Below are 48,007 nucleotides of genomic sequence, written 5' to 3' on the forward strand. Positions count from 1 at the left end.
AAAGTAGTTGGTGGGAAACTGCCTGCGAGGTTAGGTAGTCGCCGTGCTAAATAGGAGAGAGGACAAATGTCCTCTCTTTTTTTATAAAATTTTATAATTTAATACGTGTGGTGCTAGTTAAATCATTTTAATTATCAAAAAAGTCCAATTGGATTAGACTCAAAGCGTAGTAATAAAAGAGAAAAGAGTCTGATCTAATTGAACTATCTTAAGATTAATCATTTTAGTCATCATTTATAAGTAAGTTTTAAGCAATTAAATATAATTTATCATCGGCTTTACCACGCTTATGCTCCTAAAAGTTTGTCTGAACGTAAAAATATCGACAAGCGTAAAATCTCTGATAGCATTATCTTAGCTATGTTTATTTGGTAGTTCAAAGTTGGCATTGAATCACAAAGACGATTTTGTGAATATTTTTGTGAACTTCTCACATTCACGTTTTAATCGTCGAGCACGTAATTTAATAGGGTTTCAGCAAAGATTAGAAATTGCCATTTTGATATCTAACCTGGAATATTGTTTAGAGCGATTTAACTAGCACCACGAGTAAAAGAATTTTAAATGATTTTTTGTATAAAAAATTAAACGTTCAATTTTATTTTATAATCTACTTTCTTGATTAAAATAGGCAAAAAACTTGTTTTTTTTGCGAATTTGCAAGCATTTTCATGTAATTAATGATATTATATTAAAGGTAAACGTATACATTAGAAATGCTAAAGGTATTCGTACATTTTTTGATTAAGGGGGAAATCAAATGGTAGGAATTATCCTAGCTAGTCATGGTGGCTTTGCTGATGGTATTTTTCAATCTGCTGAAATGATTTTTGGTAAGCAAGAAAATTTAGCACATTGTATTTTAAAGCCGGATGAAGGTCCAGATGATATTAGAGCTAAGATGGAAAAATCAATCGCTTCTTTCGATAATCAAGATGAAGTTTTATTCTTGATTGATTTGTGGGGTGGTACCCCATTTAATCAGGCTAATAATTTAGTCAAAGAGCATGGAGGAAATTGGGCAATTGTTACAGGTATGAATCTACCGATGGTTATTGAAGCTTTGGGGCAACGTATGGCTTCTGAAAAAGCTCAAGATATTGCAAGTGCAATCGTAAAACCAGGTAGAGATGGTATTAAGACGCAGCCTGAATCTCTAATGCCTAAAGAAGTCGCTGCACCAAAAGAAGGAGCTAAGAAACCTAAGGGAGCCATTCCCGAAGGAACAGTTCTAGGAGATGGACATATTAAATATGGTTTAGCAAGAATTGACACTCGTTTGTTACACGGACAAGTTGCGACAGGCTGGACTAAGAGTATTAATCCTTCTCGTATTATTGTTGTTTCCGACAAGGTTGCTAAGGATAAGCTTCGTAAGTCAATGATCAGAGAAGCTGCTCCAGCGGGTGTTCCGGCTAACACTGTTCCAATTAAAAAGATGGTGGAAGTTGATAAAGATCCACGTTTTGGTGATACTAAGGCTTTAGTATTATTCGAAAATCCTGAAGAAGCTTTACAAGCTATCAAGGATGGCATCGGTATTAAAGAAATTAACCTGGGCTCAATTGCTTATACTGAAGGCAAAGTTAATGTTAACAAGGCTATAGCAATGGACCAACAAGACGTTGATGCGATTAAAGAAATGCAAAAGCTTGGTATTAAGTTTGATGTAAGAAAAGTTCCATCAGACAGTCCAGAAAATATTGATCACCTTTTGGCAAAGGCCGAAAGTGAATTAAAGAATAAATAAAACTTTAGGGGGAAAAGAAATGAACGCTATTCAGATGATTCTGGTAGTTATCGTAGCCTTCCTAGCAGGTATGGAAGGTATTTTGGATCAATTCCAATTCCATCAACCACTTGTTGCATGTACACTTATTGGATTAGTTACAGGTAACTTGACATTAGGTGTTATGTTAGGTGGTTCATTACAAATGATTGCTTTAGGTTGGGCTAACATTGGTGCTGCTGTTGCGCCAGATGCTGCATTGGCATCAGTAGCTTCAGCTATTATCTTAGTACAAGGTGGTCAAGGACAAAAAGGTATTGGTACTGCTATTGGTATTGCTATTCCATTAGCTGTTGCTGGTTTGTTCTTAACAATGTTAGTTCGTACTATCTCAGTTGCTATTGTTCACATTATGGACAAGAAAGCTGAAGAAGGTAACTGGCGTGCCATTGACTTATGGCAATATATTGCTTTAGCATTACAGGGCTTGAGAATAGCTATTCCAGCTGCTTTGTTATTAGCTATTCCAGCTAGCTTAGTTCGTCAGGGATTGGAAGCTATGCCACAATGGTTGAACGATGGTATGACTATCGGTGGTGGTATGGTTGTTGCTGTTGGTTATGCAATGGTTATCAACATGATGGCTAACCGTGAAGTATGGCCATTCTTTGCTATTGGCTTCTGCTTAGCAGCAATTAAAGAGTTAACTTTGATTGCTTTAGGTGGTATTGGTCTTTCAATGGCACTTATGTACTTAGCTTTAGAAGGATCTGGCAAAAATAACGGTGGTAATGGCGACAATAGTGGTTCAGGGGATCCACTTGGCGACATTCTGGATGATTATTAAAATTAAGCTAGAGGAGGCTAAAGCAAATGGCTGAAACAGCAAAAAAAGAAAATAAAATAACATTAACTAAGTCAGATAGATGGAAAGTATGTTGGCGTTCAACATTCTTACAAGGATCATGGAACTATGAAAGAATGCAAAACGGTGGTTTTGCATATAGTATGATTCCTGCCTTGCGCAAATTATATCCTAATAAGGATGATATGAAGAGTGCCTTGAAGAGACACTTGGAATTCTTTAACACTCACCCATATTTAACTTCACCTATTCTAGGCGTTACTCTTGCTTTAGAAGAAGATAGAGCTAATGGAGCAGACGTTGATAATCAAACTATTAACGGTGTTAAAGTTGGTATGATGGGACCTTTAGCTGGTGTTGGTGATCCAGTCTTCTGGTACACTGTTCGTCCAATTATTGGTTCATTGGGTGCTTCACTAGCATTAAGTGGTAATGTTCTTGGACCTATACTATTCTTTGTTTTATGGAACGTTATTCGTATCGCCTTCTTATGGTATACTCAAGAAATGGGTTATAAGGCTGGTACTAAGATTACCGAAGATGCTTCAGGTGGTTTATTACAAAAGATTACCCGTGGTGCTTCAATGATGGGTATGTTCGTCATTGGTGCTTTGATTGAACGTTGGGTATCAATTAACTTCAAGCCTGTAGTTTCAAAAGTGCCATTATCAAAAGGAGCTTATATTGATTGGAACGCTATCCCATCAGGTGCTCAAGGTATCCACAAAGTATTAACTGAATGGAATATGGGTAATGGCTTGGCTTTGGATAAGGTTAAAGAAACAACCTTGCAAAACAACTTGGATTCATTAATTCCAGGGTTAGCAGCCTTACTTCTTACATTCCTCTGTATGTGGCTATTGAAGAAGAAGGTTTCACCAATTGTTATCATTATTGCCATCTTCATTGTAGGTATTGCAGGTCACGTAGTAGGCTTATTCTAATAATTTGGCAGTATATAAAAAGCAGTCTACAGCGACTGCTTTTTGTTTTATAAAGGAAAGGTTAAATGGTTCAATCATTAAATACTAAATCTGAATATGTCGATTCAGGAACTTGGTTTCGTGGGATGCCCACTTATGGAAAAATTATGATCGGAGACAAAGGGTTTGAATTTTATCGAGATAATAACTTAAATGATTATGTTCAAATCCCCTGGGGTGAAATTACGGTTGTAGTTGCTGATGTATATTTTGGTGGTAAGTATATTCCTAGATTTAAGCTCTGTACTAAAAAAAATGGCCAGTTTTACTTCGCATCACGTCATACTAAGACAACGCTTAGGGCAATTAGAGAACATATTCCGTCTAAAAATATTCGTAAAGCTTTGACATTAGGGCAAAAAATAAAACGTGGAATTTTGAGAAAATAATGTAGTAAGCTTAGGCGATAAAAACCTAAGCTTTTTTTATTTAATTACAAGCAAAAAAAGGCTATTTAACCTTGGCAGTAAGCTTGTCATGTATTAAAATATTTTTAATGTAATATTTTATGAAGCTAGATTTTTAAGACTTATTAGCTTTAAATAGGGAGTTACAAGATGAAAGACAAAAAATCAGTTCCCGGGCTAAAGCGTTCGATGACTGCGGGACAAATGGAAATGATCTCACTTGGTGGTGCCATTGGGGTAGGCCTATTTATGGGTGCTACTGCAACAATTAAGTGGACAGGACCATCAGTATTATTGGCATATCTATTTGTAGGAATAATTTTATATGTAGTAATGCGAGCTTTAGGAGAAATGCTTTATGTTAATCCAGGGACGGGCTCATTTGCTGATTATGCAACTGAATATGTTCATCCAATTGCTGGATATTTAGCGGAGTGGGCTAATGTTTTTGAATATATTGTAGTAGGTATGTCAGAAGTTGTTGCAGCTACGGAATATTTAAAATTTTGGTGGCCTAATGTAAGTGCTTTATGGTCAGGGATAATAATTATTGCGATGCTATTATTGGCCAACTTAGCTAGTGCTAAAGCTTATGCTTCTTTAGAATTTTGGTTCGCCATGATTAAGGTTGTTACAATAATTTTGATGATTATTTTAGGCTTTTTGGTTATTTTCCTAGGTATTGGTAATGGTGGAAAGCCTACTGGTTTTAGTAACTTGTGGGCCCATGGTGGATTTTTCACAGGAGGCTTAAAGGGATTCTTATTCTCAATGTCAATTATTGTAGGCTCATATGAAGGTATTGAACTGTTAGGTATCTCAGCTGGTGAGGTTGCTAATCCGCAAGATGCAATTGTAAAATCTGTAAAATCAGTTTTATGGAGAATTTTAATTTTCTACGTTGGAGCAATCTTTGTAATTGTAACAATATATCCTTGGAATGAGTTAAGTAGTATGGGCTCACCATTTGTAACAACTTTTGCTAAAGTTGGAATTACTGCAGCAGCCAGCGTTATTAACTTCGTAGTCTTAACAGCTGCCTTGTCTGGTGCTAATTCGGGTATTTACTCATCAAGTAGAATGCTATTTAAGCTAGCACATAATGGTGACGCTCCAAAAACATTTGGTCATATTTCCAAAAGAATTGTACCAAGTCATGCAATTATGGGTATTACCGGGGGAATATTATTAGGTTTTATATTAAATGTATTTGCGGCAACACTTAATAAGTCTACACAAGATTTATTTGTTATTGTGTTCTCTTCGTCAGTGTTGCCAGGTATGATCCCTTGGTTTGTGATTTTATGGGCAGAACTAAGATTTAGAAGGAATAACCCTGATTTATTAGAAAATCATCCATTTAAACTGCCGCTATATCCATTTTCTAATTATTTTGCATTTGTAATGTTAGTACTAATCGTGATCTTTATGTTTATTAATCCAGAAACGAGAGTATCTGTAGCGGCTGGTGCAGCAGTATTAATATTAGCAGTGATTGTATATTTAATTCGCCACAGAAAGGATGTTCGTAGTGAGCAAAGAAAAGAATAAAGCACCTAAGTTAAAACGCTCAATGACCGCCAGCCAAATGGAAATGATCTCACTCGGTGGAGCAATTGGAGTCGGATTATTTATGGGGTCAACTTCAACAATTAAATGGACTGGTCCCTCTGTTTTATTGGCGTATATTTTTGTAGGATTAATTCTTTACATTGTAATGAGAGCGTTGGGAGAAATTTTATATATTAATCCTAGCACTGGGTCATTTGCTGACTATGCCACTGATTATATTTCACCGCTCGCTGGATATTTAGCAGAATGGGCTGCGGTATTTCAATATATTGTTGTAGGTATATCAGAAGTAGTTGCAGCTACAGAATACTTAAGATTCTGGTGGCCTAATGTAAGTGCCTTTTGGTCAGGAATAATAATTATTATTTTTCTTTTACTGGCAAATATTGTCAGTGCAAAAGCTTATGGTGCATTAGAGTTTTGGTTTGCTATGATTAAAGTCGTTACAATAATTTTGATGATTATTTTAGGCTTATTAGTAATCGTACTCGGTGTTGGTAATCATGGACATCCAATTGGACTAGCAAATTTATGGTCACACGGAGGCTTTTTCACTAATGGGATTAAGGGCTTTTTCTTTTCGATGGCGATAATCGTCGGCTCGTATCAAGGAATTGAATTAATTGGTATTTCGGCTGGTGAAGTTGCCAATCCACAAAAAGCTATTGTAAAAAGTGTTAAAACGGTGTTATGGCGTATCTTGATTTTTTATGTGGGAGCAATCTTTGTGATTGTTACTATCTATCCATGGAATCAACTTAGTGCTATTGGTTCCCCATTTGTTGAAACTTTTACTAAGGTAGGAATTACTGCAGCAGCAGGAATTATTAACTTTGTGGTCTTGACAGCAGCTTTATCTGGAGCAAATTCGGGAATTTATTCATCAAGTAGAATGCTTTTCAAGTTAGCTCATGATGGTGAAGCGCCTAAAGCTTTTGGTCATATTTCTAAGAGAGTTGTGCCTAATAGGGCAATTTTAGGTATTACCGGGGGAATATTGATCGGTTTCGTTCTTAATATTATTTTGTCAATGGTAAACAAAACAATGGGTGAGCTATTTGTAATCGTCTATAGTTCGTCTGTTTTACCAGGTATGGTAGCGTGGTTTGTTATTCTGTTGGCTGAATTACGTTTTAGGAAGCACAATCAAGATTTAATGGAAAATCACCCGTTTAAATTGCCAATTTATCCGTATTCTAATTATTTTGCCTTAATTATGCTAGTAATTATTGTTATTTTTATGTTTATCAATCCAGAAACGAGAGTATCGGTATCTGTTGGAGCTGGTGTTTTAATTTTGGCAACATTAGTTTATTGGATAAGACATCATAAAAAGAAAATTGATTAAAAAAGTTTCTCTTACTTGTTGTAAGAGAGCTTTTTTTGTATATTAATAGCGTAAGAAAAAGAATGGAGGAATCTAACATGCATAAACCAATTATTGGAATTTCAGGATCTGTAATTATTGATAATGGAGGAATTTTTCCTGGATATCATCGTAGTTATGTAAATGAAGATTACGTTGATTCTGTTGTTCAAAATGGTGGGGTTCCGTTTATTATCCCATTTAATGAAAATGAAGATGTTATTAAAGCTCAGATGGATAATGTGGATGGATTGATCCTATCTGGTGGACACGATGTTGATCCACATAATTATGGTGAAGAGCCTGAACAAAAGTTGGGTAATATTTGGCCAGAACGTGATAAGTTCGATATGTTACTTCTTAAACTTGCTGAAGAAAAGCATATTCCGGTGCTGGGAGTATGTCGTGGTGCTCAAGTTATCAATGTAGCACATGGTGGTTCGCTTTACCAAGATTTAAGTTATCGTGAAGAAAAGACATTAAAGCATTCGCAAAATCAACGCCCTACTTTAGTAACACATACAGTAAAAGTTACACCAGGTACGAAAATAGCTGAATTGCTTGGAAAAGAAGAATTGCAGACTAATTCTTTCCACCATCAACTGCTTAAAAAAGTAGCACCAGATTTTAAGGTTTCTGCCCGTTGTGTTGATGGGGTAGTAGAAGCAATTGAAAATGACGATGCATCAGTTATTGCGGTTCAATGGCACCCTGAAATGCTACATAGAGTTTCTAAAATACAAAATAACTTGTTTAAATATATTATTGAACAAGCAAGTAATAAATAGAAAAGAAATTTAAAATGAGTAAAAGTGAGAGTGATAAATTAGGATTCTGGTCAATTGTACTATTGGCAATTAATGCAATCATTGGATCGGGAATCTTTTTAACACCAGGTAGTGTTGTGCAACAGTCTGGTTCTAAAGCCTTATTGGTATATTTCATAGCGGCGATGTTTGCTGCAATACTGGCAATTTCATTTGCTTCGGCAGCTAAGTACGTAACTAAGTCTGGTGCAGCATATGCATATTCTAAAGCGGCATTTGGCGATAAGATAGGCTTTTATATGGGAATTCTGCGTTATTTCTCAGCTAGTGTTGCTTGGGGAGTAATGGCGGTTGGCGTTATTAAGTCAACTATTTCTATTTTTGGTGGAAATCCTGACAAGGCAATAAATGTTACGATTGGCTTTTTAGTTTTAATGGCAATTATTACCATTATTAACTTATTTGGTCAAAAAGTTGTTAAATATGTAATGAATTTAGCAACTATTGGCAAGCTTGCGGCATTGATATTAATTATTTTGGTTGGTGTCGTACTCTTGATAGGGTCAGGGGCATCAAGTAATTTAAATGATGTCGATCAAATTACTAAAAATGGTCAAAAGATTGTACCGACTTTAACAACTACGGGCTTTGTGATGGCTATTGTATCTGCTTTTTATGCATTTACAGGTTTTGAATCAGTAGCTTCAGGTTCTGATGATATGAAGAACCCAGAAAAGAACCTGCCGCGTGCAATTCCACTTGCAATATTAATTATTGCAGTAGTTTATATTGGAGTTGTAGCAGTTGCTATGGTACTTGATCCGAATGCTTTGATAACAACTAAGCAAGTAGTCGCAATTAGTGCCATTTTTAAAAATGAAATTCTAAGGGATGTTATTCTGATAGGTGCCTTGGTGTCAATGTTTGGCATTAATGTAGCTTCTAGTTTTAATGCGCCAAGAATCTTAGAAGCAATGGCAAGAGAAAATCAGCTTTCTACTAGTTTAACTAAGAGAACAAAGAATAACTTTCCAATTAGAACTTTCTTCATATCTGTAGCTCTAGCAATTTTAATTCCTATGGCTTTCGAATATAATATGGTTAATTTGATAACTTTAAGTGCAATGGTGCGTTTTTTAGGGTTCATTGTAGTGCCAATTGCGGTAATTAAATTTTATCGCGGTAAAAGTGCGGAACCAATTTTGAATGCAAGCAGGAATTTATTGACAGATGTAATAATTCCAATGTTTTCAATAATCATTGTGGTATTCTTATTGATTGAATATAATTGGAAGGCACAATTTGGCATTGTTAACAGTCAAGGTGACTTTGTTGGACTTAACTGGTATGCAATTGCAATGATGATTTTTGGCTTTATTATATTGCCTCTAATTATGTTCTGGATTTCTAAGAAGACACAAAAATAATTTCCTAAGAAATATTTGCGGAAGCTAGATTAATTTCTAGCTTCTTTTTCGTATAATAAATGTGGAAAGTTGAAAATATGAAAAATTAGGTGGAACATGGAAGAATTATTTGCAAAGGCACCAATAAAACAAGTTTATTTTAAGTTAGCATTCCCGGTGGTATTGGGGATGATCACAACAATGATATATAATTTGGCGGATACGATGTTTGTAGCTAAGACTGGGGATACTAAGTTAGTTGCTGCAGTAACTATTGGTGCACCTTTGTTTAATTTTTTAATAGCGATAGCAGATATCTTTGGACTGGGTGGTAGCAGCGTTATTTCAAGATTATTTGGAGAAAAACGCTATGATCTCAGTAAGAGAACAAGTAGTTTTTGCCTTTATTCGGGGATTGTAGCTAGCATTATTGTCACTATAATTTTGCTAGCTTATGAGCGCCCAATTTTGTTTATGTTAGGTGCAAGAGAAAATACATATGCTGATGCAGCAGCTTTTTATCGAGTAGTGGTATTAGGCGCGGTGTTTATTATCTGTTCATTAATACCACAAAACCTAATTAGGACCGAGGGCTTAGCCTTAGAAGCAATGATAGCAACTGTTATTGGAACTGTAATGGCTATTATTCTTGATCCAATATTCCTATTTGTTTTAAAAATGGGAGCTGCTGGAGTGGGAATTGCCAATATCTTAGGTTATTTAATAACTGATATATTACTGATGTATTTTACAATAAGGAAAGCTGCCCATATTACTGTTGATCCTAAGCAGGCCAAGCTTGATATGCATACCATTAAAGATATTATATTGATTGGTATTCCAAGTTCATTGACTAACTTTGCCCAAACTTTTGGTATGGCACTTCTAAATTCTGCCTTAGCTGCTTATGGTGCTAATGAAATTGCTGCGATGGGAATTACGCAGAAGATTTATAATATTGTGGTTTTAGTCATTATAGGTTTTACCTTTGGGGCGCAGCCTTTAATCGGTTATAATTATGGTGCTAAAAATTGGAAAAGATTAAAAGCAATTTTACGTTTTGATATTTTGGTTCAAATTATCTATGCAATTGTCACGAGTATAATTTTAATTGGCTTAGCAAGACCAATTGTTGGCTTGTTTATGTCACAGAAAGAAATTATAAATTCAGGTAGTTATATGCTATTAGCCTGCTTAATAACAACACCATTGATTGGATTAATCATGGTTTATACAACGGTATTTCAATCAATAGGTAATTCCTGGGCAGCCTTGATTATGGCAATTTCTCGTCAGGGTGTTATTTATTTTGTAATGATGGAATTATTGCGTCGAATAATGAATTATGATGGTATTGTATGGGCTCAAGCTGCGGCTGATATAGTAACTTGTCTTATTGGCTATTTAATTTTTAGATTTAGTTTGAATTTAAAGGATAAGATTAATAAAAAAACAGGATCAAAGTAATCCTGTTTTTTATTAGATTTAAAGAAGAAAAATATCGTCTTTAGCGCAGTCTTCAATCATATCTTTAGGCCAGATGCTTGCCTGTACTTCTCCGATATGCGCCTTACCTAGAAGCATCATACAGAGTCGAGATTGACCAATACCACCACCAATAGTATAAGGAAGTTGACCAGCTAAAAGCATTTTATGGAATGGTAAACTAGCTCTTTCTTCGACGTTAGCTTTTTTTAGTTGACTGAGAAGACTTTCCTCACTTACGCGAATACCCATAGAAGAAATCTCAATTCTCTTGCCCAATGGCTCATACCAGAATAATAAGTCACCGTTGAGTGACCAATCATCATAGTCTGGTGCACGACCATCATGTGGTTTACCACTACGTTGCAATTTGTCACCAATTTTCATTAAGAAAACGGCTCTTTTTTCTTTAGCAATCTTATCTTCACGTTCTTCAGGCGAAAGATCAGGCCAGCGATCTTCGAGCTCTTGGCTTGTTACAAAACTAACCTTATCAGGCAGACGGTAAACAGAGCCTGGGTAGCGACGAATAAGTTCTGCTTCAATTGCCTTGATAGCAGAGAAAATTTTTTCGACGGCAGCTTTAAGAGTGGTTTCATTGCGCTCTTGCTTAGAGATAATTTTCTCCCAATCCCATTGATCGACATAGATAGAGTGAAAGTTATCTAAATCTTCATCGCGACGAATGGCGTTCATGTTAGTGTATAAGCCTTCATGCATCATGAAACCATAACGCTTAAGTGCTAAACGCTTCCATTTAGCTAATGAATGAACAACTTCGATTGTATCGTTAGGGATAGCTTTCATGTCAAAGGCAACGGGTCGTTCAATTCCATTTAAATTATCGTTTAAACCAGTACTCTGTTCAACAAACATGGGAGCAGACATTCTTTGCAAGTTTAAGGCCTGGCTAAGCTTATCTTGAAAAGTTTCGCGAATAAACACAATTGCTGCTTCAGTATCACGTACACTTAATGATGGATGATAATCCTTAGGTAAAATTAGTTCCATTTTTCAATATCTCCTTAAAAATAAATTTGAGAGAAAAGAAAAAGCCCTTCGCTCCCTAATTGATAGGGACGAAAGGCTTTTTTCCGCGGTACCACCCAGATTGTCTAAATATAGACCGACTTAATAGAGCGCTAACATGCCCCACTGGTATGGTAACGTTCCAGATACGGCGCCATCTACTATAGTCAATGCTAGTTTGAAGGGCAGCTTTTGGAAAAAGTGTTTTTCAATAATTCAGGGTCTGCCGGCTTCACACTAGTACCAGCTCACTGAAAGAGATAAATTATTTACTCGTCTTTTTCATAGCTTTTTAAATTTTATGTTGAGTATATTTAATAATAGTTTTAATAAAAAATCAAGTAAAAATATTTATATCTTTTTGACTAGATTTTTTGTTATGATGGAAGATGCTAAATAGAAAGGTAGATAGTATGGCAAGTAAGAAGAGATTGTGGACATTATTAGCGGCACTGGCGTGTATTTTTTGGGGAATATCGGGCTTATTTGCTGAAGGCTTATTTAATATCAGTCCAGAGATAACGCCAATTTGGATCACACAAGTGAGAATGGTTATTAGCGGTGTATTATTGTTAATATTTGCTCAAATTACAGGTAAAAAGCCACTGGCAGTAATGAGAGATAAAAAAGATGCGGTCACAGTTATTTCTTATGGCTTGCTAGGATTAGTTCCGGTGCAATATTGTTACTTTATTGTTGTCCAACAGGCTAATGCTTCAATTGCGACAATTTTACAGTTTGTAGGGCCATTTTTTGTAATGATATATATGGTAGGATTTGAACATCAAGCTTTGCGAAGAGTAGATGTATTGGCCGGAATTGTAGCCTTTATTGGGGTATTCTTTTTGGCAACGCATGGTCATTTTAATCAGTTATCTTTATCGCCAATGGTATTGTTCTGGGGCTTTTTATCAGCTGTTGGTGTTGCAACTAATACCTTAATTCCTAGACGCTTACTTGACCACACCTCTAGCTTAGTGGTAACTGGCTGGGGCTTGTTGATTGCTGGAATTGCCTTATCAATTTTTCATCCAATATGGCCGCATTTGCCACAAAAATCAATTAGTATGATTATATTATTGATGTTGGGAGTAATCGTAATTGGAACTTTGATTCCATTCCAATGGATGATGGGATCATTGCGCTACATTGCACCGTCTACTGCTAGCTTATTAGATGCCTTTGAACCAGTATCGGCGACTTTAGGATCCGTTCTTGTATTTAGACTAGTGATGGCACCAATTGATTGGCTTGGAGCGATAATGATTATTTTAGCTGTAGCAGCATTGAGCTGGCAACCGAAGAAAAAGTAAAAAATTAGAGAAAACTACCGATAGGTCTAAAAAATGACCAGTTAGGTAGTTTTTATTTTTTTAGATGATCATTTTGATATGATAATATTAAGAAAAATTAATTGAGGAGTGGTCTGATGTTTAATCTTATATGTTTTTTTGCAAGTCCTAATTTTTTCAGAAATTTTGATTTTAAGAAGTTACTAAAATTGTTTGGAAGGCACTAGAATGATAGAATCTGCTCTATTTTTATACTGTTTGTTAGCTTCAGTTATATTTGATGGTTGGGGCTTTTTTAAAATTACAGGAATAAAGTTTGAATTTAAATGGAAATATATAATTTTCTTGGCTTTGCTAATTATTCCTGCTATCGGTTCTCTCTTTGGCGGAATGCTAGTAGTATCAAATATTCTAGAAATAGCGCTGCTTACTTTATTCTTTAAAAAGCAAAGTAAGCTGCATGTTATATTAGGGACGGCTATTTTTATTATTAGTCTTGATATGATAGAAACTATTTTTCTAGGTATAGTAAATGGTAATTTATATGAATTTCTATTTGTTAATATTTGGCTAGTAGCCATGTATTTCCTGATAAGGAAGTATCACCGATATATTTATAAGCAGCTAGTTGGTCAAAATAAGAATGTCTTTTTGTGGATAGAGATTTATTTTTATGCGATTATTACAGTAATGATGCTGAAATACAAGTACAACTATAGCTTTATTTCACTTGTTTCTTTTTTTGGTATCTTTTTAGTGTTGCAAAGTATCTTCATAATCGGCGGATATATCGAAATGGTAAAAATTCAAAATGAATTATTAACCAAAAAGACTCGCGAAGAACTTGAAGAAAAATACCAAGAGCAAAAGAAGTATGCCCATTATCTTGAAAAAGACGAGGATGAACTACGAAGTTTTAGACATGATTATCAAAACATGTTTAATTCATTAAAGCTAAGTGCGCAAAAGGGCAACTTGAATGAAGTAATCAATAAATTAGATCAATTTACTGAAAATAATTTGGATAAAAAGGCGCTCTTAAAGTATCAAAACTTGAACCACGTTAAAGTCGATACATTAAAAAGCCTGCTAATTACCAAATTAACGGAAATGTCTGATTTGGGAATTGAGTATAGTCTTGAATGTACTAAAGAAATTGATAATATTCCCCCGGAAATAGATGAATTAGATTTATTAAGAATTGTTGGAATAACACTAGATAATGCAATTGAAGAGTGTAAAGGTAAAGACAATTCTTGGATTAATATTATGCTTTATAGTGATAATGATTTAGAAATCGAAGTTAGGAATAGTTTAAGCGAGATAAAGCCAAAAATAAGTCAGTTATCTCAAAAGGGATTCACTACGAAAAAGGGACATCATGGCTTAGGACTATACACTATTAATCAAATTAATGAAAAATATCCAATGATGGACATTACTTATCGGGCAAATAATGAATATTTTGACTTTTATTTAGCAGTTGGGGTTGAAAATTAATGAATTATCGACTAATTGTTTGCGATGATGAGCCAGCAATTGCGAGAAATATTGCCGATCAAATTACTGTTGCTTGGGAGAATATTCAAGATGAAAATGAACAGTTTAAGAATAAATCTCTTGAGCTGTCCTTAGTTGCTACTTCATTTGAAGAAGTAGCAGGTTATATTGTTGCTCATGATGTAAAGAATGCAATATATTTTTTAGATATTGAAATTAGCAAAGATAAGTCTAGTAAGACAGGTGTTGATCTAGCTGATTTCATTAAGTCAAGGGATGAAAATAGTCAAATAGTATTTGTAACTGCCTATGATAAGTATGCGCCATTGACTTATGAGAGAAGAATTGGAGCTATTGATTATATCAATAAAAATCAGCATTCAGAATGTTTGATAAAGCGTATGACTCAAACACTATTGGATTGTGTTGAAAACATTAATGAAAATATTGATGATACAGTCCAGTATTTTTCTTTTAAATGGGGAAGACAATATCAAAAAATTAAAGTGAGCGAAATATATTACTTAGAAAGTAATAATTTAAATCATAAATTAAATTTAATTTTTGCTAGTGGTGAAAGTGAAATCAAAGGGGCAATTAAGACAATAGATAAAGAAAATGACTTCCTAATGAAAGTATCTCAGTCATGCTTAATTAATCCAAATAATGTCCAAAGGATAGATTTGGATGAGAAAAAGATTTTCTTTCCTGACGGAAGTAGTGTTTACTATTCTAGAAGTAATACAAATAAAATAATAGAGAGATTTGGCAGATAAGCCAATCTCTCTATTATTTTGTTATTAATTTCCAAGTAAAAGAACTAACTATTGCTACAAGATTTTTATGTGCTTTTGTCTTGCGGTTAAGTTTATCTTGGTGATTTAAAGGTCAGCAAGATTAATAATCCTATCACATTGACGAGCTTGTTGGAGATTATGGGTAACCATTAAGATAGTTTTACCGTACTGTGAGCGGAGCTTTTCAATTTGCTTAAATGCAAGCTGAGCACGCTGCTCATCTAATGCACCAGTGGGTTCATCAGCAAGAACTAAATTACCAGGCTTGAGAATTGCTCGAGCTAAGGCTACTCGTTGCTGTTCTCCACCTGATAGGCTAGATATTTGCTCATTTATTAAATGTGAAATATCTAGTTCATTTAAAACATTAGAAATTAAATGTTCTTTATTAGCGTTTGAATTTTTGATAAAATGCATCGCTAAAAGTAAATTATCCTTAACTGTTTTATTAGTTATTAGAGCAAAAGATTGAAATAGATAGTTAATTACATTGCGCCTTAGTAAAGTCGCTTGCTTACTATTAATTGGTGGCAATTCTTTATTAAATAAAAGTATTTTACCTTGATCAGCTGTTTCGAGTAAGCCTAAAATATTTAGTAAAGTTGATTTGCCACAGCCAGAGGGACCGACAATAGCAACGAATTCACCAGAATTGATAGTAAAGCTGAGATTTTGAAAAATGGTACGAGAACCAAATTTTTTATTCAAATTGCAAACTTCAAGTGCATTTTTATGCATTCTATTCTCCTTTAAATAATTCGATAATTTTAGAAAATTGAGTTCGTGATAAGTAAATGTAAAATACTGTTAGTTGAACTAAAAAGTTTAGTAAAACTAAAGGAATACCAATTTTACTTCGGACTATTAATATGACAATTAATTCTACAAAGGCGACGACGCTGATAATTAATAATGGTACGTTATAAATTTGCCAAAACGTAAATCCTAAAAATTTTTTAACGGCAATTTTTTCTTGGTTTATATTTCTATAGAACATTGCTAAAACTATGATTAATAAAGATAAAATTATTACTAAAAATAGTAAAACAATGCTAAACATGGTGATAGTTTGCCAAAGAGATTTTTGTTCGCCATCAATGTAGTTAGAAATAGTAGTATATTCCAGTTTATTATCATCTAAATGGTATTTAATAAGTCTTTTGGGAGTAATAATTTTATGGACGATTTTTTTGCTTTCAAACTTTAAATTACTATCAAGACCAGGACCTTGAATATTTCCAATATCAACATAAGTCATATTGGCTGGAGTAACTATATCGATGATTGGATTCCTACTATGAGTAGGTTCTGTTGAGTCATTATTCCAAAGAAAAATTTCTTTTTTTGGATGGTAAGGAATTAAAATTAGCTGCTTGTGCTTACTAAAAGTTGTTTGTATATCACTTTTAGTAATACCGTCAGTCACAAAATCTTTTAAAAAGATTCTTAAATTTATTTGCTGTTTAGATGAATAAGTGTCTGGTATATAGAATACTCGTTTTCCTTGTTTAGCCTGTCTTAATGCAGATGAACTAATATGAAAATTAATTTTTTGTAGGTAGTTGGGTGAAGTAGTAAGAATCGTAAATGGCTTAGTTGGCATTCTCTTGTACAAAGAGCGATTAGATAACCAATCTTCAGAACCATAAAAAGAGCTAATCAGATAAACACCTTGTTTATTAGCTATATCCTTATAGAAATTTAACGTATCTTTATATATGTCTGAAGACGGATCACTGATAGACCTAATACCGTCACTACCGGGAGAGCTTTTTTTTAGAACTTCCATATTTTCTACTTTTTGCCATTGAGCAGCTTGTTGAGCATTGGCAATAATGGATTCAGTAGGTCCATCTATATATGTTCCAACTATTACTAAGATGCTGCTTATTATTATGTAGAAAAGCATAATAAAAGTATAAAGCACAGATTTCGGGTATCTATTTTTAATTAAAGAGATATTCTTCAGGGAGATAATAAGTAGAGCAGCTGTTAAGTAAATAATGATTAATAAAATTATTCCTAGAATGATTGCCAAAGTTAAGTAATAAACAAAATATATGAAAAATTGTTTTCCAAGGTAAAAAGATAATATAAGATCCAAAGATATTCCCAAGCCAATGCTGAATCCTAAAAACGGAATAAACTTATTAAATAAAATAGTTTTTTTAGACCAACCTAATAGAATTAATGTACCGAATTCTTTTAAAGATGAAAGCAAATCTATGAATAAAAAGGCAAATATGCCTAGACTAGTGATCAATATTCCAAATATTAAGAATGATGATAATAATGTATTATCTTGAGATTCACCACCATGTATTTCGATGAAGTTATTCTTAGGCTGTCCGGTTATTTTAGCAATAGAATTAACTAAGGAATTATATTCTTTATCTGAACTTAAGCCAACTAGTTGGTACTGTCCTCTAATTGATTTAGTAAGGTGATTATATTCGTCAAGTTGAAAAATTACAATCTGGTCACCAAGTGGCGCTTTATAAATAGGAGCTATCTGATTGATTGATCCATTTCCAAGCCCCAGAGTAGCATGTATATTACTGGAGTGAAGCAGCTGAGATAAATTGTTCTTGGAGATAAGTTGTTGGTGGTCATAGTAAAAGTCAGTATTAATACTAGAAATATCACCATAAACACCTAAGATAAATTTGTTATTCAGATATTGCTTTCTCAGTAATAAAAATTTTTTAGAATCAGCTTCAGATTTTAAGTAAGATATAACTTCATCCCTTTTATCATTTTGAATGTTGTTCAGATAAATATTATAAGACGTTTGGTTATTTAGATAATCTTTCCACTGATTCTCGTATCTAATTGCTAAAAAAGTAGTTGTAACAAAAAGTAGTAAGATAGTTTGTATAAGAATTAAAGCGTACCCAATGAAATGAGTACGCTTTAAATGTAGCTTAGTGTGCATCATTATTTACAATCCCAATATGCTTCAGCACGGGTGCCAGGAGTAATCCAAGTTGCAGCTTTAGCCATAGTGCCTTTCCTTTTCCAATGGGACCACACTCCATTAGCTGTGGAACTATGAGTATAATGGTGACTTTGAACATTCGAATAGGATCTAACTTTTCCTATATTACCATGATCCCAATAAACAGCTGTTCCTCTATAATATACTGTACTTGCTAAAGCTGTTCCAGCGGTTGATGAAATAAAAACAACTGGAAGGCTTAATGCCAATAATTTTCTTTTTAGTTTCATAAAAAATCCCTTCTAGATTTAAAATTTTCAAGGATTATTATAGAAAAATTTATGTATCTATAGTGAAAATATACAAATTCGGTCATTTTTTGGACAAATTCGGTTAATAAATATTTTTTTAATAACAGACATTGAATAAAACTTTGATAAGTATTATTATGTTAAAAAAGCATTATTATTTAAACAATTTTTGAATTATATATTAAAATATGGAGCTACTTTTATGAAAATAAACCTAAAATGGATTATAAAGCAATTACCGATCAAATTGTTAATAGCCTTACTTGTGACAGTGATTTGGGGAAGCTTCCAAGGGGTTATTAATGGAGCAATATTTGGAAAATTTCCAACCCTGGTTCATGCAAGTCAACCAGAATTAAATCGCTTTTTAATTTATGCAACTATTTTGTTTGTACTAGTGTATACTGGCTTCTTTTTGGAACATATTATCATTAACTATACTAGAAGGCGCCTAAAGATCGCTTTGAAGAAACAAATGATGAATATCAGCTTTCAACATCAAGAAAAGGTCAGCAAGGGATTAAATCGAATAAGCAATGATGCTAACAAGATAGATGATAGCTACTTTCAAAATATTATTAATGTTTTCGTTTCTGGAACTGAAGCATTAATTTCTACGGTTTATGTGTTAAATGTTAACTTAGTAATGGGGTTAATTGCGATACTTTTTTCAGCTTTAAGCATGATACCGGCCTTATTTGGTAAACAAAGACTAGCAGCCTTAGGTAAAAAGTGGAGTAAATCTAATAATAAAACTTTGGAAGTTGCTGAAGATTGGCTAAGTGGAAGAGCTGAGATTATCCAATATAACGCCAAAAAGATCTTTTTCAAAAAACTAGTAAGCAAGATAACAAATACTGAAAGTCTAGCACTAAAGCAGGAAAACTTGAACTGGGTTATTCTATATTGCAATTTATTGGCAACAGTTGCATCATTTATTATTCCCTGGGGAATAGGATTTATTTTCATTCAAAATCAGATGTTTAATGTGACAATTAGTGTCTTACTAACATTAACTTTAACTGCCAATAATGTGGTTCAAAGCACTAGAAACTTAATGCAGTATTGGACTGAAATGCTAGGTTCAAAGGATATTAGAAAGTTGCCTGAAAAGCTAAAAGAAGCTGAGCTAGTTCAAAATAGTGATCCAAAGCCTAATTTGGATATTAAGAATCTAGGCTTAAAATACAGTAATTATGATATTTTTAAAAATATTAATCTACATATTCCTTATGGTCAAAAGATCCTGCTGACGGGTGAATCTGGTGTAGGTAAATCAAGTTTATTAAATATAATTGCCAATAATATTCATCCTAGTGAAGGCCAAGTTACATACGACGATCGCCAAATTACGCCGACAGATGTGATTTATATTAGGCAGGATCCGTGGTTATTTAGTGGCAGTGTTAGAGAGAATTTAACTTTAGGCAAGGATATTAGTGATGATAAGCTTTTAGCGGCGTTAAAGCAGGTAAATCTACTTACAGAATTAGGTGATAATATTTTAGATAGGGAAATCTCTGCTCAAGTTGATACTCTTTCTGGAGGTCAAAAGCAGAGACTAAGTATAGCTAGAGCCTTGCTACATCAGCGTCCGATTATCTTAATGGATGAGATTACTTCAAGTATTGATGATAAGAATGCTGATATTATTCGTGACTTAATCTATAATCTTCCGAATACCATTATTGAGGTGGCTCATCATACAAATAAGCAGCTACTTAAAAAGTATAATTTTGAAGTTTTATTGTTGAGAAATAAACAGTTAACAAAAGAGAGATGAAATTAATTTCACCTCTCTTTTTGTTCTTATTAGAATAAATTATTAGCAATCTCCTCTAGATACTTCTTATCTAATTCATCAAAATTGTTAAACTCAGTGGAATCAAAGTCGAACACGCCCCAAAGTGAGCCATTCTTGAAGATTGGTACCACGATTTCTGAATTAGAAGCACTATCGCAGGCGATGTGACCAGGAAACTTGTGGACGTCTTCTACAATTTGGGTTTCTTGTTTTTGGGCAGTAGTACCACAGACTCCGCTACCCATTTGAATATGCACACAAGCTGGCATCCCTTGAAATGGTCCTAAAATTAATTCGCCATTTTCATAACGATATACACCAGCGAAATTCACATTATCCAATAAGTTAAACAAAAGCGCGGAAACATTAGCGGTATTTGCAATCCAATCACTTTCATCTGCAACTAATGCTTGTGCTTGTTTAACTAATAACTTGTAATTATCTTCAGTTGTTGCAGACATGTAAACCTCCTAATTTTTATTCTTTTCAATCTTACTATGTTTATAACCGTATAAAATATAAATCAATAATCCAAATGCAAACCAAATTCCAGCAAAGAAATAGGTATTCTTAGATAAGAAGCACATCATACCAATACATGCAATGCCAGAAATGATTGGAATAATAGGGTACATTGGCACCTTAAAGCTGCCTTGAGGAATGTCAGAGCGATGACGTAATCTAATTACTCCGAATGAAACAAAAGTAAATGCTAATAAAGTCCCAATGGAAACTAGGCTTGTTAATTCATCTAGAGAAAATAAGCCACCCATCAACGCAATTATAATTGTAACGATCCAAAGGGCATTTTCAGGAAGACCACTATTATCTATCTTACCTAAAAATTTAGGCAATAATCCGTCGCGACCAATTGAATAAATCAAACGTGAACTAGAATAAATCATTGATAACATCATTGTACTCATTCCTAAAATTGCACCAATAGACAGTAAATCAGCTAGCCATCCTTGGTGTACAACTTTTAAGGCAAAGGCAACGGGATTAGCAACATCAAGTTCTTTGTAGTTAACCATCCCCGTTAAAGTAATAGAAACGCACATATAAAGGACTGCGGCTACAATCAAGGTCCCAATAATTCCAATTGGCATATTCTTTTTAGGATTTTTGACTTCGGCTGCAGAAGCTGAAACAACATCAAACCCTAAGAAGGCAAAGAACACCGTCGTTGCCCCATGTAAAACGCCGCTAGCATGATATGGCATAAATGGGGTGTAGTTCTTAGGTTTAATAAAGAACAAACCAACTGCAATAAAGATCAAAATAATAGCTATTTTAATGATGACTGCAGCGTTATTGAACTTCATTGATGCCTTCATACCGCGGGAAAGTAGCACTGCAACTAACAAAACACTGATAACAGCCCATAAATTAAGATAGGTACCATTTGCTGGGTTATAAGGACCTTCTAGTGCATGTGGAATATGTAGCCCAAAGCTATTAATCAATGAATTGAAGTAAGCGGCCCAGCCGCTGGAAACCGCAGCTACGGAGAGCATATATTCAAGAACCAATGCCCAGCCTAGGATCCAGCCGATGACTTCACCATAGAGAATATTGCCGTAAGAATAGGCACTGCCAGCTACCGGGATGGCGGAGGACAGTTCCGCATAACATAGACTGCACAATCCACAAACAATAGCTGCTACTAAAAATGCGATTGTTACAGCAGGACCTGAATTCTTAGCTGCAACAGTACCGGGCAAGATAAAGATACCAGTTCCGATAACTGCCCCAATACCTAAAGTTAATAAGTCAAAAGCCCCAAGCGTTTTGACGAAATTCTTATCTGTGCCGAGATAACGCTTGAGGCTTTCTTTTCTAAACGGATTGAACTTCATTATTTGTTCGCTCCTTGTGCCTTTGCAAAATCATTTTGACAATTGCATTGCCGACATTAACATTTTTGAGAAGAGGACCGTGTGAATAAGAACCAATTAGATTCTTATAACGCAAGCCCTCAACCTTATCTTGCGGATTATTACCATAGCCCTCAATCATTGTACCGAAGGGATGTAATTTGTCAGTATTATCAAAGTAAGTTTGACCAGAATGATTTTCAAATGCTTTAACCTCGCCCCATTCGGTCATGTAACGAGTATCGCCAATCATTCGCTTATCAGCCTTAAAGACAGTATGAAGCGGTAAGATACCTAGGCCCTTAATAGTTACCCCTGAATTAGTCTTGTAGTAATCGCCCATTAATTGATAGCCACCGCAGATGCAGAGCATAGGATTACCTGAGTTGACGTATTCTTCAAGAGTATCCTTATGGCGAGGGAGGTCTTTAGCAACAACAGTCTGCTCAAAATCTTGTCCACCGCCAAAGAAGATGAAGTCGTAATCATTAGCATCAAATTCTTCATCTAAAGAAATATTGTCTACTTGAGTCTTATAGCCTTGTTTGGCAAGTAAATAAGATACAACTTTTACATCGCCAGAATCACCATAGGTATTCATCAAATCTTCGTATAAATAGGCAATTTTAATAGTATTATCTGTCATAATTTTTCATCCTCGCTAGTGTTATTGATAAAAGTATAACGCAAAATAATAGATAAGCCCAAAGTATTGTTTTTACTATTATATTAAAAGATGATAAACTATGCTATAATTTTTTAATAAAAATTGAAAATTACTAATATAAGTGAGCTATAATCTATTACCATTAGAAGCAATAACTTGCTTATACCAATAAAATGAAGCTTTAGGAATTCTCTTGAAACTACCTTGACCATTGTCATTGCGATCAACATAGATAAAGCCATAACGCTTACGCATTTCACCTGTGCCAGCTGATATTAAGTCGATAGGTCCCCAAGTTTCGTAACCAATTAAATCTACATTATCAATATCTACTGCATCAATCATTGCTTTAATATGGTCACGTAAATAAGATATGCGATAATCATCATTAATTGTGCCATCAGAATTAATCTTATCCTTAGCGCCTAAGCCGTTTTCGACAATGAATAGGGGCTTTTGGTAACGGTCATAAAGGGCGTTTAGTGAATTGCGCAGACCAATAGGGTCAGTTTGCCAGCCCCAATCGGTTAATTTAAGGTATGGATTACGTCCACCTGTAGAAAGATTGCCTTCAGCTTGATCAATTTTTTCAATTCCTTCAATTGCTGAAAAGTAGTAACTAAAGCCAATAAAGTCAACAACTCCTGCGGCTAAGATTGCGTCATCTCCGGGCTCAGTCTTAAATGTACCTTGAATTTGATTTATATATGAAGTGCAAGTATTGGTGTAACGCCCACGAACTTGGACATCCCCAAAGTAGTAGGTAGATAATAGTTTATTGCGGGCACAGATTTGATCTTCTGGACGACAAGTTGCGGCGTAGGTACATGGATAAAGTAACATACACCCGATCTTAAAATTAGGATTGATTTTCTTGCCTTCAATAACTGTTAGCGCACTTGCTAGAAGTTGATGATGAGCAGCTTGAAGCATAGTATCAGCTTTGTTTTCGCCTTTTTTGTAGATGATACCAGCCATATGCCATGGCTGATCAGATATAAATAGAGAATTTATCTCGTTAAAGGTCATCCAATATTTTACTTTATTTTTATATCTGTTCATTACTAATTTGGCATAGCGGACAGCTAAATCAACTAACTTTCTAGAACGCCAAGCACCATATTTTTTTACTAGATTAAGTGGTAGTTCAAAATGATGTAGTGTAACCACAGGTTCAATTTTATACTTTCTAAGTTCATCAAAAACTTTATCGTAGAATTCTAGTCCTGCTTCGTTAGGTATAGCATCATCACCATTAGGAAAGATTCGTGCCCATGAAATAGACATTCTGAAACTCTTAAATCCCATTTCAGCCATTAACTTAATGTCTTCTTTGTAGTGATGGTAAAAATCTACCGCTTCATGACTGGGATAATATTTAGAGTTTATAATTGGATCAAGAATTTGTCTTGTTTGACCGTGTGAAGCTCCTAGTTCTACATCATTAATTGTCAATCCTTTACCATCAATGTTATAAGCACCTTCAAATTGGTTAGCAGCGGTTGCTCCTCCCCAAAGGAAGTCTTTTCTTAATTTGTTCATATTGTTCTCCTTTAGTGATCAATTTTTAATTATTCATTAGGTACATTAGTAAAAATAACCATAACAGTAGTGTCATATCCTAAACTATGTATTTTAGTGCGATCAAACTTAATTAAGCTTTGTCCTTTAATAACTTTGTCGCCTGAATTAACTAATGTCTTGAAATGTTTACCTTTCAGTTCAACAGTATTAATGCCAATATGAATTAATACCTCGGTACCATCATCCTTTTTTATGCCGATAGCATGTCCTGTAGGGAAGATCGCTTCAACTTGTGCATTGAAAGGTGCGGTTATGTAATTGCTAGTTGGTATAATTGCGTAACCAGACCCCATCTTTCCAGAGGCAAATACTTCATCGTTAACACTGGATAGAGGAATACGTTCTCCTTTTACAACATCAATAGAATTAGAAATAATTTTACTATTTTGTTCATGGTTATTAGTTTGGATATTATCTTTATTAGAAATACCAAATAGGTATGTTAAGACTGTGGCTAAAACTAAAGCTACGATTAAACCAATAATTTCTAAATTGAAGCCTTTTCCAAGATAAGTTGGAATAGCTAGAATACTTGGAAAGGTAAAAGTTGAAGCTTTAACACTACCCATAGCCGCAATGGCACCACCAATACCACTAGATATCACCGCTAAATACATAGGCTTTTTTAGTTTTAAATTAACACCATAAATAGCAGGTTCAGTAATACCAAAAATTGCTGTAATAAATGATGTACCAGCTAATGACTTCATTTTAGTATTTTTAGTTTTTAAAAATACACCTAAAGCAGCCCCAGCTTGTCCGAATACTGCAATGCAGACAATTGGCAGCCAAGGATCAGAACCAAATTTAGCAATATCATTAATCATTAAAGTAATTAAAGCCCAATGGATTCCGAATATAACGATAACTTGGTGAAAGGCTCCGAGTAGTAGCCCAGCGATTGCTGGTGAAAAACGGTATAAATACATTAATCCATCGGCCAAAATATTACTTAAACCATTGCCAATTGGCCCCACTACCAGCAAGGTTAAAGGAACCATAATTAATAAAGAGAGGAGCGGAGTAAAAATATTTCTGATAGCTTCTGGAAATACCTTATTAAAAAGTGGTTCTAAGTATGATAGTGCCCAAATAGCTAATAAAATAGGAATAACCGAAGTTGAGTAAGTTAGGTTCTGAATATGTAATCCAAAGAAAGTAACACCATGTTTAGAAGATAATTCACTAATAAGATTTGGATAAATTAGAGCGCCGGCAATAGCAACGCCTACAAATCTGTTCACTTTCAAAACTTTAGCAGCTGTAAAAGCAATGAACATAGGTAAAAAGTAAAAAATTGCATCAGAAGCAGCTGTCCAAACTTGATAAGCTCCGTCATTTACTGATAACCAATTTAGGGTCACTGCTAAAGATAGAAATCCCTTTAAAATACCAGAAGCTGCTAGAGCACCTAAAAATGGTGTGAATACACTAGAAACAAATGCAAATAGTGAATTTAAAATATTTTTGTTTGTTTTGCTAATTTTTTCTTCGCTGCTAAGTTGCTGTGGATTTTGTTTTCCAATTATTGAAATAATTTGGTCATATACTTGCGCTACACTGTTTCCAATGACTACTTGGTATTGACCAGCACTTTGAACGACAGTTACTACGCCATCAAGATTTTCTATTTTTTCAGTTTTAGCTTTATTTTCATCTTTTAACTTAAACCGTAAGCGTGTTGCACAGTGCCATACATCATTAATATTCTCTTGGCTGCCAATATTATTAATAATATCAACAGCTAATTTATGATAATCAGTCATTTTGATCTTCCTCTCAGATAATTTGTAGCCTAATCTTACTAACTTAAATAAGCGCTTACAATATATTTGAGAAAAAGTGGTATAATGTTTACAAATTTTATTTAATTAATATTTATTAATGTAAATTTTGTTTGCAAAAAAGGAAAAAAATAAAATGTTGATAGACAATTTAAAAGATGAATCGAAATATTCGTCAACAGAAAGAAGAATTGCTAAATTATTGCTTGAAAAAGGAACAGAAACTCAAGATCAAACCATCAGGGAATTGGCAAAAGAAATATATTCTAATCCATCTTCTTTTATACGGTTTGCACACAAATTAGGCTATAAGGGATGGAATGATCTGAAAAAGCAGTATTTAAAAGAACTAGATTACTTATTACACCAAAAAAATATTGACGTGAATATTCCTTTTACAGAAAGGGATTCTTTTGCTGGAATTGCCACTAAGGTTACGGAAACAAAAATAAGTGCAATGAATGATACTTTGCGCTTATTAGACAATAAAAAAATTAATCAATTTATTAATATGCTGTATAAAGCCAATGAGATAGTCATTTTTGCTCATAGTGTAAATCTGTTATTAGCACAGGAATTTCAATTTAAGATGCGGCGTATAAATAGACGAGTAAAGATTAGTAATTTATCGGGAGAACAAGAATATGATATTTTGAATATGAATGAACAAGATTGCAGCTTATTTATTTCATATTCTGGTAGTGGTTTTGAAAAAGAATTAGAATTGCTTAAAAAAAGACATATCAATATAGCTGCTATTACCGGTTTAACTAATAATTCAATGAATAAGATGGCTAATTATATTTTTAATATTCCATCGAGAGAAAGACTATATTCACAAATTGGTAATTATTCAACTAATACGTCAATTTCACTATTATTAGATATAATTTACTCAGAAATATTTGCTAGAGATTTTAGGAAAAATTACTCACATATTGTTCAAACTGGTAAAGTAGCTAATGTACGTACTATAGCTAAGCTGTGAGATGAATAAAATAATTAAGTAAGTCGATGTAATACCGACTTTTTTCTATGGAAAAATAAAAATGTCTTTTATAAGTGATAAAATACCCCTCAAAGTGTCAGTTATAAATGACAAAATTAACGTTTTTTGTCATTTATAACTGACAATATGATAAAATAAGATAAAAGGAGGAATTTTAATTGGATCATAATATTCTTCGTCATGTTATAGCAGATCAACATCGAATTATTAAACAAGCTAAGATTATTCCACGAGATTATTGGTTTGATCCGCAAGCAAACTATGTCTTAGTAGGATTACGACGTGCTGGAAAATCTACTTTGCTCTATAAAAGAGCACAAGATTTAATTGCAGAAGGAAAATCTTGGTCACAAATTATCTATATTAATTTTGAAGATGAACGTTTAGTAGGGTTTAAGATAAACGATTTTGATGACATTCTTTCTGTTGCTAGCGAAATGACGGATAAGGAACCTTATATTTTTCTAGATGAAATTCAAAATATTGATGGTTGGGAAAAATTTGCCAGAAGAATTGCTGATCAAAAATATCGCACCTATATTACCGGCAGTAACGCCAAAATGCTCTCTTGGAAAATCGTTGAACGTTTAGGTGCTAGATATTTTATTAAAACAATTTTTCCTTATAATTTCGAAGAGTTTTTGGCAGCTAAAGAAATTGAACATGATGATGACACCTTCTTTGATACTGTAGCAGATGGAAAATTACGTATGGCTGCTGCAGATTATTTATCTCATGGTGGGTTACCTGAAACATTGATTTATTCTGATCGACGTGATTATTTGGAATCTATTTATCAAAAAATTTTACTTGGTGATATTATTGCGCGTAATAATGTTCGTAATCCTCAAGCTTTGCGATTATTAATTAGTAAAGTCGCTGAAACGCTAATGCATGATGTATCGTATCGAAGTCTTGCTAAAGCGGTTCATAATATAATTAATAAGCCTTTCGGAACTGATACAGTTATTAATTACATTTCTTACGTAAAATCCTCATTTTTGCTTTTTGAAATAAAAGATTATGTAGCTAAATTTGTTGATAAAAATTCAACACCTAAATATTATTTTACAGATAATGGAATCTTGAAGCTATTTTTAATAAATAAAGTGCCGATGCTTTTAGAAAATCAAGTTGCAATTGCGCTTTATGAAAAGTATCGCGATTATCTTTATTATTTTAATTCAAGGAAAACTAAGATTGATGTAGACTTTTTTATACCAGATGAAAAAACTGCAATTCAAGTAACTTATGATTTAAATGAACGTGATTATGATCGTGAAGTTGGAAGTCTAATTAAGCTAGCTAAATCGAATATTGAAGTTGAGCGACTGATTATTGTTACAAGCGAGCAGGAAAAAGTGATTGAAGAAGATGGCATAAAAGTTGAAGTAATACCGCTTTATAAATTTTTATTAGATGACTTTGTTAATTAAAAAATGAAGGTACACTTTAAAATATTAATATGTTAAAGTTGATAGTGATTTGTCAAACTAATGGATTAAAGTTATCAATTTTAATTAAGAGGTAAAAATGTACTGAGCTGCAAAAGTTGGACAAAAATTTAATCTAAGATGCTAAGGCTTGATTTCGATATTCTATCGGAGTCAGGCCTTTTAGTCTGTCTTTTATTCTTTCATTGTTATAGTATTCGATATATTCTTCAATTGCTTTGGTTAATTCACCAAGATTCTTGTACTTGTATTCTTGATCATAGAACATTTCTGTTTTGAGCAAGCCAAAGAAGTTTTCCATTAAGCCATCATCCATTGAATTGCCTTTGCGAGACATGCTTTGAGTAATTCCACGCAGCTTTAATTCACTATTATTAGATATAATTTATTCAGAAATATTTGCTAGAGATTTTAGGAAAAATTACTCACATATTGTTCAAACTGGTAAAGTAGCTAATGTACGTACTATATCTAAGCGGTGAGATGAATAATACTATGCTATAATTTTCTAATAAAAATACTAAAAGAGGTGATAAGAATGCTTGTACAAATGAATCATTTCCTTTCATGTGTAAAGCTTTATCCCAGTATCTTCCCCGCAGGAATTTATTAGCTAGCGGGGAGCAAACTAAATGTTTCCCGCATTTTTAGGAATGTAGGGAAAATGAAAAGAAAAATAAATAACAAAAATTTGTATATTTTACTTAGTGGCAGAATTGCAACCAACATTGCAGATAGTCTATTCTACATGGCAATCTTATGGTCTTTCAAAGAAAAGTTTCAATCACCGATTATTGTTTCGTTAATTTTTACGATTGAGTCAGTAATTGACATGTTTTCTTTTTCTTTGGGACCGATTATTGATCGAATTAAGATTAAAAAATTGCTGAAAGTGGTTAGCTTCTTGCAAGCAATTTTTAGTGTAATTGCAGTTGGAATTATTTTACTTAATGGCAAGAAAGTAGTTAGCATCAGTTTATTGTTGTTGATTTACTTACTTTCAACAATCGGTTCGACAATGCTTTATCCATCAGAAGAAAAGATTTTGCCTACACTTGTGAACCATGAAAATTTGATCAAAGCAAATGCATTATTTCAAATGAGTTATCGCACATTAGACTTATTCTTAGATGCATTAGCGACGATACTGATCACCCTTGTATCAGTACCATTTACGTTGATTATTTCCGGGGTAATATTTGCGCTGGCCTTAGCTTTGTATACTAGCTTAGGTTTGGTCAAGCAAAGTATGACTGCAATTGATGAGGAAGTAACTTGTGAATATCTAACTGATTTAAAAATTGGCTGGAATATTTTGGAACAAGAGGGTAGAATTCTAGCTTTGATTATTCCATTTGCAGTGACTAACTTGTTCTATGGAGTTGCTTCAGTTGGGCTGCCGTATTTTGCTAGTAAGTATTTGACTAATAGTGCAATTAGTTACGGCAGCTTAGGTTTAGCGTCATCTATTGGTGGATTAATTGGGGCAATGTTGGTGCATAGATTCTCATTCGGAAGCCGTAATCTCAGCCGTTTCGTCGTGGTTTGTTTGGTTTTAGCAGGGATATCAGTTATTGGCGAGCCAGCTTTAGCGGTAAGGATGCCAGTGTTAGTATTTCTATTATTTGCAAGTTCAAGCTTGTGGATTGCGATGATGAATATTAATTTTGAAACTTTAGTTCAAAAAAGCTTTAGTCCTAACCTGCTTGGAAGAATTGAAACAATTAATTCAAGCATCATTTCTTGCATGATTCCAATTGGCTCATTGCTTGGTGGCATAATTGTGAAATATGTCGGGGTTAATTGGGCAATTTATCTACAGGGAATTGCTGAACTTGTAACGGGAATATACTATTTAGTGATTTTTAATAAAAGAAAATAATATATAGAAAAAGGTCCTGAGATTCATATAGAATTTTCAGGACCTTTTAAATTGATCTAAGATCATCTTTTTGATTATTATTCATTTCTTTCAGTCATGATCTTCTGCGCAGCCAAGTGATTGATTGGACCATAGGTAGAACCAATGTCAATTGGATGAGATAGCGCCTCATAAGTAAAGTCTTTAGCAATGTGAACGGCTTGTTTTAGGTCAGTTCCTTTAGCTAATTCTGCTGCAATTACAGCAGAAAGAGTATCACCAGTACCGTTAACACGATCGGTCTTAAAGTAAGGCTTGCTAAGCCATTCATCACTACTGTCTTCTAAGAGTAGATAGTCCCTAACTTCAGTAGAGGTTCCGTCGTGATGGCCCTTCAATAAAACGTTACGTGCCCCCATGTTTTGAAGCATTTGAGCACCGCGTTTAATTTCGTCTTCGTTTTTTAATTCTAAGCCTGTAAGCTTTTGTGCTTCATAGAAGTTAGGCGTAATGATTGTTGCCAGTGGCAATAATTCATCTAAGAAGGCTTGATAAGCATCGTCAGCTAGTAGAGTAGCACCATGCTTAGTGATAATTACAGGATCTAAGACTATATTCTTCATCTTGTATTCTTTTAAGTTCTTGGCAACGACATCAATGATTTCTTTGTTAGCTAACATTCCTGTCTTGCTAGCACCGATATTATAGTCATCATCATTTAAGACATCGAATTGCTTTTGAATAAAGTCAATTGGCATTAATTGTTGAGCAAATATTCCCTTAGAATTACCAGCAACATTGGCTGTCACAAGTCCCATTCCGTATACTCCACGTGCATAGAATGTATGTAAGTCCGCAGGCATTCCAGCGCTGCCATCGCTATCGTGTCCCGCAATTGTAAGTGCCTGAATTTGTTTTTGAGCCATCCAAACATTCCTCCTTTAATAAAAAATACTTACCCATATCTTCACACATCTACTAGTTCTTGGCAACCAGTAATAATTGTGAGCAAAACTATTTTAAATAAGATAAAATTATAATTAGAAATTGAATGTAGAAAGGAATTTTCTATATGAAACATGATCGTTTAATAACACTAGACGGAACTGTGAATTTTAGAGATTTGGGCGGATATCGCAATAAAGACGGGCAACATCTTAAATGGAATAAAATTTATCGTGCAGATTCATTAAGTTCCTTATCTGCCAATGATGAGGCAAAGCTTGAAGAAATGAGGGTTACGATAGACTGCGATTTGCGTTCAACTAATGAACAAGCTATGGCGCCAGATCAATTATGGGATGGAGTCCAATATATTGACTGTCATCTTTATGCAGAAACTAGGGATGGTAGTTTTGCTAAAGAAAAGGATCGGGCGGTTTATAAATTTTTGCACCATATTCCCAAGATTAACGGAACTAACAACTTCTTAGGTGAAATTTATCAAAATGTGATCCTTAGCCCTGCAAGTCAGGCGGCATTTGCCAAGGTATTTGCCAACTTATTAACTTTACCTGAAGATGAGGGACTTGTATTTCATTGCAGTGCTGGCAAGGATCGGACAGGGATGACCGCTGCATTACTTTTAACTGCCTTGGGAGTTGATGATAAGACAATATCACAAGATTATTTATTGACGAATCAACTTTATAGCTTTGGTCTAAAAAAGCAAATCCCAAGTGATTCGGAAATGATTAACTTAGTTAATCGAATGAACGTTACTCAAGGTGAGGGTACAGCAATTAAGGGTGTTACCCAGACCATAAATGAGGGCTTTGGCGGGTTTGATAAGTACTTTATTAAGGTTTTAGGCTTTAGTAAAGAAGATCTAACAAGACTAAGAGAACTCTATCTAGAATAATTACAACACAAATCAAAAAATGGAGAAGGACTGCAAACTTCTCCATTTTTTGATTTTTAATTATTACTTGAAGATTCTCGTTTTAAGATTTTAACTGGTAGTTTATAAGTTGAAGTTTCTAAAGTTTTATCGGGATCGGCTATTCTCTCTTCCAATAATTTAACTAATAATTGAGCAATTGCGCCAAGTGGCTGCACAATTGTAGAAAGTTCAGGATGATAAGTTTGAATGTAATCAGTACCATCAAAACCAATGACCTTAAGGTCATTGGGAACTTTAATTCCAAGCTTTTTAGCAATATTTAGAACTAAAATTGCCGTTAAGTCATCAGAAGCTACGATACCGTCCACCTTATGGAACTGTAATAAGTCTTTAATGGCCATTTCTTTAAGTTCAGGCGTTTCACCAAAGATTACTGGATGAATGTGCTGAGTTAAGCCAAGCTTCTCAATTGTCTCTTTATATCCTTCAAGTCGGCGCTGAGTAGGATGACCATCTAAAACAGGATTACCAACAAAATAAATATGACGTGCCCCATTGTCATATAGTTCTTGTGTTGCCAAACAGCCACCTTGATAGTTATCGGCTGTAACGATAGGAATATTATCAGATAATTGTCTATCAAAAGAAATAATCGGTAAGCCTGTCTTTTGATATTCATCAATTCCCAAGTTGTGGGCACCAGCGATAATACCATCTACTTGATTAGCCATAAGCATTTGCAAGTAAGTACGTTCTTTTTCTTTATCGTTACCAGCGTTACAGAGGATAGTCTTATAACCTGAGCTGAAAAGTTGCTTTTCAATTTCGGCTACTAATTCACCAAAGAAAGGATTAGCAATACTAGGAAAGATTACGCCTACCAACTTAGTCTTCTTACCTTGAAGGGAGCGAGCTAGGGAGTTAGGTTGATAATTTAACTCTTTCATCGCTTGGTGAACTTTTTGGCGGGTTCGATCGCTAATATAGCCGTAATTATTTATTACTCGGGAAACGGTTGTAACTGAACATTGTGCTAATTTTGCAACATCTGTTAATTTTGCCATTTTTCTTCCTACTTAATTAAAGAATTGAGTGCATGTCCCATAATTTCCCAGTGTAGTTAATATTTTGATCAAATGAAATAGTTGTATTCGACTTACTAAAGAAGCGAAGTGTCATCACATGGCGACCGTTATTAATGAAAATTTCACATAATGAACCATCAATAAAGATATCTAGATCAAGATCTTGATTATCTCCTAAAGAAATTGTACGGGTTGCACCATAATCTGGATTGATAGCAGGGCCATGGCTGCGGTCAACAGTTAAGTGAGCATCAGAACTAGTATTAAAGTTCAAAATTAAGTCGCTTAAGTGAAGGCTCGAGCTTTGGCCTGCTGCAATTTTTAATTTTAGCTCATATTGACGCTTAGCATCAGAGCTAATTATCTTTTTATTAGTAATGCTTACTTCATTATAGCGTAAGTTACGCATAGCTGGAACAGGATGCTGGTATAGTTGGCCATCTTTAATCTCTAATTGTTTAACTTGGCTATAGCAGTTAGCCCAGCCTTCTTGGTCTGTTGGCGGATAGGTAGAATCCGGCAATCCTACCCAGGAGATAGCGTAGGCTGTGCCGTCAGGAGCATTAAATGCTTGTGTGGCATAAACATCAAAGCCATCGTCTAAGTTAATAGGAGCTAATTGTGCTGGTGAGAACTTAGCACTCGATAAGTCGATATCCTTACCAATTAAATACATATTAGGGTAGACATTATCATAATTAGTAATTGACTTATCTAATCCTTGAGGACAAAAGATTAATACAGGTTGTCCATTAATAAAGACTAAATTAGGGCATTCAATCATATATCCCATTTCATTAGGAAGAGAAAGATAGCCATTTTCATGCCAATGAATTAAGTCAGTAGATTCATAGACATCAATCTGGCCAGTCTTAGTCTTTTTATCTTGAGCACCTAAAATTACATAAAATTTATCATCATGTTCAAACAATTGTGGATCGCGGAAGTGCTCAGTTACATGATCTGGTGGCAGAATAGTTGCTTCATCTTTTTTGGTAATATGATTATCCTGATCCATTTCAGCAATAATTTGATATGGAATTCTAGTCCAATCTGCATCGCGATGATTACCAGTGTACATTAATAAGAGCTTACCGTCGTGTGCCATTGCTGAACCTGAATAAGCACCAGCGTTATCTTTATCCATATCAGGATTAATTGCCTGACCAAGGTAGTGCCAATGAACTAAATCATCAGAAGCATAATGAGTCCATGACTTTAAGCCATGAACGGGGCCAAATGGATATGATTGGCAAAATAGGTGGTATTCACCATTGTAGTAAGAAAAGCCGTTCGGATCGTTCATTAATCCAGATAGGGGATGCATGTGGTAGTGCATTTGATACTTAGAAGTTGCTGCTTGTGCTTGTAATTGTAATAAGGTTGCAGCATCCCAGTCGCTATATTTTTTATATCTTTGTTCACGAGTCCATTCCATAATTAGTCATCCTTATCTTTAAAATGTAAACGCATTCTATATAAAGAATAGTAAGATAAATAGTTATATATGTCAATCGAATATCATATTGATAATTGCGATAAATAAATATTTTTGGTAGGTTAACTATATTTTTCTAAATAAAATTATGATAAACGCTTGACACATTTTTAGAATGCGCTATCATAGTAAATGTAATTAAAGTATAAAACGCTTACAACTTACAGGGAGGAAAATACTATGGATCACAAAAAAGTTGCCGAAGTTGTGATCAAGGCTGTTGGTCGCGATAATCTTGTAGCAGCAGCACACTGTGCAACGCGTTTACGGCTAGTTTTAAAAGATGACAGTAAGGTTGACTTGAAGATGCTGGATAATGATCCAGATATTAAGGGTACTTTTAAGACTAATGGTCAGTTCCAGGTTATTATCGGGCCTGGGGATGTTAACAATGTTTATGATGAGTTTATCAAGTTAACAGGGCTTTCAGAATTATCCACTGAGGACTTGAAGAAGGTGTCACAAAAGAACCAGAAGTTTAATCCGGTGATGGCCTTTATCAAGCTCTTATCTGATATCTTTGTACCAATTATCCCAGCTTTAGTTGCTGGTGGTTTATTAATGGCTTTGAACAACTTCTTGACTCAGCCAGGATTATTCGGTTCTAAGTCAGTAGTTCAAATGGCTCCTAATATTGCCGGATTGTCTGAGATGATCCAATTAATGTCAGCTGCACCATTTATCTTTATGCCAATCTTAGTTGGTATTTCAGCAGCTAAGCGGTTTGGTGCTAACCAATTCTTGGGTGCATCTATCGGTATGATCATGACCACTCCTAACTTAGGTGGTGCAGGCAAGTTCTGGGATATTTTTGGGATGCATGTTTCTCAAACTAATTACCAATACCAAGTTATCCCAGTTTTGGTAGCTGTATGGTTACTTGCCTTCTTAGAAAAGAGATTCCACAAGTGGCTACCATCAGCCGTTGACTTTACTTTTACACCACTTCTTTCAGTGATGATTACTGGTTTCTTGACTTTCGTAATTATTGGACCAGTCTTTAAGGGTGTATCTGATGCAATTACTAATGCAATCGTATGGCTTTACAATACTACTGGCGCATTTGGTATGGGTGTCTTTGGATTAACATACTCAGCTATCGTTACTACTGGGCTGCACCAAAGTTTTCCAGCAGTTGAAACTCAATTATTGGCACAATTCGCTCAAGGCAAGGGCGCAGGTGACTTTATCTTCGTTGTTGCATGTATGGCTAACGTTGCTCAAGGTGCCGCAACTTTTGCAGTATACTTCTTAACTAAGAACAAGAAGGTTAAGGGCTTGGCTTCATCATCCGGTGTTTCAGCATTGCTTGGTATTACTGAGCCAGCCTTGTTCGGTGTTAACTTGAAGTACAAGTTCCCATTCTTTAGTGCTTTAATCGGTTCTGGTATTGCTGCAGCCTTTGCAGGATTGATGCATGTAACTGCTGCTGCATTGGGTTCAGCTGGCTTCTTAGGCTTCTTATCAATCGTACCAAAGACTATCCCAATGTGGGTAGTTGCAGTTGCAATTAGCTTTGTAGCTTCATTTGTAATTACTTTCATTTATGGTAAAGGTCACCTTAAGGAAGATGTTGCTGTTGAAACAGCTACTGTTAAGTCTGCCGGTGATGAAGTAGAGCAAGAAGAAAAGGCTCAAGCAATCATTAAGGCAGAAGATGAATTGCATGATGAAGTAATTGCTGCCCCTGTAACCGGTAAAACAGAAAGCTTAACTAAGGTTAATGACCCAGTCTTCTCAACCAAGGCGATGGGTAATGGTGCTGCTATCATACCTAGTGATGGCACTATCTACTCACCAGTAACTGGTGAAATAACTGTTGCTTATGAAACTAAACATGCTTATGGGATTAAATCTGATAATGGTGCTGAAGTTTTAATTCATATTGGTATTGATACTGTTAACTTAAAAGGCGAAGGATTCAGCACTGATGTCAAGCAAGGTCAACATGTTGAAAAAGGCGATAAGCTTGGAACTGTTGACTTAGATGTTGTAACTAAGGCAGGGTATGACCCAACTGTTATGACAATTATTACTAATACCGCCAACTATGCAAATGTTGAGCGGATTGATGGCGAAGATAAGAAGCACGGCGATGACTTAATTGCTGTAACTAAACGTTAATTATCTTTTTCCTACACTTAATACTTTATATTTCCCCTTTTACTAAGAAAGTACCTGCAGCCGCTTGGGTTGTGGGTATTTTTTTGTATAAAAAAGTCGTATTAAAAATGTTAATGTGTAATACCATTTAGCTTAGAATATTTTATAATGTCGAAAATAATTATAAAAATAAAAAATAAAAATTATTAAAAAAATATTTATATAATTAATTATATTATGTATAATAAATATAAATATAATTATAAAAAAAGAAAGGAAGCGGTTGAATATGTTTACTATGAGTTTGGAGAAAAAACGGTGTTTTAGTTTATTGATGGTATTTACCATTTTTTTAGAATTGCTTATAGCTGTGGTTACACCTGCAAGGGTAAATGCTAGTGTTCAAGAAGATAAAGAAATTGAGCTTGTTGCGAATGAACTTGAAGCTATGTTTTCTAATGGTGTTACAGAGAATAATCTTAAGAACTATGTTAATGAAAATTATGACAGTAGGGATATTTCGACTGCTGAAAAGGAATTAAATACTAGTCTAAAGAAAACAAATTACAATTATCTTTTGAGATCAAAATTCAGTTGGAATAAGTTTGGAAATTGCATGGTTAATGAGATTAAAGATGAATTTTTTGCAATGATTAATGTTGCTACAATTGTTAAGTATGCTAAAAAGAAATCTTGGAAGAAGTTAGCTGGGGTAGTTTTAAAATTTGCTAAAGCAAATGGATTAAAGACGAACGTAGCAATAATAGCTGGTCAATTAGCTGTTTGGGCTATTAAGTGTGGTATTGGATAACATGATTAAATACATTATAGACTGGCTAATTACGTATGCTGTTTTCTTTGTGGAAGAATGGGTGTATAGAGGAAAACCTTCATTCTTAGTGCCACTTTTGATTACAATAGTTCTTGCATTTATAAGCTATCTTCTTTTAGAACCCAAAAAAACAAAAGCAAAAAGACATTAATAGTATTGAATGAAAAATCGTGAACTTTAGTTTATGTATCAAGAACAGTATCTAGTTTAGTAGTAAAAGTCTTAAGATAAACATAAAACCCAGATAGCAAACTAAAGAATAGTAGAAAAAACTTCTAAGAAAGTTAAAATCAGACCGAGTTCAAAATTTAAATTGAATAATAGCTAAAAATATAGATTTTAACTATTTCTTTTAATACCCACAGTCGCTTAGGTTGTGGGTATTTTTTTGCATATAATTATAATTAATTATAACCTTTTGCAAAAATATATTATAATTATAATTAACTATAATAAAATAGATAAAATTAAATATAGTTATAATTATGAGGGAAATCAATGATATTAAGACCCACTTATTTAGAAAAACTTGACCAATTGCGTGACAAACAGATAATTAAAGTTTTAACTGGTGTACGTCGTTCTGGAAAGTCAACTCTTCTAGAACTTTATCAAAACAAATTATTAAAAGAGGGCGTTCAACCAGAACAAATTCAGGTATTTAATTTTGAAGACTGGGGATTAACTGACTTGACTGATTATCAGAAGCTTTATGAATATATCAATGAACGTCTTGTTCATAATAAGATGAACTATATATTTATTGATGAAATTCAGAATGTGTCACACTTCGAGAAGGCTGTAGATAGCTTATTTATCAAAAAGAATGTAGATTTATACATTACAGGATCAAATGCATTCATGTTATCAGGCGAATTGGTTACCTTACTTTCGGGTAGATATATTGAGATACCAGTCTATCCTTTTTCATTTAAAGAGTTTATTGAAACAGAGAAAAATTTATCTAAATCAGAAGCATTAGCACATTATTTAGATAGGGGAGGTTTTCCCTTTGCGACAGAGTTGAAGGATAATAATACTTATTTGTCTTATGTACAAGGAATTATAAATACGGTCTTGATTAAGGATATTTTGAGTAGGATGCAGCGGGGAAATGCTACATTATTAGAAGCTATTGCGGCTTTTTTGACAGATGCTAGTGGTAGTTTGATAAATACAAATAAAATTACTAATACCTTAATGTCTAATAAGTTAAAGACTACAAATATGACTGTAATTTCATATCTAGAAAAGCTAGTCAACTCATATTTATTCTACCAATGCAGTCGCTATGATATTGCCGGCAAAAAATATCTTCAAGTTAATAATAAGTATTATCCAGTTGATCCTGCCTTAAGGAGAGCATTATTAGGGCAAAAAAGGCCCAATATGGGTAGTCGTCTAGAAGGTATTGTTTATTTAGAATTGAAGCGTCGTGGTTATGAGGTTTATGTTGGAAGGTTAGGCAACAAAGAAATAGACTTTGTAGCAGTTAAAGATGGCGTGCGTGAATATTATCAGGTAAGTTTGAGCTTACAAGATGAAAAAACTTATCAGCGTGAAATTACGCCATTTTTAGCAATTAAAGATAATTATCGTAAAATTCTATTAACTCAAGATCCAGGTAACTATAATGACAATGGCATTGAACAAAAGAATGTGATTGATTGGTTATTGGATTGATAGGCAATAAGAATAAAATTATATAGTTTCACGTGAAACAAAAGCATTAATCCCATGCTAAAATTACTTATGAATTATCTCAAGGAGGAATAGATTATGGCAACAATGAAAGACGTCGCTAAGCTTGCTGGGGTAAGTTTAGGAACGGTGTCTAGGGTAATAAATAAAGCTTCCGGAATTAAACCGAGTACCTTGGCTAAAGTTGAACAAGCAATTAGAGAATTGAATTACATTCCAGATGAATATGCAAGAGGATTAAAAACACAATCTTCAAAAACAGTAGCATTAATTATTCCAACAATCTGGCATCCTTTTTTCTCAGAATTTGCATATTTTGTTGAAAAAAGTTTAGATAGTCTTGGATATAAGATGTTACTTTGTAATTCAGATGGTAATTCTGAAGAAGAACATAAATATATAAAAATGGTAAAGCAAAATAAAATTGATGCGATTATAGCAATCACTTATAGTGATATAGATCAGTATATTTACTCGGGTATTCCATTTGTTAGTTTGGACAGATACTTTAAGCAAAAGATTTCTTATGTTGAATCAGATAATTATCAAGGTGGTCAAATAGCAGCACAAGAACTTTTAAAGCATGGTGCTAAGCAATTGGCTTATATTGGTAGTCATAGTAAGTATCCTAATGACACAATGCGTAGAAAAAAGGGCTTTGATGATTATTTAAAAGAGAAAAATATAGAATTTTTTGATATTTATTTACAAGAACCCGTTAAAGATTTTGAGCCATCTATAAAAGAGTTACTAGCTGCACATCCTAATATTGATGGGATTTTTTGTCATAATGATGATCGATTATTAAATGTCAAACATATTTTAGAAAAATTAGGGTACAGAATTCCAGATGACATACAATTAATTGGCTTTGATGGAGTATCTAGTTCAAAGGACTGGCCTATTGAAATTTCTACAATTAGGCAACCGGTTCCTAAATTGGCTGAGGGAGCGGTTAGCTTAGTTATGAAAAAAATTAAGAATCCAAATATTAAGAATGAGATTTATAAATACCCTGTAACTTTTAGGGAAGGAAATACTACAAAAAACTATTGACAAATAATGAAAGCGATTTTATTATATAGATGTAAATTGAAACGTTTCAAAAATATTTTTTTGAAATTAGTTATGTGAAACGTTTTTATTTTTAAACAAAATTGAAACGTTTCAAAAAAGGAGAAAGTTTATGAAAAAGTGGAAATTGGGATTAGCTATGCTTGCATCTGTTTCAGCTTTTGCACTTGCAGGTTGCGGTAACAAACAAAGTAGTAATAATGACAAGAACATAACGATGTGGGTTCATATCTCTGACGAAGATCCAGAGGGTAAGGCCTTAGCACAGAATATCAAAGAATTTAACAAAGAAAATAAAGAAGGATATAAGGCTAAAGTACAATATATTCCTCGTTCTGGTTCAGGTGGTGGTTATGAAGATAAGGTTAATGCAGCACTAAATTCAGGGAGTTTACCAGATGTGTTAACTCTTGACGGACCAAATACAGCTGCATACGCCAATTCTAAGATTATTCAACCAATTGGAAAATATATTTCTGATAAAGATGATTTTCTTAAAACTATCATTGACCAAGGAACATACAAAGATAAGTTATATGCCATTGGATATTCAGAATCAAGCGTAGGATTCTATTACAACAAGAAAATGTTCAAAGAAGCAGGAATTAAAGATTCTGAATTGCCAACTCTTGAAAAGCCATGGACTTGGGATCAATTTATAAATATTTGTAAAAAGCTGAAAGATCATTTTCATGAACCAGCAATTAATATGAATTTGAATGACCACTCAGAAATGGCCTTATATTCATTAGCACCACTTGTATGGTCAGCCGGCGGTAGTATAACTAACCCCGCAGGAACTAAGGCCGAAGGTTATTTCAATTCTAAGCAAACTACTTCAGCTTTCCAATTTATTCAAAACATGGTTAAAGATGGATACACTACTATTTCACCAAAAGATAAGGGATTTGAAACCGGTAAATATGCAATGACTATGACTGGTACATGGGAAGTTCAAACTTTAGATAATCAATATAAGAATCTAAAATGGGGTGTTCTTCCTTATCCAGTATCACCAAAGACTAAGAAAGAAGTATCACCGACAGGCTCATGGCAATACGCAATGACTTCTGCTGCAAAGAATAAGAAAGCAGCTGGTGCTTTAATTAACTTCTTAGTAAGCAAGAAAGCAATGTATAGAAGTGATATGGCTAATACAGTTTTACCAGCTCGTAAGAGTGTATCCAAGATGATGGAACCTAAGGTTAACTCAGCTATGAAATTCTTCATAAAGCAAAACCAAACCACAGGTCATGCACGTCCAGTTTTAGTTAACTATCCACAAGTTACTAGAACCTTTGCTGAAACTGTTCAAAATGTAACTTTATATAAGAAAAATCCTGATGTTCAAAAGGTTATGAATCAACAAGCTCAAGTTATTCAAAAATACTTAAAATAATTAGGAATTTAAAGGGAGCATTCATATGCAAACTAAAGGATTGAGAAGGCAAGTGGGTTGGTTATATGTACTGCCGGCACTATTGTTGTTATTGACGTTTTTAATTATTCCATTTTTGATGTCATTTAGTTATTCTTTTACAGACTATAATATTTTGACACCAAATGTAAAAAATTTCGTTGGTCTTCAAAATTATATTAATACTTTTAAAGATCCAGTATTTTTACAAAGCTTGAAGAATATTGCTCAGTTTATTGTCTTTATTATGCCAATACAAGTCGGAGCAGCTTTAGGATTAGCACTAATAGTTAATAAAAAGCGTCCAGGTAACATGTTCTTTAAAATTTCATTTTTTGCTCCACAAGTTGTGTCACTAACAGTTGTCTCAATTCTGTGGATGTATATTTTGAATCCGGATCAAGGCTTATTAAATGGTATTTTGGGGATATTCCATATTAAGCCTCAGCCATTCTTGACATCTCCAAAGCAAGCAATGTTTGCCATTATTGGAGTATCAGCTTGGCAAGGCGCAGGTTATCAAATGCTGATTTTCCTTTCAGGTTTACAAAGTATCCCTCAGTCACTTTATGAAGCTGCAGAGTTAGATGGTGCCAATGCATGGCAAAGATTTATTCATATTACTTTACCGATGCTTAAGCCAACATCAGTTATGATTTTGACTACTACATTTATTAGTGCCTTTAACTTAATGACACAGCCAATGATTATGACGCAAGGTGGACCTCAAAACTCAACTATGACACCAATCTATTACATTTATCGTACTGGCTTTACTGATCGCCAATTAGGATATGCGAGTGCCATGAGTGTAATTTACGGTATTGTGATTATTATCTTTACTATTATTCAAAGAAAGATTACTAATGCTGGAGGTGATGAGAATGAATAGAATTATTTCTCGCAAAACATTCCATATAGTATGGACTACAGTCTTAATTACTTTATTGGCTCTATTCTTCTTATTCCCGTTAGTTTGGATGATTGTTTCCTCAATGAAGCCTGAACAGCAAATTTACAATAATATCAGTAACTTCAAGGCGTTTTTGCCATCAGCTAATATAAGCGAATGGGGCAAGGCATACAGTAGTATTTTTCACCGTTTTAATGTATTTCGCTATATTTTGAACAGTGTGTTCTATGCTGTTTCATTGACAATTGGATCTTTACTAGTAAATTCTTTGGCAGGTTATGGATTTGCTAAATATAAGTTTACTGGTAGAAAGCTAATTTTTGGCTTGTTAATTGCAATGTTAGTTATACCTGGAGCTACTTTATTAATTCAACAGTTCCAAGTTGCCAAGACTATAGGAATTTTGAATACCCCATTGGCAGTAATTTTACCAGGTATGTCGAGTCCATTTTATATTTATATGTTTCGAAATGCTTTTGCCGAAATTCCAGATAGTGTGACAGAAGCTGCAGAATTGGATGGAGCTAGCAATTTAAGAATTTTTTGGAATATTTTACTTCCAATGACAATGCCTACTGTTGCAACTGTTGGTACACTTTCGTTTATTGGTAGCTGGAATGATTATGTATGGCCATTGATGGTTTTGACAAATTCTGATCAATTCCCATTGCAAGTTGCTATTACTAATATTAATAATACTCAACCTGTATATATGAACCAAGTGATGTCCATCTTAACAATTTCGACTGTACCATTAATATTAGTCTATATCTTTTTCCAAAAGTACTTGGTTCAAGGTATGGGATCTGCTGGGAATGGTGATAAGTAATGAATGCAAATGAGTATATTTATAAAAAAATTAGAACATTGGATGGTGATGATTTAAGACCTAAACTGCATTTTACAGCCCCTTATGGCTGGTTGAATGATCCAAATGGATTAATTTTTTACAAAAATTATTATCATCTGTTCTACCAATATAATCCTTATGGCACTATGTGGGACACAATGCATTGGGGCCATGCTAGAAGTAAAGATTTGATTCATTGGCAAGACTTACCTATTGCTATGTTTCCAGATCATGACTATGACAAAGGCGGAGTATTTTCAGGATCATCAATTGAAAAGGACGGCCGCTTATATGTAATTTACACTGGACATGTGATTAGTGAAGATAGTGCAGTTGAAACGCAATGTGTAGCTTGGTCAGATGATGGCATTAACTTTACTAAATATGAAAATAACCCTGTTATGACTTACGATGATGTTCCTGGAGCTAATAATCCAGCTAACTTTCGTGATCCAAAAGTATTTGAACATGATGGCAAATACTATTGTGTCTTAGCTGCTGAAATTCAGTCAAAGGGAAGTATAGTTTTATTTGAATCTAAAGATTTATTATCTTGGCATTTTAAGAAAGTCTTATTACAAGATAATAAGATATTAGGGATTATGACAGAATGTCCTGATTTCTTTAGTGTTGCTGGAAATGATTATATTTTGTTTAGTTCAATTTTTGGAATTGGTCAAAATAGTATCGTATATGCAGCTCAAGGAAAAATGGATTGGAGTAACTTTGATTTTGAAATAAATAAAATTAAACGGGTTGATCAATCTGATGATTTTTATGCTTCTCAATCATTAGTGGATAAGGATAATCGTAGAATAATGATTCCTTGGCTTAGGAGTGTTGATCATACTGATTATTTATCACGGACTAATCACTCTTGGAATGGAATGATGGGAATTCCAAGAATAATGGAAAATCAAAATAAAAATTTGATTCAAAAGCCGATAGGTACAATTAAGGAATTATCAAAAGATATAAGTAACATTAGCTTAGGAGTTTATCGAATAACAGATTTTCTAATAAATCAAAAACTAATTTTAAAAGGTAAAAATGGTCAAGCTGAAATTTTAAGATATGTAGACAGATATTTAATCTCAATAGATTCTCCAGTTTTTAAGCGGAAGTTTGAATTGAAATCAAATGTTGCTGAAATAGAATTTGTTAATGATGATTCGGTTTTAGAATTTTATAGTAATGATGCAGCAATGAGTATTGTTACTTTTATTACAGGGATTGACCATATTTCATATGTCAAAGAGGTAGAAACTAATGGTTAAAATTGACTTAGATCATGTTTATAAAAAATATGATAATGCTAAAAATTATTCTGTAAAGGACTTCAATCTCCATATTAATCCCCAAGAATTTATAGTTTTTGTTGGACCATCAGGTTGTGGGAAATCAACAACTTTAAGAATGATTGCAGGTCTAGAAGATATTACCAAGGGTACTTTTAAAATTGATGGTAAAGTCATGAATGATGTAGCACCTAAGAATCGTGACATTGCCATGGTCTTTCAGAATTATGCTTTATATCCTCATATGACTGTTTATGATAATATGGCTTTTGGATTGAAATTGAATAAAGTATCAAAATCTGAAATTGATAAAAAGATTCAAAAAGCTTCTGAAATTTTAGGCTTAAAAGAATATCTAAAGCGTAAGCCTGCCGCCTTATCTGGTGGACAACGTCAGCGTGTCGCTTTAGGACGAGCAATTGTTAGGGATGCTCCTATATTCTTAATGGATGAACCCTTATCAAATTTAGATGCTAAGCTACGTGTTACTATGCGGGCTGAAATTGCCAAGATTCATCAACAGCTTAAAACTACTACTATTTATGTAACTCACGATCAAACTGAAGCTATGACTTTAGCAGATAGAATTGTAGTTTTAAAAGATGGTCAAATTCAACAAGTTGGTACCCCAATGGAAGTTTATAACAAGCCTGCCAATGTTTTTGTGGCTGGATTCATTGGATCACCAGCAATGAATTTCTTTAATGTCAAACTTGAAAATGGTTTGGTTCATGATATAAATGGAGATTTTAATATTCCTGTTCCAGAAGGTAAGTTAAATATTTTAAAAGATAAAGGATATGATGGTCAGGAACTAATTATGGGTATTAGACCTGAAGATGTTCATACAGAACAGGTATTCTTAGAAAGCTTTCCTCATAATGTTGTAGAATCAACGGTTGTTGTATCTGAGCTTTTAGGCTCTGAAACTCAATTGTATACTAATCTGGGTGGTACCGAATTAGTATCAAAGGTAGATGCACGTGATTTTGCTAAGCCGGGTGCTCATGTAAAGATGGGCTTTGAAATGAATAAGGTTCACTTCTTTGATAAAGATAGTGAAGAAACTTTAGATAACTAAACTTAATGTATGCAATCTTAATTATTTTCCCTCTAAATTAAGAAATATACTGTATATTGCACACTGCTTTTAAACAATATACTTAAAAAGTCAACTTGCTGATACAGGTTGACTTTTTATATATATAAAATTATCAGGAGAAAATTATGAAATTACAAAATAAAACAATGTTAATAACTTATGCAGATAGTCTAGGAAATAATCTGCATGACTTACAGGAAGTTATGGATAAGTACTTTAAGGATGCAATAGGTGGTATTCATTTATTGCCGATCTTTCCATCGACAGGAGATCGTGGCTTCTCACCAACTCGATATGATCAAATAGATCCAAAATTTGGAACGTGGGCTGATGTAGAAAAGTTAGGTGAACAATACTACCTAATGTTTGATTTTATGATTAATCACTTATCTAAACATTCCGACCAATATCTTAATTATCAAAAGAACAAGGATAACAGTAAATATAAAGACTTGTTCCTAAATTGGAATAAATTTTGGTCTCAAGGTCGTCCGACTAAAGAAGATATTGACTTAATTTATAAACGCAAAGACAAAGCGCCATATCAAAAAATTGAGTTTGCAGATGGAACAAGTAGTAAAGTATGGAATACCTTTGGGGATGAACAAATTGATCTTGATATTAGAAGTAAAGTAACACAAAAATTTATAAAAGATTCACTACAAGGCTTAGCTAAGCATGGTGCAAGTATGATAAGGTTAGATGCTTTTGCTTATGCAGTAAAGAAGCTTGATACAAATGATTTCTTTGTAGAACCTGAAATTTGGGAATTACTTGATAAGGTAAAGGAGTATTTAAAGAATACAGAAGTACAACTTTTACCAGAAATCCATGAGCATTATACAATGCCCATGAAGGTATCAAAGCATGGATATTATATTTATGACTTTGCCTTACCAATTGTTCTGTTATATTCAATTTATACAGGTAAGAGTAATCGCCTGGCTGCTTGGCTAAGAAAGTCGCCGATGAAGCAATTTACTACTCTTGATACTCATGATGGTATAGGAGTAGTAGATGCTAAAGACATATTAAGCGATGACGAACTTGAAGATACTACTAATGAGTTATATAAGGTAGGAGCCAATGTAAAGCGCAAATATTCCGGCACAGAATACCATAACTTAGATATTTATCAAATTAATACTACTTATTATTCTGCTCTAGGAGATGACGATCAAAAGTACTTCTTAGCAAGGTTATTGCAAATTTTTGCTCCAGGTATACCACAGATTTATTATGTTGGATTACTTGCAGGTAGAAATGATTTAAAGCTTCTCGAAGAAACAAAAGAAGGAAGAAATATTAATCGTCACTACTATTCAATTGACGAAATAGATCAGGAAGTTAAAAGACCTGTTGTTCAAAAGCTGCTCAATCTTTTGAAGTTTAGAAATAATACTCCTGCTTTTGATCTTGATGGTCAAATTAAAATAGAAACACCTTCAGAAAATGAAATCACTATTAAAAGAAGCAATAAGGATAGTGACGATATTGCTGAAGTTAGAGTTAATTTGAAGGAATTAAGCTATAGCGTTGAATATAATGGTAAAAGGATAGATTTTTAAATGAGGTATAAAATGACAGAAAATAAATATGTTGGTAGTATCGAAGCTGGCGGTACTAAGTTCATTGTTGCTGTGCAAGATGTTGATAGTGGCAAGATTATTGCTCAAGATCGAATCTCAACTCAAGATCCTAAAAAGACCCTTGAACAAAGTGCAGCCTTCTTCAAAGAGAATCCTGTTAATGCACTAGGTATCGGAACCTTTGGTCCAATTGATATTAATGAGAACTCTAGAAC

General features: G+C 33.9%; 40 protein-coding genes, 2 pseudogenes and 1 other annotated feature. Of the genes and pseudogenes, 29 read left to right on the forward strand and 13 right to left on the reverse strand.

Annotated features, from left to right (window positions below):
* Window positions 1-198: 198 nt before the first annotated feature.
* The 10 genes and pseudogenes from J2Z60_RS10970 to J2Z60_RS09800 form a co-directional block, all read left to right on the forward strand.
* Window positions 199-469, forward strand: a pseudogene (locus tag J2Z60_RS10970) (IS982 family transposase); the annotation flags it as partial.
* A gap of 291 nt (window positions 470-760) precedes the next feature.
* Window positions 761-1,750, forward strand: a complete 990-nt coding sequence (locus tag J2Z60_RS09760) for a PTS sugar transporter subunit IIB (RefSeq protein WP_209687514.1) — start codon at window positions 761-763, stop codon at window positions 1,748-1,750.
* Window positions 1,751-1,769: 19 nt separating this feature from the next.
* Entirely contained in the window at window positions 1,770-2,576 is an 807-nt protein-coding gene (locus J2Z60_RS09765) for a PTS mannose/fructose/sorbose transporter subunit IIC (protein ID WP_209687515.1), read from the forward strand.
* A 26-nt stretch (window positions 2,577-2,602) separates the two neighbouring features.
* The gene (locus tag J2Z60_RS09770) at window positions 2,603-3,538 is read left to right on the forward strand and encodes a PTS system mannose/fructose/sorbose family transporter subunit IID (RefSeq protein ID WP_209687516.1); all 936 of its coding nucleotides are present in this window, start codon (window positions 2,603-2,605) and stop codon (window positions 3,536-3,538) included.
* 65 nt (window positions 3,539-3,603) lie between these two features.
* The gene (locus J2Z60_RS09775) at window positions 3,604-3,966 is read left to right on the forward strand and encodes a DUF956 family protein (RefSeq protein ID WP_209687517.1); all 363 of its coding nucleotides are present in this window, start codon (window positions 3,604-3,606) and stop codon (window positions 3,964-3,966) included.
* A gap of 168 nt (window positions 3,967-4,134) precedes the next feature.
* Window positions 4,135-5,535: an amino acid permease gene (locus J2Z60_RS09780; RefSeq protein ID WP_209687518.1), complete on the forward strand. Its 1,401-nt coding sequence runs from the start codon at window positions 4,135-4,137 to the stop codon at window positions 5,533-5,535.
* A 22-nt stretch (window positions 5,536-5,557) separates the two neighbouring features.
* Entirely contained in the window at window positions 5,558-6,904 is a 1,347-nt protein-coding gene (locus J2Z60_RS09785) for an amino acid permease (protein WP_425352239.1), read from the forward strand.
* Between the two features lie 77 nt (window positions 6,905-6,981).
* Window positions 6,982-7,710 carry a gamma-glutamyl-gamma-aminobutyrate hydrolase family protein gene (locus J2Z60_RS09790; protein ID WP_209687520.1) on the forward strand — a complete coding sequence of 243 codons (729 nt, stop codon included), beginning with the start codon at window positions 6,982-6,984 and terminating at the stop codon, window positions 7,708-7,710.
* A gap of 14 nt (window positions 7,711-7,724) precedes the next feature.
* Window positions 7,725-9,116: an APC family permease gene (locus tag J2Z60_RS09795; protein ID WP_209687521.1), complete on the forward strand. Its 1,392-nt coding sequence runs from the start codon at window positions 7,725-7,727 to the stop codon at window positions 9,114-9,116.
* A 96-nt stretch (window positions 9,117-9,212) separates the two neighbouring features.
* Entirely contained in the window at window positions 9,213-10,562 is a 1,350-nt protein-coding gene (locus J2Z60_RS09800; RefSeq protein WP_209687522.1) for an MATE family efflux transporter, read from the forward strand.
* A gap of 18 nt (window positions 10,563-10,580) precedes the next feature.
* Here the strand turns inward: J2Z60_RS09800 and asnA are convergent, their stop codons facing one another.
* Window positions 10,581-11,591: an aspartate--ammonia ligase gene (gene asnA / locus J2Z60_RS09805; RefSeq protein WP_209687523.1), complete on the reverse strand. Its 1,011-nt coding sequence runs from the start codon at window positions 11,589-11,591 to the stop codon at window positions 10,581-10,583.
* A 61-nt stretch (window positions 11,592-11,652) separates the two neighbouring features.
* Window positions 11,653-11,904 (reverse strand) — a binding site (T-box leader).
* A 94-nt stretch (window positions 11,905-11,998) separates the two neighbouring features.
* Here asnA and J2Z60_RS09810 point away from each other — a divergent pair.
* The 3 genes from J2Z60_RS09810 to J2Z60_RS09820 all read left to right on the forward strand — a co-directional run bounded on the left by J2Z60_RS09810 (window position 11,999) and on the right by J2Z60_RS09820 (window position 15,177).
* Entirely contained in the window at window positions 11,999-12,922 is a 924-nt protein-coding gene (locus J2Z60_RS09810) for an EamA family transporter (RefSeq protein ID WP_425352238.1), read from the forward strand.
* Window positions 12,923-13,129: 207 nt separating this feature from the next.
* Complete coding sequence (locus J2Z60_RS09815) at window positions 13,130-14,401, forward strand: sensor histidine kinase (protein ID WP_209687524.1); 1,272 nt, start codon at window positions 13,130-13,132, stop codon at window positions 14,399-14,401.
* Window positions 14,401-15,177: a LytR/AlgR family response regulator transcription factor gene (locus J2Z60_RS09820; RefSeq protein WP_209687525.1), complete on the forward strand. Its 777-nt coding sequence runs from the start codon at window positions 14,401-14,403 to the stop codon at window positions 15,175-15,177. The genes J2Z60_RS09815 and J2Z60_RS09820 overlap by 1 nt, the downstream gene beginning before the upstream one ends.
* A 105-nt stretch (window positions 15,178-15,282) precedes the next feature.
* Here J2Z60_RS09820 and J2Z60_RS09825 read toward each other — a convergent pair whose 3' ends face one another.
* The 3 genes from J2Z60_RS09825 to J2Z60_RS09835 are packed head-to-tail and all read right to left on the reverse strand — an operon-like array spanning window position 15,283 to window position 18,426.
* Window positions 15,283-15,936, reverse strand: a complete 654-nt coding sequence (locus J2Z60_RS09825) for an ATP-binding cassette domain-containing protein (protein WP_209687526.1) — start codon at window positions 15,934-15,936, stop codon at window positions 15,283-15,285.
* Window position 15,937: 1 nt separating this feature from the next.
* The gene (locus tag J2Z60_RS09830; RefSeq protein WP_209687527.1) at window positions 15,938-18,136 is read right to left on the reverse strand and encodes a hypothetical protein; all 2,199 of its coding nucleotides are present in this window, start codon (window positions 18,134-18,136) and stop codon (window positions 15,938-15,940) included.
* The gene (locus J2Z60_RS09835; protein ID WP_209687528.1) at window positions 18,136-18,426 is read right to left on the reverse strand and encodes a hypothetical protein; all 291 of its coding nucleotides are present in this window, start codon (window positions 18,424-18,426) and stop codon (window positions 18,136-18,138) included. The genes J2Z60_RS09830 and J2Z60_RS09835 overlap by 1 nt, the downstream gene beginning before the upstream one ends.
* Window positions 18,427-18,649: 223 nt before the next feature.
* On the opposite strand from J2Z60_RS09835, the gene J2Z60_RS09840 reads away from it, so the two are divergent.
* Window positions 18,650-20,230: an ATP-binding cassette domain-containing protein gene (locus J2Z60_RS09840; RefSeq protein ID WP_209687529.1), complete on the forward strand. Its 1,581-nt coding sequence runs from the start codon at window positions 18,650-18,652 to the stop codon at window positions 20,228-20,230.
* Window positions 20,231-20,259: 29 nt separating this feature from the next.
* On the opposite strand, the gene J2Z60_RS09845 is transcribed toward J2Z60_RS09840, so the two are convergent.
* The 5 genes from J2Z60_RS09845 to J2Z60_RS09865 form a co-directional block, all read right to left on the reverse strand.
* The gene (locus tag J2Z60_RS09845; protein WP_209687530.1) at window positions 20,260-20,712 is read right to left on the reverse strand and encodes a GAF domain-containing protein; all 453 of its coding nucleotides are present in this window, start codon (window positions 20,710-20,712) and stop codon (window positions 20,260-20,262) included.
* A 9-nt stretch (window positions 20,713-20,721) separates the two neighbouring features.
* On the reverse strand, window positions 20,722-22,110 hold the full coding sequence (locus tag J2Z60_RS09850; RefSeq protein ID WP_209687531.1) for an amino acid permease: 1,389 nt from the start codon (window positions 22,108-22,110) through the stop codon (window positions 20,722-20,724).
* Window positions 22,091-22,774 (reverse strand): type 1 glutamine amidotransferase, encoded by a 684-nt coding sequence (locus tag J2Z60_RS09855; RefSeq protein WP_209687532.1) that lies wholly within the window; start codon window positions 22,772-22,774, stop codon window positions 22,091-22,093. The genes J2Z60_RS09850 and J2Z60_RS09855 overlap by 20 nt, the downstream gene beginning before the upstream one ends.
* Window positions 22,775-22,921: 147 nt before the next feature.
* A complete protein-coding gene (locus tag J2Z60_RS09860; protein ID WP_209687533.1) occupies window positions 22,922-24,337 on the reverse strand; it encodes a family 1 glycosylhydrolase in 1,416 nt (471 codons plus the stop codon).
* A gap of 29 nt (window positions 24,338-24,366) precedes the next feature.
* The gene (locus J2Z60_RS09865) at window positions 24,367-26,145 is read right to left on the reverse strand and encodes a beta-glucoside-specific PTS transporter subunit IIABC (RefSeq protein ID WP_209687534.1); all 1,779 of its coding nucleotides are present in this window, start codon (window positions 26,143-26,145) and stop codon (window positions 24,367-24,369) included.
* Window positions 26,146-26,299: 154 nt separating this feature from the next.
* Between J2Z60_RS09865 and J2Z60_RS09870 the strand changes: the two genes are divergently transcribed.
* Both J2Z60_RS09870 and J2Z60_RS09875 read left to right on the forward strand, forming a co-directional pair.
* Complete coding sequence (locus tag J2Z60_RS09870; protein ID WP_209687535.1) at window positions 26,300-27,151, forward strand: MurR/RpiR family transcriptional regulator; 852 nt, start codon at window positions 26,300-26,302, stop codon at window positions 27,149-27,151.
* A gap of 179 nt (window positions 27,152-27,330) precedes the next feature.
* Window positions 27,331-28,608, forward strand: a complete 1,278-nt coding sequence (locus tag J2Z60_RS09875) for an ATP-binding protein (protein ID WP_209687536.1) — start codon at window positions 27,331-27,333, stop codon at window positions 28,606-28,608.
* Window positions 28,609-28,741: 133 nt separating this feature from the next.
* On the opposite strand, the pseudogene J2Z60_RS09880 reads toward J2Z60_RS09875, so the two are convergent.
* Window positions 28,742-28,990: pseudogene (locus J2Z60_RS09880) on the reverse strand (transposase); the annotation flags it as partial.
* 300 nt (window positions 28,991-29,290) lie between these two features.
* Here J2Z60_RS09880 and J2Z60_RS09885 point away from each other — a divergent pair.
* The gene (locus J2Z60_RS09885; protein ID WP_209687537.1) at window positions 29,291-30,508 is read left to right on the forward strand and encodes an MFS transporter; all 1,218 of its coding nucleotides are present in this window, start codon (window positions 29,291-29,293) and stop codon (window positions 30,506-30,508) included.
* Between the two features lie 77 nt (window positions 30,509-30,585).
* On the opposite strand, the gene thiD is transcribed toward J2Z60_RS09885, so the two are convergent.
* A complete protein-coding gene (thiD, locus tag J2Z60_RS09890; protein ID WP_209687538.1) occupies window positions 30,586-31,413 on the reverse strand; it encodes a bifunctional hydroxymethylpyrimidine kinase/phosphomethylpyrimidine kinase in 828 nt (275 codons plus the stop codon).
* A 146-nt stretch (window positions 31,414-31,559) separates the two neighbouring features.
* Between thiD and J2Z60_RS09895 the strand changes: the two genes are divergently transcribed.
* A complete protein-coding gene (locus J2Z60_RS09895) occupies window positions 31,560-32,348 on the forward strand; it encodes a tyrosine-protein phosphatase (protein WP_209687539.1) in 789 nt (262 codons plus the stop codon).
* A gap of 56 nt (window positions 32,349-32,404) precedes the next feature.
* Here the strand turns inward: J2Z60_RS09895 and J2Z60_RS09900 are convergent, their stop codons facing one another.
* Both J2Z60_RS09900 and J2Z60_RS09905 read right to left on the reverse strand, forming a co-directional pair.
* Window positions 32,405-33,394 carry a LacI family DNA-binding transcriptional regulator gene (locus tag J2Z60_RS09900; RefSeq protein WP_209687540.1) on the reverse strand — a complete coding sequence of 330 codons (990 nt, stop codon included), beginning with the start codon at window positions 33,392-33,394 and terminating at the stop codon, window positions 32,405-32,407.
* 16 nt (window positions 33,395-33,410) lie between these two features.
* The gene (locus J2Z60_RS09905; RefSeq protein ID WP_209687541.1) at window positions 33,411-34,853 is read right to left on the reverse strand and encodes a sucrose-6-phosphate hydrolase; all 1,443 of its coding nucleotides are present in this window, start codon (window positions 34,851-34,853) and stop codon (window positions 33,411-33,413) included.
* A gap of 240 nt (window positions 34,854-35,093) precedes the next feature.
* Here J2Z60_RS09905 and J2Z60_RS09910 point away from each other — a divergent pair, with 240 nt between their 5' ends.
* The 11 genes from J2Z60_RS09910 to J2Z60_RS09960 form a co-directional block, all read left to right on the forward strand.
* Window positions 35,094-37,037: a sucrose-specific PTS transporter subunit IIBC gene (locus J2Z60_RS09910; RefSeq protein WP_209687542.1), complete on the forward strand. Its 1,944-nt coding sequence runs from the start codon at window positions 35,094-35,096 to the stop codon at window positions 37,035-37,037.
* Between the two features lie 268 nt (window positions 37,038-37,305).
* Entirely contained in the window at window positions 37,306-37,827 is a 522-nt protein-coding gene (locus J2Z60_RS09915; protein WP_245328798.1) for a streptococcin A-M57, read from the forward strand.
* A 519-nt stretch (window positions 37,828-38,346) separates the two neighbouring features.
* Complete coding sequence (locus tag J2Z60_RS09920; RefSeq protein WP_209687543.1) at window positions 38,347-39,531, forward strand: ATP-binding protein; 1,185 nt, start codon at window positions 38,347-38,349, stop codon at window positions 39,529-39,531.
* Between the two features lie 96 nt (window positions 39,532-39,627).
* The gene (locus J2Z60_RS09925) at window positions 39,628-40,605 is read left to right on the forward strand and encodes a LacI family DNA-binding transcriptional regulator (protein WP_209687544.1); all 978 of its coding nucleotides are present in this window, start codon (window positions 39,628-39,630) and stop codon (window positions 40,603-40,605) included.
* A gap of 130 nt (window positions 40,606-40,735) precedes the next feature.
* Entirely contained in the window at window positions 40,736-42,022 is a 1,287-nt protein-coding gene (locus J2Z60_RS09930; RefSeq protein ID WP_209687545.1) for an ABC transporter substrate-binding protein, read from the forward strand.
* Between the two features lie 25 nt (window positions 42,023-42,047).
* Window positions 42,048-42,932, forward strand: a complete 885-nt coding sequence (locus tag J2Z60_RS09935; protein WP_209687546.1) for a carbohydrate ABC transporter permease — start codon at window positions 42,048-42,050, stop codon at window positions 42,930-42,932.
* On the forward strand, window positions 42,925-43,782 hold the full coding sequence (locus J2Z60_RS09940) for a carbohydrate ABC transporter permease (protein WP_209687547.1): 858 nt from the start codon (window positions 42,925-42,927) through the stop codon (window positions 43,780-43,782). Before J2Z60_RS09935 ends, J2Z60_RS09940 begins: the two co-directional genes overlap by 8 nt.
* Window positions 43,782-45,080 (forward strand): glycoside hydrolase family 32 protein, encoded by a 1,299-nt coding sequence (locus J2Z60_RS09945; protein WP_209687548.1) that lies wholly within the window; start codon window positions 43,782-43,784, stop codon window positions 45,078-45,080. The genes J2Z60_RS09940 and J2Z60_RS09945 overlap by 1 nt, the downstream gene beginning before the upstream one ends.
* Window positions 45,073-46,182 carry an ABC transporter ATP-binding protein gene (locus J2Z60_RS09950; protein WP_209687549.1) on the forward strand — a complete coding sequence of 370 codons (1,110 nt, stop codon included), beginning with the start codon at window positions 45,073-45,075 and terminating at the stop codon, window positions 46,180-46,182. Before J2Z60_RS09945 ends, J2Z60_RS09950 begins: the two co-directional genes overlap by 8 nt.
* Before the next feature lie 146 nt (window positions 46,183-46,328).
* A complete protein-coding gene (gene gtfA / locus J2Z60_RS09955) occupies window positions 46,329-47,771 on the forward strand; it encodes a sucrose phosphorylase (protein ID WP_209687550.1) in 1,443 nt (480 codons plus the stop codon).
* 12 nt (window positions 47,772-47,783) lie between these two features.
* Window positions 47,784-48,007 (forward strand): ROK family protein (locus tag J2Z60_RS09960; RefSeq protein WP_209687551.1); only part of this gene is annotated, 224 nt, incomplete at its 3' end.

It is taken from the genome of Lactobacillus colini (assembly GCF_017874575.1).
GTDB classification, from domain to species: domain Bacteria; phylum Bacillota; class Bacilli; order Lactobacillales; family Lactobacillaceae; genus Lactobacillus; species Lactobacillus colini.

Coding starts and splice junctions, on each gene's coding strand:
- J2Z60_RS09760 (WP_209687514.1), top strand. CDS start 761: ATGGTAGGAATTATCCTAGCTAGTCATGGTGGCTTTGCTGATGGTATT.
- J2Z60_RS09765 (WP_209687515.1), top strand. CDS start 1,770: ATGAACGCTATTCAGATGATTCTGGTAGTTATCGTAGCCTTCCTAGCA.
- J2Z60_RS09770 (WP_209687516.1), top strand. CDS start 2,603: ATGGCTGAAACAGCAAAAAAAGAAAATAAAATAACATTAACTAAGTCA.
- J2Z60_RS09775 (WP_209687517.1), top strand. CDS start 3,604: ATGGTTCAATCATTAAATACTAAATCTGAATATGTCGATTCAGGAACT.
- J2Z60_RS09780 (WP_209687518.1), top strand. CDS start 4,135: ATGAAAGACAAAAAATCAGTTCCCGGGCTAAAGCGTTCGATGACTGCG.
- J2Z60_RS09785 (WP_425352239.1), top strand. CDS start 5,558: ATGACCGCCAGCCAAATGGAAATGATCTCACTCGGTGGAGCAATTGGA.
- J2Z60_RS09790 (WP_209687520.1), top strand. CDS start 6,982: ATGCATAAACCAATTATTGGAATTTCAGGATCTGTAATTATTGATAAT.
- J2Z60_RS09795 (WP_209687521.1), top strand. CDS start 7,725: ATGAGTAAAAGTGAGAGTGATAAATTAGGATTCTGGTCAATTGTACTA.
- J2Z60_RS09800 (WP_209687522.1), top strand. CDS start 9,213: ATGGAAGAATTATTTGCAAAGGCACCAATAAAACAAGTTTATTTTAAG.
- asnA (WP_209687523.1), bottom strand. CDS start 11,591: ATGGAACTAATTTTACCTAAGGATTATCATCCATCATTAAGTGTACGT.
- J2Z60_RS09810 (WP_425352238.1), top strand. CDS start 11,999: ATGCTAAATAGAAAGGTAGATAGTATGGCAAGTAAGAAGAGATTGTGG.
- J2Z60_RS09815 (WP_209687524.1), top strand. CDS start 13,130: ATGATAGAATCTGCTCTATTTTTATACTGTTTGTTAGCTTCAGTTATA.
- J2Z60_RS09820 (WP_209687525.1), top strand. CDS start 14,401: ATGAATTATCGACTAATTGTTTGCGATGATGAGCCAGCAATTGCGAGA.
- J2Z60_RS09825 (WP_209687526.1), bottom strand. CDS start 15,936: ATGCATAAAAATGCACTTGAAGTTTGCAATTTGAATAAAAAATTTGGT.
- J2Z60_RS09830 (WP_209687527.1), bottom strand. CDS start 18,136: ATGATGCACACTAAGCTACATTTAAAGCGTACTCATTTCATTGGGTAC.
- J2Z60_RS09835 (WP_209687528.1), bottom strand. CDS start 18,426: ATGAAACTAAAAAGAAAATTATTGGCATTAAGCCTTCCAGTTGTTTTT.
- J2Z60_RS09840 (WP_209687529.1), top strand. CDS start 18,650: ATGAAAATAAACCTAAAATGGATTATAAAGCAATTACCGATCAAATTG.
- J2Z60_RS09845 (WP_209687530.1), bottom strand. CDS start 20,712: ATGTCTGCAACAACTGAAGATAATTACAAGTTATTAGTTAAACAAGCA.
- J2Z60_RS09850 (WP_209687531.1), bottom strand. CDS start 22,110: ATGAAGTTCAATCCGTTTAGAAAAGAAAGCCTCAAGCGTTATCTCGGC.
- J2Z60_RS09855 (WP_209687532.1), bottom strand. CDS start 22,774: ATGACAGATAATACTATTAAAATTGCCTATTTATACGAAGATTTGATG.
- J2Z60_RS09860 (WP_209687533.1), bottom strand. CDS start 24,337: ATGAACAAATTAAGAAAAGACTTCCTTTGGGGAGGAGCAACCGCTGCT.
- J2Z60_RS09865 (WP_209687534.1), bottom strand. CDS start 26,145: ATGACTGATTATCATAAATTAGCTGTTGATATTATTAATAATATTGGC.
- J2Z60_RS09870 (WP_209687535.1), top strand. CDS start 26,300: ATGTTGATAGACAATTTAAAAGATGAATCGAAATATTCGTCAACAGAA.
- J2Z60_RS09885 (WP_209687537.1), top strand. CDS start 29,291: ATGAAAAGAAAAATAAATAACAAAAATTTGTATATTTTACTTAGTGGC.
- thiD (WP_209687538.1), bottom strand. CDS start 31,413: ATGGCTCAAAAACAAATTCAGGCACTTACAATTGCGGGACACGATAGC.
- J2Z60_RS09895 (WP_209687539.1), top strand. CDS start 31,560: ATGAAACATGATCGTTTAATAACACTAGACGGAACTGTGAATTTTAGA.
- J2Z60_RS09900 (WP_209687540.1), bottom strand. CDS start 33,394: ATGGCAAAATTAACAGATGTTGCAAAATTAGCACAATGTTCAGTTACA.
- J2Z60_RS09905 (WP_209687541.1), bottom strand. CDS start 34,853: ATGGAATGGACTCGTGAACAAAGATATAAAAAATATAGCGACTGGGAT.
- J2Z60_RS09910 (WP_209687542.1), top strand. CDS start 35,094: ATGGATCACAAAAAAGTTGCCGAAGTTGTGATCAAGGCTGTTGGTCGC.
- J2Z60_RS09915 (WP_245328798.1), top strand. CDS start 37,306: ATGTTTACTATGAGTTTGGAGAAAAAACGGTGTTTTAGTTTATTGATG.
- J2Z60_RS09920 (WP_209687543.1), top strand. CDS start 38,347: ATGATATTAAGACCCACTTATTTAGAAAAACTTGACCAATTGCGTGAC.
- J2Z60_RS09925 (WP_209687544.1), top strand. CDS start 39,628: ATGGCAACAATGAAAGACGTCGCTAAGCTTGCTGGGGTAAGTTTAGGA.
- J2Z60_RS09930 (WP_209687545.1), top strand. CDS start 40,736: ATGAAAAAGTGGAAATTGGGATTAGCTATGCTTGCATCTGTTTCAGCT.
- J2Z60_RS09935 (WP_209687546.1), top strand. CDS start 42,048: ATGCAAACTAAAGGATTGAGAAGGCAAGTGGGTTGGTTATATGTACTG.
- J2Z60_RS09940 (WP_209687547.1), top strand. CDS start 42,925: ATGAATAGAATTATTTCTCGCAAAACATTCCATATAGTATGGACTACA.
- J2Z60_RS09945 (WP_209687548.1), top strand. CDS start 43,782: ATGAATGCAAATGAGTATATTTATAAAAAAATTAGAACATTGGATGGT.
- J2Z60_RS09950 (WP_209687549.1), top strand. CDS start 45,073: ATGGTTAAAATTGACTTAGATCATGTTTATAAAAAATATGATAATGCT.
- gtfA (WP_209687550.1), top strand. CDS start 46,329: ATGAAATTACAAAATAAAACAATGTTAATAACTTATGCAGATAGTCTA.